General features: G+C 33.2%; 32 protein-coding genes (1 of these 32 only partly in view). 14 read left to right on the forward strand and 18 right to left on the reverse strand.

Annotation, left to right across the window (positions count from 1 at the left end; all coding sequences use genetic code 11):
* Positions 1–84, reverse strand: partial view of a galactokinase gene (gene galK / locus Q1A01_RS17065; protein ID WP_299683405.1) — the beginning only. It extends 1,065 nt beyond the left edge of the window; 84 of the gene's 1,149 nt are visible here — the first part of the coding sequence; the start codon lies at positions 82–84; its stop codon lies beyond the left edge, outside the window.
* Between the two features lie 173 nt (positions 85–257).
* On the opposite strand from galK, the gene Q1A01_RS17070 reads away from it, so the two are divergent.
* From Q1A01_RS17070 to def, 12 genes are all read left to right on the forward strand, one after another.
* Positions 258–1,274, forward strand: coding sequence for a GntR family transcriptional regulator (locus Q1A01_RS17070; RefSeq protein ID WP_299683407.1), 1,017 nt, complete (start codon positions 258–260; stop codon positions 1,272–1,274).
* Between the two features lie 224 nt (positions 1,275–1,498).
* Entirely contained in the window at positions 1,499–4,597 is a 3,099-nt protein-coding gene (locus Q1A01_RS17075; RefSeq protein ID WP_299683409.1) for a TonB-dependent receptor, read from the forward strand.
* Between the two features lie 20 nt (positions 4,598–4,617).
* A complete protein-coding gene (locus Q1A01_RS17080) occupies positions 4,618–6,201 on the forward strand; it encodes a RagB/SusD family nutrient uptake outer membrane protein (protein ID WP_299683410.1) in 1,584 nt (527 codons plus the stop codon).
* Positions 6,202–6,379: 178 nt separating this feature from the next.
* Positions 6,380–9,628 (forward strand): CRTAC1 family protein, encoded by a 3,249-nt coding sequence (locus Q1A01_RS17085; RefSeq protein ID WP_299683411.1) that lies wholly within the window; start codon positions 6,380–6,382, stop codon positions 9,626–9,628.
* A gap of 34 nt (positions 9,629–9,662) precedes the next feature.
* Positions 9,663–11,429: a glycoside hydrolase family 36 protein gene (locus Q1A01_RS17090; RefSeq protein ID WP_299683412.1), complete on the forward strand. Its 1,767-nt coding sequence runs from the start codon at positions 9,663–9,665 to the stop codon at positions 11,427–11,429.
* A gap of 26 nt (positions 11,430–11,455) precedes the next feature.
* Complete coding sequence (gene glpK / locus Q1A01_RS17095; protein WP_299683414.1) at positions 11,456–14,638, forward strand: glycerol kinase GlpK; 3,183 nt, start codon at positions 11,456–11,458, stop codon at positions 14,636–14,638.
* A 128-nt stretch (positions 14,639–14,766) separates the two neighbouring features.
* Positions 14,767–16,497, forward strand: a complete 1,731-nt coding sequence (locus Q1A01_RS17100) for a solute:sodium symporter family transporter (RefSeq protein WP_299683415.1) — start codon at positions 14,767–14,769, stop codon at positions 16,495–16,497.
* Between the two features lie 71 nt (positions 16,498–16,568).
* Positions 16,569–17,588 carry a UDP-glucose 4-epimerase GalE gene (gene galE / locus Q1A01_RS17105; protein ID WP_299683417.1) on the forward strand — a complete coding sequence of 340 codons (1,020 nt, stop codon included), beginning with the start codon at positions 16,569–16,571 and terminating at the stop codon, positions 17,586–17,588.
* 503 nt (positions 17,589–18,091) lie between these two features.
* Positions 18,092–18,787, forward strand: coding sequence for a hypothetical protein (locus Q1A01_RS17110; protein WP_299683418.1), 696 nt, complete (start codon positions 18,092–18,094; stop codon positions 18,785–18,787).
* Between the two features lie 216 nt (positions 18,788–19,003).
* Complete coding sequence (locus Q1A01_RS17115; protein WP_299683420.1) at positions 19,004–20,326, forward strand: carboxypeptidase-like regulatory domain-containing protein; 1,323 nt, start codon at positions 19,004–19,006, stop codon at positions 20,324–20,326.
* Positions 20,327–20,431: 105 nt separating this feature from the next.
* Positions 20,432–21,067, forward strand: a complete 636-nt coding sequence (locus tag Q1A01_RS17120) for a VOC family protein (protein WP_299683422.1) — start codon at positions 20,432–20,434, stop codon at positions 21,065–21,067.
* Positions 21,068–21,078: 11 nt separating this feature from the next.
* Positions 21,079–21,603: a peptide deformylase gene (def, locus tag Q1A01_RS17125; RefSeq protein WP_299683424.1), complete on the forward strand. Its 525-nt coding sequence runs from the start codon at positions 21,079–21,081 to the stop codon at positions 21,601–21,603.
* Between the two features lie 8 nt (positions 21,604–21,611).
* On the opposite strand, the gene Q1A01_RS17130 is transcribed toward def, so the two are convergent.
* The 4 genes from Q1A01_RS17130 to Q1A01_RS17145 are packed head-to-tail and all read right to left on the reverse strand — an operon-like array spanning position 21,612 to position 24,413.
* Positions 21,612–22,286 (reverse strand): response regulator transcription factor, encoded by a 675-nt coding sequence (locus Q1A01_RS17130; protein ID WP_299683426.1) that lies wholly within the window; start codon positions 22,284–22,286, stop codon positions 21,612–21,614.
* Positions 22,287–22,288: 2 nt separating this feature from the next.
* Positions 22,289–23,059, reverse strand: a complete 771-nt coding sequence (locus Q1A01_RS17135) for a histidine kinase (RefSeq protein ID WP_299683428.1) — start codon at positions 23,057–23,059, stop codon at positions 22,289–22,291.
* Positions 23,026–23,664 (reverse strand): hypothetical protein, encoded by a 639-nt coding sequence (locus Q1A01_RS17140; RefSeq protein WP_299683430.1) that lies wholly within the window; start codon positions 23,662–23,664, stop codon positions 23,026–23,028. Before Q1A01_RS17140 ends, Q1A01_RS17135 begins: the two co-directional genes overlap by 34 nt.
* 41 nt (positions 23,665–23,705) lie before the next feature.
* A complete protein-coding gene (locus Q1A01_RS17145; protein ID WP_299683432.1) occupies positions 23,706–24,413 on the reverse strand; it encodes a hypothetical protein in 708 nt (235 codons plus the stop codon).
* Between the two features lie 241 nt (positions 24,414–24,654).
* Here Q1A01_RS17145 and Q1A01_RS17150 point away from each other — a divergent pair, with 241 nt between their 5' ends.
* Complete coding sequence (locus Q1A01_RS17150) at positions 24,655–25,035, forward strand: hypothetical protein (RefSeq protein ID WP_299683434.1); 381 nt, start codon at positions 24,655–24,657, stop codon at positions 25,033–25,035.
* Positions 25,036–25,161: 126 nt separating this feature from the next.
* Entirely contained in the window at positions 25,162–26,265 is a 1,104-nt protein-coding gene (locus tag Q1A01_RS17155) for a hypothetical protein (RefSeq protein WP_299683436.1), read from the forward strand.
* Positions 26,266–26,498: 233 nt separating this feature from the next.
* Here Q1A01_RS17155 and Q1A01_RS17160 read toward each other — a convergent pair whose 3' ends face one another.
* From Q1A01_RS17160 to Q1A01_RS17220, 13 genes are all read right to left on the reverse strand, one after another.
* Positions 26,499–26,921 carry a hypothetical protein gene (locus Q1A01_RS17160; RefSeq protein ID WP_299683438.1) on the reverse strand — a complete coding sequence of 141 codons (423 nt, stop codon included), beginning with the start codon at positions 26,919–26,921 and terminating at the stop codon, positions 26,499–26,501.
* Between the two features lie 20 nt (positions 26,922–26,941).
* Positions 26,942–28,141, reverse strand: a complete 1,200-nt coding sequence (locus Q1A01_RS17165; RefSeq protein WP_299683440.1) for a DUF2586 family protein — start codon at positions 28,139–28,141, stop codon at positions 26,942–26,944.
* A gap of 246 nt (positions 28,142–28,387) precedes the next feature.
* Positions 28,388–28,564 carry a hypothetical protein gene (locus Q1A01_RS17170; protein ID WP_299683442.1) on the reverse strand — a complete coding sequence of 59 codons (177 nt, stop codon included), beginning with the start codon at positions 28,562–28,564 and terminating at the stop codon, positions 28,388–28,390.
* Between the two features lie 23 nt (positions 28,565–28,587).
* A complete protein-coding gene (locus Q1A01_RS17175) occupies positions 28,588–29,178 on the reverse strand; it encodes a hypothetical protein (RefSeq protein ID WP_299683444.1) in 591 nt (196 codons plus the stop codon).
* Positions 29,179–29,536: 358 nt separating this feature from the next.
* Positions 29,537–29,728 (reverse strand): hypothetical protein, encoded by a 192-nt coding sequence (locus Q1A01_RS17180; RefSeq protein WP_299683446.1) that lies wholly within the window; start codon positions 29,726–29,728, stop codon positions 29,537–29,539.
* Between the two features lie 10 nt (positions 29,729–29,738).
* Positions 29,739–30,161, reverse strand: coding sequence for a TIGR02594 family protein (locus Q1A01_RS17185; protein ID WP_299683448.1), 423 nt, complete (start codon positions 30,159–30,161; stop codon positions 29,739–29,741).
* A 193-nt stretch (positions 30,162–30,354) separates the two neighbouring features.
* Positions 30,355–33,306, reverse strand: a complete 2,952-nt coding sequence (locus Q1A01_RS17190; RefSeq protein ID WP_299683450.1) for a hypothetical protein — start codon at positions 33,304–33,306, stop codon at positions 30,355–30,357.
* A gap of 35 nt (positions 33,307–33,341) precedes the next feature.
* Positions 33,342–33,809 carry a phage holin family protein gene (locus tag Q1A01_RS17195; RefSeq protein ID WP_299683452.1) on the reverse strand — a complete coding sequence of 156 codons (468 nt, stop codon included), beginning with the start codon at positions 33,807–33,809 and terminating at the stop codon, positions 33,342–33,344.
* Positions 33,810–33,820: 11 nt separating this feature from the next.
* On the reverse strand, positions 33,821–34,288 hold the full coding sequence (locus tag Q1A01_RS17200) for a hypothetical protein (protein WP_299683454.1): 468 nt from the start codon (positions 34,286–34,288) through the stop codon (positions 33,821–33,823).
* Positions 34,289–34,423: 135 nt separating this feature from the next.
* Positions 34,424–35,305 carry a hypothetical protein gene (locus tag Q1A01_RS17205; RefSeq protein WP_299683456.1) on the reverse strand — a complete coding sequence of 294 codons (882 nt, stop codon included), beginning with the start codon at positions 35,303–35,305 and terminating at the stop codon, positions 34,424–34,426.
* Positions 35,306–35,307: 2 nt separating this feature from the next.
* Positions 35,308–36,645: a hypothetical protein gene (locus Q1A01_RS17210; RefSeq protein WP_299683458.1), complete on the reverse strand. Its 1,338-nt coding sequence runs from the start codon at positions 36,643–36,645 to the stop codon at positions 35,308–35,310.
* Between the two features lie 691 nt (positions 36,646–37,336).
* Positions 37,337–37,480, reverse strand: coding sequence for a hypothetical protein (locus Q1A01_RS17215; RefSeq protein ID WP_299683460.1), 144 nt, complete (start codon positions 37,478–37,480; stop codon positions 37,337–37,339).
* A 6-nt stretch (positions 37,481–37,486) separates the two neighbouring features.
* The gene (locus tag Q1A01_RS17220) at positions 37,487–39,403 is read right to left on the reverse strand and encodes a hypothetical protein (RefSeq protein ID WP_299683462.1); all 1,917 of its coding nucleotides are present in this window, start codon (positions 39,401–39,403) and stop codon (positions 37,487–37,489) included.
* Between the last annotated feature and the right edge of the window lie 1,060 nt (positions 39,404–40,463).

The following is a 40,463-nucleotide window of genomic DNA, read 5'->3' on the forward strand; positions in this document are numbered from 1 at the left end:
AATAAAGTTGATCCTGCCGGGTGATATGACTTTTAATTGACTCTTAAAAGAATTCAGAAAAGATGTAATCTGTGTACTCATCATAATAATAAATCTATGCTACTCTGGTCTACTCGCAAAAATAACAAACCTGTCATTAAAATCTAATAAACTTGAAACATTATTAATTTTCAATATAATCCAACATAGAATTTGAAGTTTATTTTGAGTTATATTTATTAAAACAATACTTTAGCAAACAAACTTATACCTTTTTTATGTCTTCGTTGTTCGAAAAAATATACGATTTACAGCACATACCTTCTATTTCTAAGCATGAACAAATTGTTCATGGGATTATGAATGCTATAGATGCTGGAGTACTCACTGTAGGAGACAAACTTCCCTCTATCAATGTAATGGTAGCCGAAATAGGGTACGCGCGTAAAACAATCGTTAAGGCATATACAGAGTTAAAAGAACGAGGACTTGTAGAATCTAAGAATTTGAAAGGCTATTTTATCATAAGTCAAGAAACAAACACCACTTTAAAAGTAGCCCTCATCTTATTTGCTTTTCATAGTTTTCAGGAAGATTTTTACAACACTTTTAGAAAGGAATTAGGTAAAAGATTTCAAATTGATATCTTTTTTCATCACAACAACCTTAGTCTTTTTAAAACAATCATGGATAATATAAGTAGAAAATATGGGGCTTATGTTATTGCACCTATACAAGACCCTGAAGTAATTCCTCTTATGGAAGCAATTTCTCCAGATCGTCTTTTAATTGTAGACAGGTATTTAAAATTACCCCCTACATATTCCTATATTACACAAGAATTTGAAGAAATCACATATAACAAACTTGTTGAACTCGCACCTCGTCTTCAAGAATATGATAAGATGATCTTATTCTTTAAAGCTAATACAGACTTACCAAAAGGCATTCTAAAAGCATTTCAACGTTTTATCACTGATTACAATATAAAAGGAGAAGTATTTCCTGACTATAGAGCCAAACTACTCAAAAAGAGAACTGCTTTTTTTACAATTGCTGATTCAAGCTTATGGCAAATTCTAAAAGATGCTAGAAAACTGGAATATCGTATTGGGCAAGATATTGGTATACTAGCACATGACGATAATATTGTAAAAGAAATTGCCTTTGGAGGGATCTCTACGATCTCAACAGATTTTACATTGATGGCAAAAAAGGCCGCTACTTATGTAAAAGAAGGAAACCCCATTCAAGAAACCATTCCTACCTATCTAAGACAAAGAAATTCTTTGTAAAAACAAGGTATTTCCACACATTATCTTTTCTTTTTTCCTACAAAAGACAATTATTATATCCATATTTAAACATGGTTAATATTGTCATATTATCATTTTTTTAATACTTAATTATAAAAAATAGAAAAAATACTGTATTTTTGAAAAGTAGCATAGTGTATCATAGCATTAAATATGTTACAAATTAACCAAGCATGTCTAATCAATTTATAAAAACCAATTGTATGAATCTAACAAAACTCAAACCCATTGTTACGCTTCTTCTGGTCGTTATTTCTAGTTGTTTGTATGCACAGCAGACAATAACAGGAACCGTGACTGAAGAATTAGGACCATTACCTGGGGTAAATATTCTTGTGAAGGGCACTCAAAATGGAACAACTACAGATTTTGATGGTAATTATACGCTTTCAAATGTTGCAGATGACGCCATCATTATTTTCTCTTATACAGGTTTTACAACACAAGAAATCCCAGTAAATGGGCAAACTATTATTAATTTGGTAATGCAAATAGATGCCGCAGCTCTTGACGAAGTGATTGTTGTAGGATTTGGATCTCAATCTAAAAGAGATGTTACAGGTGCTATTTCACAAATAAAAACCGAAGACATTGCACAAGTTGTGACTGCAAACCCAACCTCAGCATTACAAGGTAAACTAGCCGGGGTTCAAGTTGAAACTGCTGGTGGTGCTCCTGGAAGTCCTGCTAATGTTTTTGTACGTGGTGTAAGTTCTTTAACAAATTCTGCTCCATTATATGTAGTAGACGGTACTATATCTGACAATATCAACTACTTAAACGCAAAAGACATTGTAAATATACAAGTATTAAAAGATGCAACTTCAGCTGCCATTTATGGATCTCGTGCTGCAAATGGCGTTGTTATAGTAACTACAAACAGAGGTAAAACTGATACTGCTCCTACTGTAAATATTGATATAAGAAGCGGTGTCAATGCAGTAGGAAGGACTTTAGATTTATTAAATGGACCTGAATACATTAACTTTTTGAATCAAAGACTTATTAATGATGGCCTTGAAGGAAATATTCAAGACCCAGGAATTGATACGGATTTTCAAGATCTATCTATTAACTCAGGTTTCATTCAAGATTATGGATTTAATGTATCTGGAGGTGGAGAAAATTCTAAATACTTTTTTAGCGCTAATTACTACGATGAAGAAGGATTACTTATCAGTGAAGATTTTAATCGTAAAAACATACGTTTAAATAGTGAGTTCAAATTAGGGAAATTAAAAATTCAAGAATCATTTGGTTTTTCTGAAAATCGCTTTACACGAAACAACGCCTTTGGTAACCAAGGAGGTACTGTTCCAATTATTAGAGCTGAAGCACCTGAAAATTTAGGTGGATTTGAGTCTGTAGATGGAAACATCTTTGGAGTTGGTGGTGCTAACAAGTTTGCACAAGCACAACTTGTAAATGACCAAAACACAGAGCGTAATTTCCTAGGAAATATTAATTTTTCTTATGAAATTATAGAAGGACTTACCGCCAAATTGAATATTGGTACGGAATATACCAGTTTTTACAGAAATACATTTCAGCCTATATTTAATTTAGGAGGTCCTGATGTAGATCCTGCCAATACACCGTTTGATGCAACTTTTAATTTTAATCAACTTAATGATTTAACAGAAGTTCGAGGAGAACGTTATGCTACTAATGTAGAACCAACAATTAATTACAAGAGAAGTGTTGGAGAGCATAACTTTGATGTCTTATTAGGAGGTGCTCGTCAAGACATTACCGATAATAGTATTGCTATTTATGCAGAAGGTTTACCAAGTAGTAGTATTACCAACATTGCCCAATTTACAGACAATATTGTAAATTCTGGTGGAGGACGTTTTGACAATAAACTCTTCTCAGTTTTCGGACGTATTAACTATAACTACAATAAGAAATATTTATTTACAGCTATTATACGTCGTGATAAAACTTCACTCTTTGCTGATGGATTCAACGAAGGAACCTTCCCTTCATTTTCAGCTGGATGGGTTATTAGCGATGAAGATTTCTTTAATAAAGATGGTCTTTTTACTAATTTAAAGTTAAGAGCAGGATACGGAGAATTAGGCTCACAAAATGTCCCTCCTTTTTCAAATCAATCTGTTTTAGGATCTACTTCGCCAGTAACTTTCGGAGGTGTTTCTGGACAAATACCAGGCTTTGCCATCACCTCTCTTGTAGATCCTAGTATTACTTTTGAAACATCTACTACTGTAAATATAGGAATTGACGCAGCTCTTTTAAACAATGATTTAAGATTAAGTTTAGATTATTTTAATAGAGATAATGATGACGTTTTACAAGCTGTTGCTATTCCTGATTCAAACGGATCTGTAAATCCTGTATTTCAAAATGCTTCTTCAATAAATAACAAAGGATTTGAATTTGAAGCACAATATCATTATGATAAAGGAGGAGATTTCACATTTGATATCGGATTTAATTTATCTGCGATACAAAATGAATTAACCCGCTCTCCTAACCCTATTGTTGGACCTTCTTATAATGAAGAAGGATTACGAGCAAATCGTTTTGAAGAAGGACAACCCTTAGGATTCTTTTTTGGATTTAGAACAGATGGAATTTATAATGATCAAGCAGAGATAGATAATGATCCATTTTTAGCTAATGACCCAGATCGTAGAGCTTTATTACAGCCAGGAGATTTTAGAAGGGTCGATATTAATGGAGATGGTCGCATAAATGATGAAGACCAAACATCTTTAGGTGATCCTACACCTGATTTTACATATGGTATTAACTTTGCTGCAAACTATAAAAAATGGGATTTATCGGCATTTTTTAATGGAGTACAAGGAAATGAAATCTATAATGTAACAAAGTTCTTTGGGTATTTCTTCTTAGATGATAATAAACTAGGTATTGTAAGAGACGCATTTACACCACAAAACACAAATACAAACTTACCAAGAGTATCTGTACAAGATCCCGCAGGAAATCAATTACCATCGGACTTTTTTGTTGAAGATGGTTCTTTCTTACGCCTAAAAACATTAGAAGTAGGATATAACTTTACAGACTTTATAGGAAAAGAATGGGTTTCTAATGCACGTGTTTTTGCAAACGTTCAAAATTTATTTACTATCACAAACTATTCTGGATATGACCCAGAAGTTGGATCTAACAATAATGGTTTAGGAGCCAATCGTGGTTTTTTCGGATTCAACCCTACGTTTGCATCAGACGCTGTTTTTGATAGAGGATTAGATATTAGAGCTCAACCAAGACCTAGAACATTTACAATGGGTCTACAAATGACATTTTAAAAAAATAAAAAGAATACGATATGAAAACAATTAAAAAACTATTCCCAGTTATACTACTGCTATTTGCTGTAGCATTCTATTATAGCTGTGATGAAGAAGACTTAAATATTTCAAATCCAAACAATGTAGCAGAACCTGAATTTTTTCAATCTGAAGCAGATTTTAGACTTGCTGTAAATGGTATGTACCACCCTATTACTGCTGTTTTCTTCTGGGGACGTGTTGTACACACAGGAGCTATGTTACGTTCTGATGCCTATAATGTTATCCCGTTCCAGCAAAACACCACCATGTCTACATTAGAAGGACAACCAGGCATTGCAAGATGGGCCGTAGATATGTATCCTCAATTATATCAATCTATTTCTAGAGCTAATAGAATTATTGAAGAAGATGCAGAAAATGAGGTGCTTTCTGGAGATGTTCAGAATGAAATTTTAGGACAAGCGCATTTTCAACGTGCATTTTGCAACTGGTATTTATTAAATCTCTTTGGAACAGCACCATTAGTGATGCAAATACCAGAGAATACAGATGATTTCTTCCCTCCTAATGCAACAGCTGCTATGTTTAATGAAGCAATTATCGCCGATCTAACAGAAGCAGTTAATAGATTACCTGACACCTGGGGAGCTGAAGATTTAGGACGCCCAACTAGAGGTGCTGCACTAGCATTAAGAGGAAAAACATATTTATATATGGAAGACTGGGCAAATGCCGCTGCAGATTTGACTACGGTTACTACATTAGGATATTCGCTACTTCCAAGTGTAAACTATGGAGATAATTTTTCTTCAGACTCATCACTTGAAAACAATAGTGAATCTATTTACGAGTTACAATACGTTGCACAGGACAACTTTGTATGGGGCTCAGATATTCCATTAACAGGAACACAATCTAACTGGCATATTGATTACTCACCACCACATGTAAGTTTAGATCAAGGCCATGTGATCAATCCACATATTCGTAATGTTTTTGATGCCAATGGGGATACTGTAAGACGTAATGCTACTATGGTATTTGATTACCCAGGGGCAACAGGATATGCAGGAGTACCATACCTAGAAGATTTTGCTCCTAGTATAGAAACTATAAATGCTTTAGGAGTAGAACCTATTTTTTCTGTTAAATACACAGGTATTGAATCAGGACTCTCTAGTTCTTCAATTTCTGGATTTGGAAATGACCTTGGAACAAATTGGCGTATTATACGTTATGCTGATGTACTTTTAATGCTAGCAGAAGCTCAAAACGAATTAGGAAATACAGAAGCTGCTATTGGGTTTATCAACCAAGTGCGAGACAGAGCACAAATTACAGACCTTCCTAGTGGCTTAAGTCAAAATGAGGTATTTGATGCCATTGTAGATGAGCGTATCATGGAACTTACAGGAGAAGGACATCGTTTCTTTGATATTGTAAGATGGGGAATTGCAGACGAAATCCTTGGGCAAGGATCTACCATTGCTGATGGAAATCACCCTAAATCTTTAGCAGGACCTGCTGCATTCTTTACACCAAACCAAGATGAAGTTTTATGGTTACCATTAACAGAATTGCAAGCAAACCCTAATCTAACTCAGAATCAAGGGTATTAAACAAATGATGCTTTTTAATAATAAAATTTGAATTTAGTTTGTTTTTAATTTGTCGAGCAGGTCTTATCTTGTGGTCTGCTCGACGTTAAAAATAATACCATAAACACGATACAATTTGAAAAATAGCCTGTATATTTTTCTTATCACACTATGCTTCCTTTCTTGCAAAGAAAGAGATATGAAGACACACCTGTTTTCGTACGTTTCTCCATCACATTCTCAAATAACATTTGAAAATACAATCACCGAAAATGACACTATAAATGCTATAAACTTTCAGTATTGTTATAATGGAGGTGGTGTCGGAATAGGAGATTTTAATAATGATGGCTTATCAGATATTGTATTTACAGGAAACCAAGTACCCAGCGCACTCTACCTCAACCTTGGAGAAATGAAATTTAAAGATATTACCATAGCTTCTGGCGTACTAACCAATACCTGGACTACAGGAGTAAGTATTGTAGACATCAATGCAGATGGGTATGATGATATTTATATAAATGTAGGTGGAGCCAACTGCAATAACGACTGCCCTAACCTATTATATATTAACAAAGGTATTACTTCAGAAGGTATCCCAACATTTGAAGAAAAAGCAGCAGCTTATGGACTAAATGATGGAAATTATAGTCAGCAAACACTCTTTTTTGATTACGACTCAGATCATGACTTAGATGCCTACATTGTTAGGAATGGCAACACAAAATACGGCAGAAACAACCCTATTCCTAAAGATAAATTCCCTGATCATTTAAAAGATGTATTATTAGAAAACAAATCAGAAGAAGGAAGCCCATATCCTATTTTTGAAGATGTTTCCAAGGAAAAAGGAATCACACACAAAGGCTTTGGATTAGGCATTGCTATCACCGATTACAATAATGACTTATTGCCAGACATCTATATCACAAATGATTTTATTACAAATGACGTATTATACATAAATCAAGGGGATGTTGCTGGGTACGCTTTCGCGAAAGCGGATACCGACATACTCACAACACAAACATACAACGCTATGGGGGTAGATATAGCTGACATTAATAATGATGCCTTCCCTGATATTGCTGTTGTTGATATGTTACCCAACGATTATGAGCGCCAAAAAAAGATGCTCGGTTTTAATAACTACGATAAATTCTTACTTTCCCAGCGTAATGGATATACGCCACAATATGTTCAAAACACATTGCAAATACATAATGGAGTACACCAAAACGTTGCCTTACCTGCTTCTGAAGTAGGATACAAAGCTGGCATTGCAAAAACAGATTGGAGTTGGGCACCACTCATCGCTGATTATGATAGAGACGGAAATAAAGATCTGTATATCACAAATGGATATGTAAAAGATATTACAGATTTAGATTTTATTAATTACTCAGGACAGAATAATGTCTTTGGAACTCAAGAAGCACGTGCAAAAAAACTACAGTCATTGGTAAATGAGCTACCTGGTATTTACTTACCTAACTTTATGTTTAAAAATACAGGAGACATCTCATTTGAAGATGTATCTGAACAATGGATGGCCGCTAAAGATTCGTTTTCAAATGGTGCTGCCTATGCCGATTTAGACGGAGATGGAGATTTAGATATTATCGTAAATAACATCAATGCACCCGCATTTGTACTTGAAAATCATGCAGACAAAAATGCAACAGAGTATGTTCGTATCCAGTTAAAAGGTGCCCCTAAAAACAAAGCTGCTATAGGAACAAAAATTACTATTTGGCAACAAGGCACATCCCAAACTCACTATCAATCTGTTGTAAGAGGATATCTATCTTCTGTAGAATCTACGATTACTTTTGGAATCAACACAACCCCTATAGATTCATTAGAAGTCATATGGCCAGATGGAAAAAGGTTTATGACAAAAGATATTGTTAGAAACGCAACGACTGTTTTAAGCTATCTAGACACTGCTACCAAGAAAGCACCATCAAGTACAACAACAACGATACTGCAAAAAAGAGATAGTATCCTTTCTTATAATCATACTGAAAACCCAGCAAATGATTTTATAAATCAATCATTATTACCATTACAGTTTAATGCAAATGGACCTATTATTATTTCTGGAAATATAGACGGTTTACCAGGTGATGAATTATTTATTGGGGGAAACAGCAGAACTCCAAGTCAGTTATTGAAAGAAAATAAACATGGTTCTTATGACACCATTCAGACATTTACATCAAACTCAGATGTTACTGCAGCACTCTTTGTAGATATTGATCAAGATAAGAACCTAGATTTATATATTGGCTATGGTGGTACTGACGCACGAGATATAGAGGATTATATCTTACTAAATGATGGAAAGGGAAATTTTGTAATCCCTAAAGAGGTACGATTACCTAAAATGAGAATTAACACTACAAGTGTCACTAAAGTCGATTATGACCAAGATGGAGATGATGACCTATTTGTTTCTGGAGGTGTATTAGCAGGCAATTACCCTCTTGGAATGGAAAGCTACCTTTTAGAAAACAAAAATAAGAAGTATCACATTGTAGATACAGTAAAAGCTGATAGCGGTTTTTTAAAAAATGCTACTTGGGCAGACCTTAACACAAATGGAACGAAAGAACTGATCACTGTAGGGCACTGGAATGGTATCACTTCATATACGACGCAGAAGAATAAACTAGAACAACTTCCGCTACAATTCAAAAACGAAAACGGAGAACTTATTTCTATGAACGGATGGTGGAATAGTATAGAAACTGCAGATATAGATAATGATGGAGATACAGACATCTTACTAGGAAATCAAGGGACCAATGGATTTATAAAACCTACACAAGAAGAACCCGTATATGTATATGCTAGAGATTTTGATTCTAACGGGAGTATTGATCCTGTACTTGCACAATACTTTTCAGAAAAACAAACTTCTGTATTAAAACCTATTCATACTAGAGATGATATTTTTAAGCAGTTAGTTTCATTAAAAAAGAGATATGGTACTTACAACGAATTTGCAAAAGTAGATTTTAAAACACTTTTAAAAATTAAGGATTTAGATAGAGAAACATTTAACGCGACTACTTTTGAATCTGTATATGCCGAAAATATAGGTAATAACACATTTATTGTTCATGTACTTCCTCTTGAGTGTCAGCATGCACCTATTCAGGACATTCTCATCCAAGATATTGATCAAGATGGGTATAAGGATGTTTTACTTACAGGAAATGATTACTCTGCCGAGTCTAATTATGGAAGGCACGATGCGCTGATAGGTGTATTTTTAAAAGGCGGTGAGACAGGATTCTCTGTCGTTAGAAATCAAGACAGTGGTTTTATAGTACCAAAACAGTCCAATTATATTACTACTGCAATTAGTCAAGAAAAACAGATACGCATCATAGCCACACAACACAATGACAAGGCTTGTGTATTTGAAATTAATTAAGGATAGCCCAACAATAAATGAATAATAGGCTTACATGGAAGAAGTAATTACACATCGTTTTAACATCATTAAAGACCCAGATACTTTTGATGTTACTATTACATCAAATACGAAAGAAAAAGATATAGATATATACACTATATATTTTTCGGCACATAAAGAGTTTACCCCTAAACCCGTTACCATATCCTGGAAAATCCCAGCAATAAATGTAAAAGGAGTTTGGAAACCAACATCAGATTTTTCGAAACGTATTATGGATGATTGGGAGTTAAATCATATGGAATCACGTATTTCTGTTGATGCTCCTGTGGTGTCCATTTATGGACATAATGACAAAAACACACTCACATTTGCATGCGCTGATGCTATTAATACAACATCACTAAATGCATTATATAGAGAAGAAGATAATTGTATCTATTGTCACATCACTTTATTTGCAGAAGCACATCATTCAATTACATCATATAGTACAGAGTTACGAATAGATCAAAACACGTATCATTTTTCCGAAGCTTTAAAAGGAGTAAGAACTTGGTGGGAAAATTTTGAACACCTGACACCTACTCCAACGCCAGCACTGGCAAAAAAACCTGTATATTCTACTTGGTACCAATTTCATCAAAATCTTGAGCCCGAACTCTTAATAGAAGAATGTAAACTGGCTTCAAAACTAGGATACGAGCTTATGATTCTTGATGATGGATGGCAAACTAAAGATAGTAATAGAGGATACGATTATACTGGAGATTGGGAACCTGAACGCATTCCTAATCTAGCATCATTCACCGAAGCAGTGCACGCTACAGGCATGAAACTAGCTTTATGGTATTCTGTTCCTTTTTGTGGAAAACATAGCAAAGCTTATCAAAAATTTAAAGGGAAGTTTCTGACTGAAAATCATCGATGGGCGCCTGTTTTTGACCCTAGATATCCAGAGGTAAGAACCTATCTTATAGGATTATACACAAAAGCTCTTGAAGAATGGAATTTAGATGGTTTTAAGCTAGATTTCATTGATGAGTTCAAAGCATATCCAGAAACTGTATTAACATTAGAAGACGGAAGAGATTTCTCCTCTATCAATGAAGCTGTAGATAGATTACTAACAGACGTTATTACTTCTTTGAAAGCTATAAAAAAAGACGTTGTTATTGAATTCAGACAAAAATACACAGGACCAGCAATGCGAAAATATGGTAATATGTTTAGAGCATTTGATTGCCCTGGAGATAATGCTATGAATCGCGTACGTATTGCAGATATAAAAATGATTTCTGGCGATACCGCTGTACATAGTGATATGTTTACCTATCATAAAGATGAACCTATAGAAATCAAAGCATTACAACTAGTAAATACACTTTTTGGTGTTCCTCAACTATCTATCTTACTTCAAGAAGTATCTCAAGAAGAAGCCAGTATGATAGGGTTTTATACAAAGTACTGGAATCAAAATGCAACCACATTATTAAAAGGAGATTTTACGCCACACAAACCATTAGCTAATTACCCAATTTGCGAATCCATTTTAAACGATCAACATATTATAGGTGTCTTTGATAATTATGTTGTTCCTATAACTTCAAAAGCTCCAAAAATTGATATTATAAATGGTCAATTAGAAGAATATGTCATCATAAATTGCAACCATAATTTAGGCGATTATAATATGGTCATCTATAGTTGTACAGGAAAAATAATACAAGAATCATCTATACAGCTACAAAAAGGGATTTTAAAAATAGAAGTCCCTCAAAGTGGATTAATTAAACTATCTAAGAATACTTATCTTTAATCACAAAAGAATTTGTACGCTAAACTATGAGTAAAGAATATATTATTGCTTTTGATCAAGGCACGACGAGCACACGCGCTATAATATTTGATAAAAAAGGGAACATCTGTGGTATTGCTCAAAAAGAATTAACTCAACAGTATCCAAAACCAGGATGGGTAGAACACGATCCGATAGAAATTGTAACCCACCAACAAGAGGTATTTGAAGAGGTTATAGAAAAATCTTCTATCACTATAGATCAAATTGCAGCTATTGGTATTACCAATCAAAGAGAAACCACTGTAGTATGGGATAAAATTACAGGTGAACCCATTCATAATGCCATTGTATGGTTAGACAAACGTACATCAGGAATTTGCGAACAATTAAAAGCGCAAGGACTCGAAGAGTATGTGGCAAAAAACACAGGTCTAGTCATAGATTCTTATTTTTCTGGCACGAAAGCACGATGGATTCTTGATCATATACAAGGCGCACAAGAAAGAGCTGAAAAAGGAGAACTTTTATTTGGGACTATAGACAGCTGGTTGATTTGGAAATTTACACAAGGAAAGCATCACGTAACTGATCATTCTAATGCTTCACGTACATTACTTTATAATATTTTACAATTAGACTGGGATTCAAAAATGCTAGATGCATTACAAATTCCTAAAGCAATGCTTCCTAAAGTACAGCATTCTTCGTCAAATTTTGGGCACTTTACCTACAAAGACCACCAAATTCCTATTTATGGTGTTGCAGGAGATCAACAAGCGTCCCTATTTGGTCAAGGAGGATATAAGTCAGGAATGGCAAAAAACACCTACGGGACAGGTTGTTTTATGCTTATGAATACAGGTAAAAAACCATACCAATCAAAAAATGGTTTATTAACTACACTTTGTGCAAGCTTAGCATCAGACAATATAAAGTATGCTTTAGAAGGAAGTGTATTTGTAGCTGGAGCCTCTGTACAATGGCTACGAGACAAACTTCAGGTAATTGATCATGCAAAAGAAACCGAAGCTATTTGTGAAGTAACAACCTCTGCAGACGATTTATATGTGGTACCCGCATTCGCAGGCTTAGGAGCACCGCATTGGGACATGAAAGCAAAAGGAGCCATTTACGGTCTTACCCTAGATTCGGGTAAAAATGAAATTATCAAAGCTACCGTAGATGCACTTGCGTATCAATCTAGAGATGTGCTCGAGGCTATGGTAGAAGATAGTGGCAAACAAATGAAATCACTTAAGGTAGATGGAGGTGCCACAGCAAATAATTACCTCATGCAATTTCAAGCTGATATTTTAAATGTAGAAGTAGATCGTCCAAAAATGCTTGAAGTCACAGCATTGGGTGCTGCATTTTTAGCAGGTATTCAAGCTGGCTTGTGGACCAAAAAAGATATTGCCAAATTACGAGAAGTAGACACCCTATTTACTCCTGAAATTACAGAGTATACACGTACCAAGAAATATACAGGATGGAAACAAGCAGTAGCACGTACCAAGTCTTCTAATCAAAATATGCTATCCGTTAAAGAAGAAGGACCGATACGTTTTTCTATTTTGGATAGAGACACCCAATTGCGAAGAGCCAAAAAAGAACGTTTTGACCTCATCATTATTGGAGGTGGTGTTACTGGAGCAGGTATTGCACTAGACGCCTCCTCCAGAGGCATGAATGTTTGTTTGATAGAAAAAAATGATTTTGCTTCAGGCACTAGTAATAAATCCACAAAACTCATTCATGGAGGATTACGTTATTTAAAACAAATGGAAATTGGACTTGTAAAAGAGTCTGGTAGTGAGCGAGCAACTGTACACAAACTAGCACCGCATCTCGTTGTTCCAGAAAAAATGCTACTTCCGCTTATTGAAGGAGGAACGTATGGCAAAATGATGACTGCCATCGGATTAAAAGTATACGATTTTCTTGCCAATGTAGAAGGCGAAGACAAGCGTAAAATGCTTACTACAGAAGAAACTGCAAGTAAAGAACCATTACTCAACAAAGAACACCTTGTAGGAGGCGGTTACTATGCAGAATACCGTACTGATGATGCCAGACTTACTATTGAGCTTCTCAAAAAAGCAGCTTCTTTTGGAGCATGTGTGATTAATTACTGCGAAATGAAATCATTTAATTATGATGAGGAAGGAAAAATTAAAAACCTACACTGTTATGATTACAATACTAAAAGTAGCTTTAAACTAAAAGCAAACAATTATGTTTCGGCGGCAGGACCTTGGGTAGATTTAGTGCGAGAAAAAGATCACTCTATGAATAATAAACACCTACATTTAACCAAAGGTGTACACATTGTTTTTTCAAGAGAACGTTTCCCGCTAACTCAATCTATTTATTTTGATGTCCCAGACGGACGTATGATTTTTGCCATTCCAAGAGGCAGATCTACCTATGTAGGAACTACCGATACCAACTATAATGGCAATCTAAATAGAGTAGTCGCTACACAAGACGATGCTACTTATTTATTGGATGCTGTAAACAATATGTTTCCGAGCGTACAACTCACTATAGAAGATATTGAATCTAACTGGGCAGGATTAAGGCCGCTTATTCATGAAGATGGAAAAGACCCATCCGAACTCTCCAGAAGAGATGAGATTTTTGTTTCAAAAACGGGCCTTATCTCTATTGCAGGAGGAAAACTCACAGGGTATCGTAAAATGGCACAGCGCGTTATAGATACCGTATTGAAAAATGTACCTGAAAAGAAAAAACAACATCTCGTAAAATCCCACACAGAACGTATACCGCTTACTTCTAGCCCTTTGACCAATACAAAAGATGTCAATACCTATGAAAAAGAAATTGCTACACAACTCAATACAATGGGAATTAAAGATAAAAACCAAAGTGAATATTTAGCAACTACCTATGGAAAACAGGCAGATGATATCATACAGAAAATAGATTATTTCTTAAATGAATCTGTAGAAGAACGTCTGATACGTGCTGAAGTTTGGTATAGTGTACATCACGAAATGACCAACTCTTTAGCCGATTTCTTTGTACGAAGAACTGGAAGACTCTATTTTGATATACATAGTGTACACAAATACAGACAACTTGTACAGGAAGATCTTATTAAATATTTAGGATGGGATGAAGGACGCGTAATCGATGAAAACAAATGGCTCGATATTTTAGTAAAAGATGCATCACATTACTATGAAAAAGAAATGGAAGCCTAAGCAACAAAACAACTATAACGTTGTAGTAAATCATGAGGTATACGCTTTCGCGAAAGCGTACCCAAAAAGCACCTCTATATTCAATGAAATTTCATATTTTCACTGCAACACTATAAATTAAACAACCTATGGGAATCATTTCATTTATTGGATTTACACTATTAGTAGCAGGATTTGCTTGGTGGAAAACAAGAGGAACCGATGAAAAATCTGCAGACGGATATTATTTAGGAGGAAGAAGCCTTGGCGCTATCACAATTGCAGGATCTTTATTACTTACAAATTTATCTGCAGAGCAAATTGTAGGGTTGAACGGACAAGCTTTTAGCGAGGGAATTCTTGTAATGGCATGGGAAACACTTGCTGCCATAGCTATGGTGATTACAGCTGTATGGTTTCTCCCAAAATATATGAAAGGAGGTATTACCACCATTCCTGAATTTATAGAAAAACGTTTTGATGAAAATACAAAAGCCATACTATCCGTATTATTTTTAATTGCATTTGCCATTGTATTACTCCCTACTATCCTTTATTCTGGATCATTAGCGTTTAGCACCATGTTTGATTTACCTGGTTTATTAGGTTGGGAAGAATCTTCAGTAATTGCCTTATGCGTTTGGAGTATTGGTTTGATAGGTATTGTGTATGCTATTTTTGGGGGTCTAAAAGCTGTTGCTGTTTCTGATTTAATCAATGCTATAGGTTTATTAGTAGGAGGATTATTAATCCCATATTTTGGATTAAAGCTTATTGGTGATGGAGACATGTTTGCCGGACTTAGCACATTGTGGACAGAAAATCAAGATAAATTTGATGTTACTGGAGATGTAACCTCATCAATACCTGTAGGAACTATCTTTACCGGAATGATGATTGCACAAATGTATTATTGGGGAACCAACCAATCTATACTACAACGTGTATTTGGAGCCAAGAGTTTAAAAGAAGGACAGAAAGGAATGATGCTAGCAGCTTTCGTAAAATTCCTGATTCCAGTTATTGTAGTACTTCCAGGTATCATTGCTTGGAATGTATTTAAAGGTGACCTTAGTGCACCAGATCAAGCATACCCACAATTAGTAAAAGAAGTATTACCACCAGCGCTATTAGGATTTTTTGCTGCCGTATTATTTGGAGCTGTGTTAAGTTCCTTTAATAGTTTATTAAATAGTAGTGCAACGCTGTTTGGGTTTGATCTTTATAAGAAGTTTTTCAAGAAAGATGCTTCTGAGCATCAAACGGTAAAAGCAGGAAAGTTATTTGGTCTCTTAGTAGCCGTAATATCTATGAGTATAGCACCTCTTATTGCTAAAGCACCTGATGGATTATTTGATTATATACAACAAGCATTAGGTAGTTTAAGTGTCCCTATTCTTGCTGTTGTTATTATCGGAATTTTGACAAAACATGTACCAGCCCTTGGCGCAAAAGTCGTAATGATTCTAGGAGTCATAATGTATCTATTTAGCTTACTTTATTTAGGACCTAAAATGACAGAATCAGCACTTGATGATAATAATTTAGTAAGTTCAAAGTATATCAATAGCTTAAAAGTTGAAGATGGAGTAGATACCAAAAAAGTATTTTTTGACAGTATCAATGTTACAGATATTGATGCATATGCCGCAAAAGTAAAACTTGTTGAAGCAGAAGCATATCCGCATTTTCTCCATATCATGGGAATTTTATTTGTAGTGAATATCATTATTATGTTAGTCATCGGAATGATAAAACCCAAAACAGACATTTACGTTCCTGAAACCACAGAAGCTATTGATACCACTCCTTGGAAGTATGCATACATTGTAGGAGGACTTATTACTCTATTAGTATTAAGCACCTACTTAATATTTTAATAACCTGAGTACGCTTTCGCGAAAGCGTGTAAAAAACATAAGAAATAGCCTAGCTATTACACACATTTTATATGAAAATAGTTGTTACCGGAGGATTAGGATTTATAGGATCCCACACTGTTGTAGAATTACAAAATAACGGACATGAAGTTGTAATTATAGACAATTGCTCTAACTCTTCTAAAGAAGTATTGCAAGGAATTACCAATATTACAGGGACAACACCTATTTTTGAAGAATTTGACTTGCGTGAAAAACCTAAGGTGATCGACTTTTTTAATAGACATCAAGATATTGCAGGAGTTATTCATTTTGCAGCATCTAAGGCCGTAGGAGAAAGTGTAAAAGAACCATTGCTTTACTATGAAAATAATATCGCTACTTTAATTTATATACTTCAAGAATTACAGAAAAAGGAACAAGCAAGTTTTATCTTTAGTTCTTCTTGTACTGTATATGGACAAGCAGACGAATTACCGATCACAGAAAATGCTCCTGTAAAACCTGCCGAGTCTCCGTATGGGAATACCAAACAAATTGGAGAAGAGATTATAAGAGATACGTGTAAGATTGCATCACAGTTAAAAGCAATATCATTACGTTATTTTAATCCTATTGGCGCACATCCATCTGCAGAGATTGGAGAATTACCTATAGGCGTACCACAAAACTTAGTGCCATTTATAACGCAAACGGCTATTGGACTCAGGGAACAATTAGCTGTATTTGGCGATACCTACCCTACACCAGATGGTACTGCGATACGTGATTATATTCATGTTGTAGACCTTGCAAAAGCGCATGTAGTTGCATTAGAACGTTTATTACAAGACAAAAATAAAGATAATTACGAGGTTTTTAATGTAGGTACTGGTGTTGGAAGTTCTGTCTTGGAAGTCATTACTTCTTTTGAAAAAGCAGCCGATACATCCCTTAATTATAAAATTGTTGATAAGCGAGAAGGTGATGTAATTGCGGCCTATGCAGATACTCATAAAGCCAATGAAGATTTAGGTTGGAAAGCCAAAAGTACTTTAGATGAAGCCATGGCTTCTGCCTGGACATGGGAGCAAAAAGTACGTAATAAGTAAAATAAAAGGTTAAATCCCAAGGCAAACTCTGGACTCGAATAAAAGGAATCGCTCCAGAGATCGAGGTATTAAACCAAGATCCCGCTTAAAAAGCGAGATTAGTTCAACTATTTATTTTGTATGTGTCTTATAGACTTTACAAAATAATGTTTCACTAATAAAACATACTTTATCAATACCTTTGGTGTTTTTTGAATAAATCTGCTGTTTTTCAACTCTCTTAAACGTTGAAAAAATCACTACTTCTTCTATTTAAAATTTAAGAAATACAATGAAGGTTACTAGAGTACATAACAGCTATCTTGTCAAAATGAACAACGAGTGCATCAATATATAAAAGTATATGTATTGTATTTCTAAGGATTTTCTGAATAAATTCCGACATAGCGCCCCTCTACTATGTTAAATTTCCGTTTTAAATGTTATGAAGAAGTTAATTTGTGTCGGGGTTTACCTTTGTATAGGCGATAATTATTTATTTTAGCGCCCTAAAAACTACAAATATGTTAAGAACCTTTATCGTTGCACTATTATTATGCTCTACTATAGTGTATGGACAAAGCCAAGGTGAAAATTCAAGTAATAATGTACTTACTGGGCTTACAAACTTAGGAGCAAAAAAAGCAACCTTTGGATCTTCTTCTATCATCAAAAATGTCAAAAATCCTATAGATGGTACCGTATACCTATATGATGATTGGGCAAATTATGCTACAGTATCATCAGAAGACACCAAAGTACGTTTAAACAACCTTAATTTTAATGCACAACGTAATGCTTTTCAATCTAAAATTGGATTAGATTCTATGTTCACATTTAATTTTAGAAATATAAAAGATATCGTCGTTAAAAATAAAACCTTTAAAAGCGTTTATTCTTCAGTTCATCAAAGAAATAGAGTTTTTGAAGTAATCACTGAAAGTAAAGACTTTTCGATATACAAAGATTACCGTATTGAAATTAAAGCTGGAAATCCAGACCCTCAAAGAGGTTCTCCTAATGACAAATACCTTTTACGTCATGATTATTATATAAATAAAGATGGGACTTTTGAAAAATTTCAACTTAAAAAATCTAAACTCCTAAAAGTAATGGGCGATAAAGCAGATAAGGTAGGAGCTTATATCAAGAGCAATAAATTAAAACTTAAAAAGCCTGAAGACTTTGCAAAAATCATGAAGTATTATAACTCATTATAATACCCAATAAATCCTATAATAAAATCCCTTATGATATATATCATAAGGGATTTTACTTTGAATACAAGTTAGAATAGGAAATATAGGTTGTTAAAGTTGTTAAAAAACCATTCTAAACTTCCCGTAGCATAGCTCTGCAATAGGATAAAAATCAAAATAATCGTACCTTTTAAACTAGTATTCATCATTCTATGAATACTTCTAAAAGATACAATTATGGAAATTTCTTATTTACTACCAAAAAAAATAGGAAAATTAATGTCAACCATCTTCTTATTAATTTTCCTTGGCACCTATACCACAACGACCCTAAATGCCCAAACTGACACATCTATTGTAGCCATCAATGGTCAGGTTGTAAATATTACAACAGGAGCACCTATTATTGCAGCTTCTATCCAAGAAGTAAATAGCAACACAAGTACCATTACAAATACTGAAGGCGCATTTCTATTAAAAATAGACAATACAGAAACTATTGTATTGAAAATTGACGCACTTGGTTTTAAACCTAAAACCATTAATGTAAGCAAAGACAATGCAAAAGATCTTCGCATATCTTTACAAACCGCTAGTATAGAACTCACCGAAGTAAACATAACTTCGTATAAAGACGCTCGTGATCTTGTAGATAAAGTGTTTGAGAAAAAACGTTCAAACTACATCGAAAACAAAACACTGATGACTACCTTTTACAGAGAAACCATCAAAAAAAGAAACAAAAACGCATCACTTGCAGAAGCGGTTTTAAATGTTTACAAACAACCTTACGGAGATTCTAGAGAAGACGTTATTAAGCTTGTAAAATCAAGAAAAAATACTGATTACTCAAAACTTGACACCATTGCTTTAAAACTTCAAGGAGGTCCTTTTAGCACCTTGTATATAGATTTAATGAAATATCCCGAATATGTATTTACTTCATACACTATGGAAGGATATGATTTTGAATTTGGCCCGAGTTCAGAAATTAATGGAACTCCAGTATACACCGTTAATTTTAAACAAAAAGATAATGTCATCGATCCTCTATACAACGGGAAACTGTACATCAACACAAATTCATTAGCATTAGTTAAAGCGACATTCAACTTAAATCTTTCTAATCAAAGTGAGGTCATTAAACTTTTAGTAAAAAGAAAACCAGACAATGTACGTATCAAAGCAAAAAATATAGATTACACGGTCGATTATAGAGAAAAAGATGGCAAATGGTATTATGGTTATAGCAAAGCCAATATGACTTTTGAAGTTAAAAAACGTCGTAGACTATTTAAATCTATTTACTCATTAACCTGCGAAATGGCGGTTACTGATTGGGAACTCTTTGACAACGCTCAAGATTGGACCTCAAGAGATAAGTTAAGTTCATCTATCATTATGTCTGATGAAGCTTCTGGGTTTTCTGATCCAAAATTTTGGGGAGAATACAATGTAATAGAACCTGAAAAATCAATAGAATCTGCTATTCGAAAAATACAAAGACGCTTGCAAAAAGAAGAAGGAAAAACAGAGGCTTCTGTAGGTAAAAAACCATAAAGACTCCTTTTAAATGTAAGTAAATTTCACAAAAGAGACTGTCTAAAAAGAAATCATTCTGTAATAAGAATTCTTTTTAGACAGTCTCTTTTAGTATAACCACTTATGAACACAAATAGAACTATAGATCATATTGTATATGCAGTTTCAGATCTTGATACCGCATGTAAAGAATTTGAAAAGAAATTAGGAGTTACTCCTATATTTGGAGGACACCACACCTCTGAAGGTACAAAAAATGCACTCATCAATTTACAAGACGGTATGTATTTGGAGCTTATCGCCATAGATCACAGTAATAAAAATAGCATGCAAAATAGATGGATGGGTGTAGATGTATTAACAAAAAATCAAATCACACGATTTGCTTTAAAATCTAAAAACTTAGAAAAAGACAGTACCATTTTAAAAAAATACCATCCTGCCATGGGAGGTCTCAAAAACGGATCTCGTCACACAGCAAGTGGCTTAGTATTGCAATGGGAATTACTCATGCCTCTACCCACACCAGAAGTAGAGCTTATCCCCTTTGTACTAGATTGGTCAAAAAGCAATACGCATCCGCATGAATTATTACCAAATATGGGATGCTCATTAGTCGACATTTATGCTACACACCCTACTCCAGAAAAAATACGTCCTTATTTCAAAGAGTTAGCATACAACCTCAACATAGAAAAACAAGAACAAATCACACTACAAGTAACACTTAATACTCCGAACGGAATTATACACTTATAACGATACATCAAATGGCAGTACTTGAAGTCTTAAAAATGGGAAATCCTCTTTTACGAGAAACATCCATTATTGTAGAAAATGAATTAAAAACAAATGAGTTTCAACAAACTATTGATAACCTCATTGATACTATGCGTTTTCAAAATGGCGCAGGTATTGCAGCACCTCAAGTAGGCATTCTAAAACGAGTTTTCACCATGGAAATGGAAGAAAACCATCGCTATCCAAACAAAACTCCATTCCCTATATATATTGCCATCAATCCTGAAATAGAGTTCCTAGATAATACTCTTGTTGATAGTTGGGAAGGTTGCCTATCTATTCCTAACATTCGAGGCAAACTTAAACGTCATAAACGCATCTTATTAAAAGCAACAGATCGCAATGGGGATTATTTTGAAGAAGAATTAGACAACTTTGCTGCTATCGTTGCGCAACATGAGCTTGACCACCTTAATGGAACGTTACTTATAGATCGTATGGAATCTATGGAAACTCTCACATTTCAAGAAGAATATGAGAAGTATTGGATGTGACACATATTCTAGTTGATTTTCACTAGTTCATGCTTAAGTGCATATACAACAAGTCCAGCTATATTACGAACACCTAATTTACTTACTAAGTTTTTTCGATGTCCCTCTATAGTTCTTGCACTTAAAAAAAGGAGTTCTGCAATCTCATTATTTGTATGTTCTTTACAAATAAGTTCCAAAACTTGTAATTCTCTAGGACTAATAGGCACTGGGATATCTAAATCACCCGAGTTCCTTCCTTTATAACGAATAACTTTTTGTAATAGGGAATTTATTTTATCATTAAAATAATAATCATTTTCAAGAACCAATTTTATACTTTCTATGACCTCATCTGGGTGTGCATTTTTAAACAAGTATCCATGAGCTCCAAGTTCTATCATACGAATAATATGTCTTGCACTATCATGCATACTTAAAACAATAATCTTAATAGATGGGAAATTATTAATTAGTTGTGTAGCCGCCTCAAAACCATCCATTTCTGGCATCCTAATATCTAACAACACAATATCTGGCAATTGCAAAGAAGTTCCTATTTTATCTAACAACACCTTTCCATTACTTGCCTCTAGAATGACTTCAAACTGTGAATAGCCTTGCAAAATTTTTGCAATACCAGCTCTAAATAAATCATGATCATCAGCTATAGCTATTTTTATACTGTCTTCTTCTATATTCATACTTATAACTTCAAAGTCAAACATGCTTCCATTCCTTGAGTTTCTACACTTTTAATATCCAATATTGCATCAAGTATTTTTGAGCGATTCATCATATTTTTCATACCACTTCCTTTACTACTAGTATCGTATATAAATCCGTTCCCATTATCTTGATAGCTTAAAGTAAATACTCCCTTATTATATAATATTGACAAGCTTATTTGAGATGCTTTAGCATGTTTAATTGTATTACTTAATAATTCTTTACAAATTCTATAGATGGCCAATTCTTTCGAAAAATCTAAACGTTCTTCTTTCCCTTTACATTCAAAAAGAACAGCCAATTGACCACTTTCTTGTATCTGATAACACAAATCACTTAGCGCTGCTATTAATCCATAATTTTCTAATGCATTAGGAGTAATATCATAAGAGATTTCCCGCACACTATCTAACAACTCATTTAATTGTTGTCTGACACCTCCGATCTTTATGGAGGTTTTTTCTTTAATTGGAGATTGAAAATGGTTTTCTAATCCTGAAATTGACAATAAAATTGTAGAAATCCCACCTCCTATTTCATCATGTAAATCAGCAGCAAAACGTTTACGCTCTTCTTCTTGAATTGCTACAGCAGTCTGAATTAAGCCTTGTTGATAAACTAATTGCTCCTCTATAATTTTACGCTTATAGATTAATACAAATACTATAATAGCAACAGCAAGCACAAACATTCCTGTCATACCAACAATGAGTACTAATGAGAAGTCTTCTGATCGGATCCTATCCATACACCTATTGTAATTAATATATAATGAACGATAAGAAAAATACCATGAACACCCCATACTCCTCTTATCTTATAACTACTCAGGTTAAGCAATAAATCACTAAATTCAAATAATAAAAAACCACTAGAAAAATAAACAAGTACTGCTGCATTTACCCAAAAAGAAGCATTATACTCCAATCTGGAGATTCTTTTTTCTCTAAACATTTTTACATAATAAGCTATGGAGAAAAAAATTAACAACACACTCTCTAAAGACCTACTATTTGTATTAAAAGTTTCTAATGTTTCCCAAAAAACACTATTAACTATAGCAAAAGCAACATATCCAATCCCAATCCAAAAAATTATACGTTTCATGAATACACTTTCAAAAAACAAATAAAAAATAGCAGCCCAACAACAAAACTCTATAACAGTATAATAATGCAATAAGTAAAGATTATTCTCTTTAATGCTCCATAAATACCTAGCTACTGTTGATGTCAAAGCAGAAATAACTAATAGCCCTAAAAGCAACAATTGAATTTTATTTAAATATTTAAAACGCCAAAAAGCAATCACTAATGGCACAATGATAAATACTTGTGCTATTTTAATTATCAAATCATAAAATTGAGTACTTAGAAACATTATTATCACTTATACTAAACTGTATGATATAAAAAACTTAACTCATCACATATATTAGACATAATTTCATCTTTACCACAGGGAGAAATCTCATTTACTTGATATACATCTTTTAACACATCATATCCGCGATTATCCACTCCAACCATAATAGCAAAAACCCTATCATCTGTATCTAATCCAAAATAGATTCGTACTCTAGAAGCATTTGTATCCCTCATAGCTATATGCAATTGATTAATATCAAATAAAAAAGACTTGATATCGTATTGTTTCTGCCAAGCTAATGTCCAAGTAAATGCATCTATTATTGAAATTTCTTGAAGCTGTTCTTTACAATTAGAAGAAGGTTCTTTTAGATATAATAAATCACAATGTACATCGTCTATTTTATTATTCTTATTATGATACAACTCACTTGTCACATCACACGTGGAAGGGCACGGCATAGGAAAGTTATACACCTTACTATTTTGACTATCTCCAATAAGATCTATTTTTGATGAAACACCAACTGCAACCATATCAACTTCTGATGCTTCTTTAAGAGCCATATAAAATCGTATTCCATCACTACCTGTCTCGTTCTGAATACAAGCTAATTCATTACGATGAAATAAAAATGCGCTTAAAGGATACATTCGTTGCCAGCGCTCTGTATATATCTGTGATTCTCTTGCAGATATTACCCTCCAATTGTTATTAGGTCTCATTACTTGCATAAAATATTTATAAATAATTAAATTACAATATTAGAAGAATCTCTCTTGATTTTTATACGTATTTACACGTATTAACCTGTAAAACTGACTACGTATTTTCCCGTAGTAAAATTCAGCAAATTCTACTCTTTCACAAGTATTTAAATCCCACCAACTTTGTTGTCAAATAATTACCACGCACAAAGTTCTTAACAGAAAACTAATCACAGAAACCATTTTATTAATTAAAAACTATACAACTATGAGTAAGCATTCAATAAAAATCAATTCTATTTACTGTGCTCACACCTCAGAAAGCAATATTACAGGAGGAGACGAAGTCTATTTAGTCTGTCAAGCAGATGGAGGAATACCTATTAGAATTCCATACGGAATCAATGAAGCTCATAATATGGAAAAAGGCGACACTTGGAATCTTACCAATAGTGATGAGGACTCGCTCATTCTCAATTTTGATTACGAAGTTCTTGTTACTCTTTGGGATCATGATTTAAATGACGACCCTAATCTAGCTACATATTTACAAAGTCATGATTTTCAACCAGGATCTGGTTCGGGATCTATACGTCTCAAAAATTATAATGATGCAGATTACACGATTAATTACAGTTATATAGATTAATTCAGACTATGCATTAGAAAATCTCAAACATCTTTCGAACAACTTCAAAAGTCTCATAATGAGATCTTCTAATACATAAACTGAGTTTCATCATTCTTCTTAAATTTAAATATAAAAAACATTCATATGAATACGATATTAAAAACACAAATTTCGGCGTATACAGAAAAATATCAATATTTAGGAACCACAGCCGTTACAAAACCTAAGCAAGCGTTAACCATATCTGACACAAAACAAAAAGTACTTAAACAAGCACAACAATGTTGGGAAAATTATAGTACATCTGCTCATGGTGACGCACAATTAAAAACAGTAACAACTACAGACTTACCTACGGCACAAGCAATGGTAGCCAACCTCATCAACAGCCCTGAATTTGCAGATCTGAAAGCAACACTTGATACGCTAGACATTCCTGCAAGCAGTTTTTCTATAGGATTTAATATAGAAGTAGAATTTATCATTGGTTTTGCAGCAACTATAGGAGTAGCTATTGGTATTGGAGATTCTAAAGGAGTAGCTACCTCTGAATTTCTAAGCGTAGGAATTACTGAAGGTATAGATGAAGGTGGCTTAGTAGGTGTACAATTTGGCATTTGGGATAATGCCCCTTCAGATTTAGGAGGGTATGCTTGGAGTACAGAAATAGACCTTGGGTTTGGAGCAGAAATATCTACAGCTGTTTCATATAGTGCATCTGGTGGCATTTTAGGAGCAACATTAACTATAGGGGTAGGTGAAGAAGATGGAATTATGGAAGAAGAAAGTTATACATTTATCATTGGTTCCCAAGAAGGAAATGGAGACAGCTATTTAAGACCTGCGTATCAACCACAAAAAAACAATTTACTTATCGTTACTAGTCTTAAATGTAAACATCCTTCAAATGATGGTGCAGGAAACGAAAACGAAGTTTACTTTACATTCCAAGCAGATAACGAAACAATGTATTACTACCCTACCTATGACTATTACTCTATGAAAGAAGGAGATACTTGGTCCTGTGGTCGCTCTATTTGGTTTAATGAATCCGTAAACATAAAAATATATGATGATGACGGCCTTCACAGTGGTAATGATCTCATGGGTAATTATGCTATTAACCTTTCCAATCTAGTCCTAGGAGAAACAAAGACCTTTAATACTACAAAAGATTATTCTCATGGATTTGATGATATAGAATACACCATCAATGTAAAACTTGTAGCACAAAATGTCCAAAAATAATTGTATTTATAATTTGGAATGAAAATAAAAAAGCTGCTTTAAGATATGTGGCAAGAAAATCTTAAAAGCAGCTTTTAGTAAGTATCCCTACATATATGATAGTTCATCTAGACGCTACAAACGTCTTTTGTTTGCTTTGGGCGTTTAGGGTCTTGTGAAGAATCATATAAAAAAGTAACCTCATCTTATAATCTATGTATGTGTACACATCATTAGATATTCAAAATTACTTTCTAGTTCCACTCTATATGTGAACAAATAAGGTCTAAGGCAACCTCATTCTTTGTAGAATTCTGTTTCGTTAATAATGAGTTTGTAGTAAACTCACAATTACGAATTACCTGAGTAACAATATCATTATCCTTTAAGTAACTGACTACAATATCAAAAGCTGGAATATTTTGCAATTCTTGATCTTCCGAAAGTACCTGTAAAATTAAATTAATATCATCTCTGTTTAATGTCATCGATGCCTTGGCTTCATAAGCATTACATTTTGAAAACACTGGAAATCCATCTATTTCATAATGACTTTCCTCTCCTATTGAATCATCGTAGTTTACAGAAGTAATCCCTGTAATGATTTGATCTAACACACATACTTCTATACTAGACCAAGTATATTGTTGTCCGTTTATAAATGGTAATTCGTTCATGATTATAGTATATTTTATCGTTAGTAAGTATGCTGTGGTTCTAATTTCTTTACCCCAAAAGGGTCTTTAAAACCAAGGTTTATTACAATTTTACGAGCTGTACCTATAGGAGTCACTTCTGCTTTTATTTGAAATACTGAAGTCTCGACTATATTTTGGGAAGGATCTATAAAAAGATCAAATGTTGAAATCTCTCGATTGAAAACCATTCTTTGTAAAGCTTTATTACAAATAGTCTCAAACCCTTTTATAACCGATGGAGCTAGTGAACCAGAAGCATCCAGTAAAATGGAAGAATTCAATTTTGAAAGTAATGCTTTGTGCAACAATCTTGATGCCTTATTAATCGTACGATTATTTTCTATGTATGCAACATCAGAAGTTCCCAATGTTGCGGTATGACTATCATTAAAATAGAATCCTGGTAATCCCATGTACTTTCTTGCAAATACATATCTTCTTTGATTCAGGATCTCAAATTCTGTATGTTTCGTTATTTCCCTACCTCCTATAAGTCCTGCGTTTAAAAACCCTTTTCCCATAAGGTTAAACTGTTCTGCCCACACAATATTTTCAGATATTTTTGCTAAAGAAACTGCTCCTAAAGCCATTCCGACAGCAGCTGTATTTGGATACCTTAATGCATCATCCTGATCCATCGCAATAATAACAGAAACATTACCTGCATTACAATCTGCTAAATCATCTATGGCGAGTATTCCTTTTGAGCACATATTTGCAAACCCTTTCCCTTCTACTAGAACCTCAAAAGGCATATGAGCCGCATACGCTTTATCGGCCTGTAATTGCGCTTCTTGAATAGCCCATTTTGTATCTGCAAAAGAAGTTGTTCCAGAAAAAATAAGCGCAAGTTGACGTATTTCTCCTCTAGCAGCTTCTTGCATTTTTTTGGCTTGACCGGCTACTTCTTTATAGGAAGCTCCCTTTGTAGCCATTATATATAAATCACCTAATGGATTCAATCTGAAATAATGCTCTATTTGATAATATGCAGATTGCCCTTCTATGTCATAAGATTCTGTGATTCCTAATCTTTTTGCATCTTCTAAAGACGTTAAACGAAAAATAGTATCATGTGTTAATCCCTCTGGAGTTATAGCACCGTCAAATAGCAATCCAGATATCATATCATGATTTGGGGTTCTTTTACTTAATATATCAGAAAGATCTTCTACTGCGGTGTCATTTAATGTATTCATAATCAAATTTTACTATCAATCTTGTTAGAATTAGGGCATACAAAAGACAGTATCAAGAAGTATACTTCTTCACATATCTTAGTATTCAGAAAATTAAAATGGGATGCTTTTTAAGGAATAAAAAGCGTTTAAAATTATGCTTGATCGTTGTCTCTAAATAAGAACTGCGCTAATTCTTATAAAACAAACTACTCATTAGTGATTATTTGTATTGTAGCTAAATCATCACCAAGTATGCTAAATGTATTATGAAGCCTTAAGTTGTGTACCTTCATTAATGATTGTATAAATAGTACGTTCTGTTACAAATAGTTTTTCAGAAAGCTCACTTACGATAACCTTCATTTGTTTTTCTTGATTCTCTTGTATATATGCTAATACAAAAGCTCTTCTTTTTTCTAATAATTTATTACTGCGTCTCATAGTGTATTATTGTTTTTTAAAAATTAATTATTATTAAATGGTGTTTTGATAATGTCATAGATCTTTTGATCTTCTAAAGAAATAAACGGACCTGAAAAACTTTCTACAGGAGTATGATTTTGATTTTCTAAAGCAGCCTCAGCACACAGTAAACCATATGTATTTTTCGTATTTGTTTCCCTTAGTGCTGTCTTATATGACAACTCCCAGATAAAATGATTTGTATTTTTCAAACACGCCTCTGTAGGATAAGAATATTGTTTCTCTTTCATTTTAAAGGTGGTATTTACCCCTCCTATTTTCTCATTACCTGAAAGGATCGCTTTATCTATACTCTTAGAAAAATCAAATACAGATTCATACTGGTTTTCATTTGCTCCTAAAGCTTCTATTGGCAATAGAATATATATACAAAAATCAACGGTTGCTATACGTACTTCTTCTGAAAAGTTTTTCCAATCAACAGATACGTATTTAAATAATAACGTAGGTATTTCAACTTGATGCTTAAGTACTTTATCATTATAAAAAGTGATGTTAGGTATAAAACCACTAAAACTCATTTCAGTCTCAATACGCTCCTTTTTATCCAAATAAAACTCTTTTAAAATCATTTGTTTGTTTCTATGAATCAAATATACAACATATGTTTATATATATCGTTGTATTTTTGCAAAAATTTAATCTTTTGATTAAAATTTAACATTTCGAAATAAATAAATCTTAAAAACAATCATAAACAGAATAAATTTAATTAATTAATAATTAAATACTTAAAACAAATAAACTACAACACAAACATATTACATACATATAATTACACAAAACAAACAAATGTTTGTTTTGCAACAGAAAAACCTTTATTTGTAGAATTAATATGTAGGAAATAAATTAATCAATGGAAAAACCTCTTAGAGAAAGAAGAACAAAACAGTACTCAGAATATGATGAAGTATGTATCATCTAAGACAATTATTCAGTTTTTCGAGCTATCTTAAAATGACAATCATCTACTAATTGTTGTAAACTATCTAGTTTATACTTACTGCGTATTTGTTCTTCTAATTGAATCTCTCTTTTAAAATTAGTTTGAGATTGCTCATTTAAAAATATGAATAGTATTAAACACACTATACAAACAGATTCAATTTTAGAACTACGCATCTTCTTAACTTTAAATAATTACGCGATAGCCCAAAAGCTTAGATGCAGCATAACTAGAAATATTTACTTGATTATCTTGATTACCTCCTAAGACAAAAATTTCATCCCCTATTCGATTAATAAAAAACCCTACATGGCCTTTCCAACTCTTTTTATCTTCTCTCCAAAAAATAACAACATCTCCTAGTTGAGGATCATTAGTTTCCATACCTAAGTCTAACCAGCTTTTTGCATCTAGCTTACCTGTATATGGCGCATCACTCATCTTAAACACCCAATTAACAAACGCAGAGCTCCAGCCCGTTTCATCTTTTAGTTGCTTTCCTTTATAGCCTAATTCTTTGAAATACTTAAGTACTTCGGGGTTATTCTTAGTCCCTTTTTTTTCTTGTATGCCATATTGACTAAAGGCATATTTCATGTGTTTCATCATTCTTTATTGTGTTCTATTGTAATTTCTAATATGAATTAGAGTTTATATATATGCGCCATTTCTTATTCAAATCTAGATGAGTACGCTTTCGCGAAAGCGCACCCATAACTACAAAACAAGATTTGACTTTAGGTGTATTATTTGCAATTAGAAGAAGTATCCTTATCTAATGAGTAGCATTCATTTTTTAGATTTAGAAAGCGTTTAGTTTTGTAGTGTTAATAGTAACATTAGCCCCTAACCCTCCATTTGAAAGCATTGTCCCAATTTTAGTGACGTTGATACCGGTACCTGTATCTTTAAATATATTCTCATCAGGTGTATCAAATATGAATTCAGAATCTTTAATAATGATTTCTTTGTTTGTATTATCGCTATTTGGATTATGCCTTAAGAAATCATCATCTGCTTCTATTCTAGAATTATATATCTTAATTTTCGCATTCAATTTTGTACCTGCATATACAGCATAATTACCTGCTGCTTTAGAACTTATCTTACCATAAAAAGAGAATATATTTAGAGTATCAAAACTAAAATCGAAAATAATTATGTTTCCTGTATTTCCAGGTCTTGAATGCCCAGTCAGGTCAACATTACCTCTTAGATTTATGGTTGCAGTTTCTCTAACGACCTTACTATCATCATAAAGACCATACCAGTTTATAGCTCCGCCTTTCATTTTCTTAAATGATAATATCCTTGCTGTTGGGAAGATTCCTAATGTCCCAATGGTTCCAGAAACAGCCAATGTATCTACGTTATAAAAACCTGTATCTGTTGAATCTGTGAGGTATTGACGTCTTGAAAATGTAAAGACATTACAAGTCACTTGATAATGCTTAAAGCATCCTCTCACTCTATTTCCTCCTCCATCACCAAATATCATTTCATTTGCATATGCGGTACTATTACTATTTGGAACGGCATCAAAAAGGAAATTATTTGAGCCTTCAGAATTACTATTCATAATAATTCTATCTGCAACAATATGACAATTAGAAAAATTAAAAGTTATAGGGTTTTCATCTCCTGTATTGATATGCCTGAATTCTGAAAGGGGTGCGTGATAATACCAAGTTCCTCCTGTTATTCTCCCTGTCACATTACTGAAATCTATTGTTATAGCTCTATCAGAATAAAAATAAGTACTTGATGTTGGTGTATCATCTAAAACAATACTACTTAAAAAATAATAAGTACTCACTCCTGGTAATGCTTTTGCTTTAGCTGCTGAAAACGTTTTAAATGGTTTATCACTATTAAATAATTGTGCCGTAGCATCATCTCCATTAATGCTATCTACATATATCGTATAAGGCGATAATGAAGAAAACTGTACCCTTTTATTAATTGAATCAAAAGAAGCACCTTCAAACTCAATAAACGCATCTACTGCAAATTGAGCAACGCCATTTTCGTCTCTCACTTCTATTTCGCTTAAACCACCACCAGGTATGCTAGCCTCTGCAAAATCTCTAAAATCTTGAATTAATGTATCATTAGCATTGTTAGAGAGTGTTGTTGCGTTTGTACTAAAACCTCCTACATCTATCGTAATACCAGAACCTGTAGAATTAATTAAATTGGTAGGGTTCTTTTGACGAATCGTCGTATTGTCTATTCTAACCCTTCCCGTGCCTGCTTTAGACATTAAATATGAATCGGTTACAATGCTACAATTTCTATAATTTAAATTACCTGTATTTACAGCAAGTATCCCTGTAGAATCAGCTACAGTAAGGTTTACAAAATCTATAGCGCCATTTGTAGAAACTCCTGTGAAATTAAGTAGTTTTACATGTCCTGTAAATGTTACCTGTGTTACCGTCTGAACTAACAAAACGGTAGCTTCTAGCGTATTTAAAAACTCCACAGTGATTGGTGAATTTGAATAATGGAACCTCAGATTTCCTGAGACTCTTTCAAAAGCTATTTTACCTGATCTTACAATAGTTACTAGACGTACATCACCTGTGATAAGTTGATTTGTAGTCACTTCAAATCCTAAACTATCAATAGATTGTAATAAAGCGCCGTTTGCTCCATACCCAGTAGCATCAATCAATTCAAAGTTTAATCGTCTTGTCCTACAAGATCCCATATGCATATTCATAATAAGACGATTGATCTTCTCTACATAATAGGTACGTCCAAAATATCTAGAGTTCCCTCCAGGCGAACTTATATTGATCTCATTTACATTAAAATAGCATATTAAATCTTCTGTGTTTAATGAAGAGAACCCGGTTGTTTTATTATCTATAAGACGTCCATTAGGTATATTAAAATACCATCGTATAGTACGACTCCCATTATTGGTATAAAATAAATTTCCTGAATTCGTATTATTTGTAAAACTGATATTTACGTATAAGTTAGATCTAAATTCTACATTTAAAAATGGAACTCTTTCATTTATAAAATGAGTTGTTTGGTTTACTAATATGATCACTATATATTCTTGATCTAAATCAATAGTCTTATCATAATTAACAAACACACCATCAATAGTTTTATAAGGTTTTGATGGATTGTTAATTCCCCCTGTGGTATCATCTCCTACAACACTATGCACATAATAATAAGTAGTTGCATCATCAATAAACTTGATTCTATTATTAGTGGGATCAAAAGAGACACCTTCGAGCTCTACATATTCATCTGAAGTGAATTGTACAACGCCATTTTCGTCTCTAATTTCTAAACCATTTAAAGCAGCTTTAGTTACATCGGTCGTTGCTAGTTTTGTATCTATTGTTTCTTGTAGATTTTCTACTTCGCTTATTTGATGAACAGCTGGATGTACATAGTTTTCTAGTTGTTCTAATTTCGATTTTAAAGATGTTGTAAAATCTTCTGTAGAAAGTTGTTTATTAGTTACTTTATCTACTTTACCATCTAGCGCATTCTGAAGGTCTGTCAGAACACTATTGGAAACTCCATCAGAAGATTGTGTGATTATTTGTTCTGTACCATCAGAAAGAGCAAAAACAAAATCTCCATCTGCATTTGTAGAAATATCTTTAATAGCAACTCCATCGTCTTTATGTAAAAAGCTATCTATAAGGTCTTCAAATTCTCTTTGAGTTGGTCTATCTCCTTTTTCAAAATAAGATTTAAGTATTTCTATACTTTTTTTCATAGTCTATTTTTTTGTCAAGCAGCAATATGCTACTACTACATTCTATTATTTTTTTCATCTATTGTATCTAGGAATCTTTTAAAAAGCTTTATTAATGAAGATCTTACAGTTTTTAAAAGCTTTGTAAGAGCGTCAAAATTTTTCACTTCTTTTTTTGTCCTAATTGCAATCACATTACTGAATATGGAAATCCCATCACTCACAATAAGAAGATCCATAACAAGAGTTACAAACCAATTAAAATCGTAATTAAGTCCTTTACCCATAAGTGCTAAAGACATTGGGATAAGCAGTACAGCTATCTTTGATACAAGTCCCAGTATTAATTTTTTAAAAGAAAAAGCTTCTTCTAACATAAATACTTTAACAACTCCTAAAAATGTATCTATTAGGATAAGACAGAATAATACTTTTAACAATTCAACGTCTATATCTATGTATACAAAGAAGGAATAAATGAGAATTTTTAATTCATTCGGGCATTCTAATATTTTTTCGTACATCCGGATTCCAATTATTTATCTTCAACAATAGATTTCTTTGCATGATCAAAATCAAAGACGCTTAAAAGATTTGAAAATCTTTTACCAAAAGAAGTCAAGGTTTCATCTCTTTCATTTTCGCCAAGATTATCACTAATAGTCTCTTGAACAACACCAAACCTATGCGTAGATGCATCGGTTATAAAGTTGTCATTTAAAAGCTCTCCAACTACAATATTCCCTGTAACATCTATACTGAGACTTACTTGTCGTAAATAACTTTTAAATGATTTCCACTTTGCTACTCTATACAAAAACCCAAGAGGGTAAATTCCTATAGCACTAATAATAGCAAAGAAGAAAAGAATCCATTCTCCATAATACTTTTTTGAGATTAATAAAAATGGGGTTAATCCCAAAATCACAGGGATCATAAAGCTTACAGTAATGACAAGCCATAGCAATGCCATTGTTGTAAATAAAACTTTTACAGTTTTCATAACATTTTTTTAAGGGTTAAAATCTGATTTGGGGAGTTTGAATATCAGTTTTATACATGTAAAGTCAACACAACTATTCAAGCATAAATATGTTAACAATCCTGTATATAGTGCGCCACTAAAGAGTGTTTGTTTTTAGCGTACGTTTCCTTTTAATTTTTCTATAAAATAATGACGTATGGTATTACCCTGCATATCATTCAATTCAAGTGCATTTATATATGATTGAAATATCATAGCTTCTTCTTCTGTTTTACCAGAAGCTACTAATTGCTCCTTTGTAGGCACAAATGCACTAAGCCAAGGCAATGAAGATTCCGTTTCTATGAGTTCATAAAGATCAGTTGTGGCATATGATTTATACTCTGTAAAATCTGTAGAAAATTCTCTAGAAAGCTTTCTTAATTCATCATATGCTTTCTTTTTTGCCGTTGAATTTTCATCATCTACCAGAATTCCTAGAATCACTAAAATTGCTCCTACTTTTTCTGACAATACACGCGTAATATTTGTTCTCCTTTTAAGACCTACTTCTAAAATCTGTCTATTGGTCTCATAAACTTTATATCGCACTTTCGCATTTTCTTCCCTAGTATCTAACACACCATTTTCAAAATAATACTGCCATTTCTTTTCACGTGAGTACATACCACGTTCTGCTGGGGGAAAATTAAGATCTGTATTTCTATACTCATATTTTTCAGAAACCATAACAACAGGTCGTTTCTCTTCCCCATCTTTATAGGAGTAAATGGTTTCTTTTACCAAACCATCATTTGTTAGCATAACATCTTCTATAAGTCTAACGCCTGATTGTAATTCTGTTACATAATTTATAGCCGTAATTTCTTTATCATACTGAGAAGGCACTACTAATGTTTTTAACAAATGTTTTGGGTCTGGGTTTTCATATACTGCTACTTCTTCCCAAGCCAATCCTAAGTGTCCATTTTCGGGTTGAAAATCTAATTGTGCTCTTACGTTACTATTGGTGTCTTTTCCTATCCAAATACTCATGGTTATATTATTTTAAATTGCACGTCAGCTCTTAATTCCCACCAATTATTCATTCTTCTTGGTGCAAAATTTACTGCTGGGCTAGGTGATACATACATGATAAAGCCTATTTCTTCTGAAGGCAACTGAACGACATCTACAGCTCCGCCATCTCCAATTCCTTCTGCGCTTCGCCATCTTCTCGAATCACGGCCGTTAGCCTCTCCAATACGTATTTTTTCGCTTGTAACAGTATTTAGTGCTACATCTACAAATTCATTAGTTTCACTAAAATCTCCTCTAAACTCAATGTTATTTAATTCTAATTGATGTCCTGGCTTTAAGACGCCATATGATGAGAGGTCTACAAAAAACTCTTGATCTTCCAGATTATTAGAAGAACCACCCAAGAAAACATTGGTTATATTAAAGTAAATAGGTTCTATCTCATGATATCCTTTTACTCCTTCACCATTTGTACCATAATATCTACTAGCACCTGGAGTTTCCTGATCTCCTTGTAGTTCTAAATTTCCAGCAACATCAGTAATAGATTTTGCAAAAGCAGCTTTATCACGCTTAATCGTATCTAAATCTTGTGCAGTTCCTGTATATCCTCCTTTATCTAATTTTGTGTTTTGCAAAGAAGCTGTAGTAGCCTCTAGCGCAGCTATATTAGTACGCAATCCTGTTAGATCTTCTTCTAAGCTAGATAAATCAACATCTATTGTTGAGCCATTTACAAGCTCTAAAGTCAATATTTTTGTAGTATCATCAAATGTAGTATTTCCTACAAAAAGATCTGTAGCAATTGCTTTTACATCTACAGTACCATCTGCTTGTACTACTAAATTCCTGAGTCCTGAACCTGAAAAATTTGAAATTTTCAATCCATTGATAAACTCAACAATTTCACTAAAGACTTTCTGCCCTTCTATAGTTTCATTTGCTGTTGCAGAAACTTTTCCGTCAAGAGACGGCTGTAACCCTTCAATCTCATCAATACGATGCGTTGGCGGATGTACGTAGTTTTCTAGTTTTTCTAGTTTCCCTTTAAACTCTGTGGTAAAATCTTCTGAAGATAGCTGTCTACTTCTTTGAACAGTTACTTTAGAATTAAGTTCGCTTTGAAGTCCTTGTATGGAACTAATTGGAATTTCATTTGGAACTTGTTTAATTACTTCTGCGGTGCCATCAGAAAAATTAAACACTAGATTTCCATCCTTATCCAAGTTTACATTTTTAATAGCAGTTCCCTCATCTTTATGTAAGAAACTATCTATAAGATCTTCAAAATCTTTCTCAGTAGGCTTATCACCTCTTTGAAACAAAGATTTTAAAGTTACTATACTTGTTTTCATCTAATCAATTATTTTATTTTTAAACATACTTCCTCCTTGTGCACATTTGTAAAATGCGCATTATCAACATTTAATATACTTTTTGAAATATGTAACAATCTCTCAGTGCCTATAGAACACTTAAGAAATAAAGGAGCTTTCTACAACTGCTACAAAGCCAAGTTTGACAAGGTCAAATTGGTTAAAAAGATATAACACTCATATCATAATGAATCCTAATTCTTCTTTCATTTTATACTATCAAATTCTCATTTTTCATATAGAATACTATACAAACATGTACATCTTTATTCTTGTAGGCCATATCAAGAAGGATGTTCTTTTTCTATTTTAGCACTCTTACTTCTTTATTTATTTATGGTGTAAAAATACAGTAAGAATCATATAAAAAATAACGTTTACTCGCTGTAAATCTGTAGCTTCAGCACAATACGTATAACCACGTACATGGAGTATCGTACAGAAAATAATACCAGAAGCCATATGTAGTATTAACCAGTTTTTTTCTTCAAAGAAGTCTTCTAAAATGTAGTGAACTCTGTTTGCACACCATCAGCAACTAGAACTTGTTTAACACATAAAACACACTAATTTTAATTATACATCTTACTTTTCGAATATGTTGTGTCTTTATACGCTTTCGCGAAAGCGTATACATCACTCATAAAATAGTATATTCAATACGACTTAGTTAATCGTTTTCTTTTTCCTTAATGGTTAAAGTTAAAAACTCCTCCAGCATAGGTATTCCTAATACTCGAACTGCACATCCATCTGGACAACTATGAATAGCTGCCTTAATCTCTTGTAATCTTGTTATTTCTTCTGGTGTCATATTCTTTTATTTTGCTCTTGTAAGTATTTGTGTAGATAACGATCTTCCTCCTGTATCAGTCACATTAGCTTGTCTATATACTAAAACGCCTTCTTCACTTGCGAAGATATATTTACCAAATAGGTTAGGCATATCTTCATATAAGAACCCGAAGCGTCCTTTAGGTGGGTTTTGATCTGAAGTATCTATATTTAAATTATTTGTATAGAAATCTCCTGCATGTTTAAAGGCTGTTAAAAACATAATACTATCAGAATATTTAATATACTGTCCTCGACTATATCCTAACAGACATTTATTAGTTTGCGTATTACTAAATGACAGTCTGTCTACACGTTTCCCTCCTATTATTGTATTTCTAATACGACAGTTCTCATCAAATGAGACACTTAAACTTGTTACTCCAAAATTAGTAGCATTTGCTAGCATCCCTCCTATTGTCAAGTACTGTATATCTCCACTATTATTAATTACACAGTTACTTAATATCGTTAAGTTCAAAACTGAACCTTTATTAGATAATTGAGAAACTGCATCAATTGCGACTACATTGAACAAAGCACCGTCAGATATTACTAGACCACCTACCATAAAAGTAGCATCCGTGATACTACTAGAAACTGTAAAATCTATTTTGGGATTTACAGAAAACTGTCCATCATTATTTCTTACAACGGTATTGTTTAAACTTTTTACTACAAAACGCTCAACAGTGTCTATTGGATTCCCTTTATCATCTAGAGGAAAAATAAAGAAATCTTTTCCATTTGCAATAGTAACAGCATTTACATCAACCTTATACACATTGTCTTCAACCGTTTCCATTCGTTGACCATACACTATTGATGAACCGTTAGTAATTCCTGTCTCAAATTCGTTTTCAATAGTTCCTGTTACTGTAAAATCTTGGTAAAAATTTTGATTTTCAACTCTAGGTAAGATATACCTATGTGCTTCTGTTGTATTTGTATTAGATAAAGAAAACGCATGGTTACCTCCTACATTATACAATGAACTATTTACTGGATTTTTAAGAATATAATTTAACCAATCTTCATTAGAGAGCTTGTAACGTCTGTAACGTTGTACGCGCCAATCTTTATTGACATCTATTAATCTATTTGCAGAGATTCTTCTTTTAACGATTCCGTTACGCTTACCAATAACCACATCATCTTCATTTTTAATCTCTACATCTGTAAAATCATATTCTAGTAATTCCCCTGGAAATGTAATACTCTCTGCTTGTAATGAAAATGTATTTCCAGAGATAGCGGTTACGAGTATTTTTTCTGTAGGCACTGCAATATTCTCTTCGGCAGTCATTTCCATATATGGGGTACCATCATGCACTTCTGTATTAATGACCCCATTAGGTTTCATCATTATTTTAAGATTAGCATCCAGAATAACCGCATCTTCATCTATGGTATCAAAACGTTTTATAGAAAAACTAAATACTGCCCCCGGTACGTTTTGTAAACCATTTGTGAATTTCATGAAAAAAGCAGAAAACAAACTTGTTACCGTTGCTGTATCTCCTACTTTGATATTTCCTGTATAGTCATCAGGTAAGCTCACAACCTTAATAGGAGTTCCATTACTAACCTCAGTGAGTGGTGGATCAAAAAAAGCAAAGCCAGAAACTGTACCTGTGCTAGATGCCGTTCTATTTATATTGGTAGTATTTGTCCCTTCAATGTAATAACGTGTTTGATAATCAGCAATGGTATACTTTTTCCCAACAATTAGCGCATTATTTTCTATTAATGTATTTAACTCTGTATAACTATATTCTGTAGTTGATTCTCCTACCAAATCCTCATCAAGAACCATACTATCAATAAGGTCGATAAACTCTAATTCAGTAGGTCTATCTCCTGTTTCAAAGTATGTTTTTAAAGTACTTCTTGTTTGTTTCATTCGTATCTATGTTTAGTATTTTACTTTTATATATAATTCAAATCATAGCCTATATAATATGCTAGGGTTCCTTATAATTTCTATAATAAATATGTGGAACTTAAATAGAAATACACTGTATTACCTTGACAGCCTTATTTTGTATTCTTTGTTGCATACAAAGAATGGCAGCATATGTTTATACGAAAAATACAAAGCATCATATCTCAACAGCTTCATTTTGAAACCTCAATCACAAAAAGTGAAGAACTCTTATTTTGAACGTACTTTCCCAGCGGACACCGAAGGAGTAGTATTATTGGCAGAAGTGGTAAAGAGATACCAATAACGCCTCCTCCGGCCGGGACAGTATTTTATTGAGTTATAAAAAAATTACGCTTCTTAATTTCTCTTTTATGTAAACTCTTACCTATATAAAAATCATCAGTATAAAATTATTGACGCATTCTAGCAATCATAAAAACATTCTTTTTCAAGATCAATAATTCAGTTTCAATTTCTACTAACACCACAGCAAAATTGAACAACAAAAATACTATCAAAAAGCGATAAACATGAACCTTAACTTATAGTATATCAGTAGTTTCAACTGATTGTTAGTTTTACTGAAGCTACTGAAAACACACTGTTTTTCTTTACTATTTAAGCTATGACTTATGTAATTTTAAAATCTCAAATAAGGAGCTATAAATGGAGATCTATTTATATTAAGGAATTTATAAAAGCATCAAATTCCTATTTATTTTTTAAGCAATACCATGAGTAATACTAGTTAAGACATTATATAACTTGGGGTGAGTTTTTAAGGCCAGGAAGTTTCGATACTACTTCATTCATCGATAAGCATTTTTTTTATTGTGTGTGCGCTTTAAGTGATCATATTCTACAACATCACTTAACGACCTGGTCTTATAACTCGATTACCTTTCAAAAATACATTATTTCGCAAAGACATTTTTCTATTAAGAAAAATGTCTTTTTATGGATCATTCCTAAAAGTTGTGTGTGAATTAAAATAGAAGTTGGATTTTTGTAAAAAAAAAATGGAACTGTCCTTAGA

The sequence above is a fragment of the uncultured Dokdonia sp. genome, assembly GCF_947492815.1.
Taxonomy (GTDB): Bacteria; Bacteroidota; Bacteroidia; order Flavobacteriales; family Flavobacteriaceae; genus Dokdonia.

What these genes read in the sequence shown, in the direction of transcription:
- Q1A01_RS17070 (WP_299683407.1), top strand. Translation starts at nt 258, where the DNA reads ATGTCTTCGTTGTTCGAAAAAATATACGATTTACAGCACATACCTTCT.
- Q1A01_RS17075 (WP_299683409.1), top strand. Translation starts at nt 1,499, where the DNA reads ATGAATCTAACAAAACTCAAACCCATTGTTACGCTTCTTCTGGTCGTT.
- Q1A01_RS17080 (WP_299683410.1), top strand. Translation starts at nt 4,618, where the DNA reads ATGAAAACAATTAAAAAACTATTCCCAGTTATACTACTGCTATTTGCT.
- Q1A01_RS17085 (WP_299683411.1), top strand. Translation starts at nt 6,380, where the DNA reads ATGAAGACACACCTGTTTTCGTACGTTTCTCCATCACATTCTCAAATA.
- Q1A01_RS17090 (WP_299683412.1), top strand. Translation starts at nt 9,663, where the DNA reads ATGGAAGAAGTAATTACACATCGTTTTAACATCATTAAAGACCCAGAT.
- glpK (WP_299683414.1), top strand. Translation starts at nt 11,456, where the DNA reads ATGAGTAAAGAATATATTATTGCTTTTGATCAAGGCACGACGAGCACA.
- Q1A01_RS17100 (WP_299683415.1), top strand. Translation starts at nt 14,767, where the DNA reads ATGGGAATCATTTCATTTATTGGATTTACACTATTAGTAGCAGGATTT.
- galE (WP_299683417.1), top strand. Translation starts at nt 16,569, where the DNA reads ATGAAAATAGTTGTTACCGGAGGATTAGGATTTATAGGATCCCACACT.
- Q1A01_RS17110 (WP_299683418.1), top strand. Translation starts at nt 18,092, where the DNA reads ATGTTAAGAACCTTTATCGTTGCACTATTATTATGCTCTACTATAGTG.
- Q1A01_RS17115 (WP_299683420.1), top strand. Translation starts at nt 19,004, where the DNA reads ATGGAAATTTCTTATTTACTACCAAAAAAAATAGGAAAATTAATGTCA.
- Q1A01_RS17120 (WP_299683422.1), top strand. Translation starts at nt 20,432, where the DNA reads ATGAACACAAATAGAACTATAGATCATATTGTATATGCAGTTTCAGAT.
- def (WP_299683424.1), top strand. Translation starts at nt 21,079, where the DNA reads ATGGCAGTACTTGAAGTCTTAAAAATGGGAAATCCTCTTTTACGAGAA.
- Q1A01_RS17130 (WP_299683426.1), bottom strand. Translation starts at nt 22,286, where the DNA reads ATGAATATAGAAGAAGACAGTATAAAAATAGCTATAGCTGATGATCAT.
- Q1A01_RS17135 (WP_299683428.1), bottom strand. Translation starts at nt 23,059, where the DNA reads ATGGATAGGATCCGATCAGAAGACTTCTCATTAGTACTCATTGTTGGT.
- Q1A01_RS17145 (WP_299683432.1), bottom strand. Translation starts at nt 24,413, where the DNA reads ATGCAAGTAATGAGACCTAATAACAATTGGAGGGTAATATCTGCAAGA.
- Q1A01_RS17150 (WP_299683434.1), top strand. Translation starts at nt 24,655, where the DNA reads ATGAGTAAGCATTCAATAAAAATCAATTCTATTTACTGTGCTCACACC.
- Q1A01_RS17155 (WP_299683436.1), top strand. Translation starts at nt 25,162, where the DNA reads ATGAATACGATATTAAAAACACAAATTTCGGCGTATACAGAAAAATAT.
- Q1A01_RS17160 (WP_299683438.1), bottom strand. Translation starts at nt 26,921, where the DNA reads ATGAACGAATTACCATTTATAAACGGACAACAATATACTTGGTCTAGT.
- Q1A01_RS17165 (WP_299683440.1), bottom strand. Translation starts at nt 28,141, where the DNA reads ATGAATACATTAAATGACACCGCAGTAGAAGATCTTTCTGATATATTA.
- Q1A01_RS17170 (WP_299683442.1), bottom strand. Translation starts at nt 28,564, where the DNA reads ATGAGACGCAGTAATAAATTATTAGAAAAAAGAAGAGCTTTTGTATTA.
- Q1A01_RS17175 (WP_299683444.1), bottom strand. Translation starts at nt 29,178, where the DNA reads ATGATTTTAAAAGAGTTTTATTTGGATAAAAAGGAGCGTATTGAGACT.
- Q1A01_RS17180 (WP_299683446.1), bottom strand. Translation starts at nt 29,728, where the DNA reads ATGCGTAGTTCTAAAATTGAATCTGTTTGTATAGTGTGTTTAATACTA.
- Q1A01_RS17185 (WP_299683448.1), bottom strand. Translation starts at nt 30,161, where the DNA reads ATGATGAAACACATGAAATATGCCTTTAGTCAATATGGCATACAAGAA.
- Q1A01_RS17190 (WP_299683450.1), bottom strand. Translation starts at nt 33,306, where the DNA reads ATGAAAAAAAGTATAGAAATACTTAAATCTTATTTTGAAAAAGGAGAT.
- Q1A01_RS17195 (WP_299683452.1), bottom strand. Translation starts at nt 33,809, where the DNA reads ATGTACGAAAAAATATTAGAATGCCCGAATGAATTAAAAATTCTCATT.
- Q1A01_RS17200 (WP_299683454.1), bottom strand. Translation starts at nt 34,288, where the DNA reads ATGAAAACTGTAAAAGTTTTATTTACAACAATGGCATTGCTATGGCTT.
- Q1A01_RS17205 (WP_299683456.1), bottom strand. Translation starts at nt 35,305, where the DNA reads ATGAGTATTTGGATAGGAAAAGACACCAATAGTAACGTAAGAGCACAA.
- Q1A01_RS17210 (WP_299683458.1), bottom strand. Translation starts at nt 36,645, where the DNA reads ATGAAAACAAGTATAGTAACTTTAAAATCTTTGTTTCAAAGAGGTGAT.
- Q1A01_RS17215 (WP_299683460.1), bottom strand. Translation starts at nt 37,480, where the DNA reads ATGACACCAGAAGAAATAACAAGATTACAAGAGATTAAGGCAGCTATT.
- Q1A01_RS17220 (WP_299683462.1), bottom strand. Translation starts at nt 39,403, where the DNA reads ATGAAACAAACAAGAAGTACTTTAAAAACATACTTTGAAACAGGAGAT.